Origin of the sequence: Pseudoalteromonas holothuriae, assembly GCF_945859825.1 — a bacterium.
In the GTDB taxonomy this organism is placed as follows: Bacteria; Pseudomonadota; Gammaproteobacteria; order Enterobacterales; family Alteromonadaceae; genus Pseudoalteromonas; species Pseudoalteromonas holothuriae.
In genome coordinates this window covers 1-57,671 of the sequence record NZ_CAMAPC010000005.1, presented here as the reverse complement: position 1 = coordinate 57,671, position 57,671 = coordinate 1, and the positions used below count along the sequence as shown (strand labels likewise).

Below are 57,671 nucleotides of genomic sequence, written 5' to 3'. Positions count from 1 at the left end.
TCACCACGCACAAGAGTTAAAGAAAAACTCTGAAGGGGTTGCGCAAAGCGCGCAAAATGCGAACCAAGTCGCTTCTCATGCTATGGAAGTTGCACAACAGCAAAGTGGCTTGTTAGATAATTTCAGTGAAGAAATGGACCAAATGAAAGCTCAAGTGAATAGTTCAAGTCAGCAAGTGTGTGATATTCAAGCGCGCTTACAAGAACAAATGCAGCAAATTAAGCACAGTTTAGGTCTTTCTTAATCTTAAAATATAACAATACATTTCAAACTCTCGACTAGTAAGTATTTACTTGCTAGTCGCTTTTTAGCGCCTGTTTTTTTCACCTCGATATTAAAAATATATTGCAACGCAATATATTCTAATCAATGATTTTTCTCGATAAATGGAGTTGTCGCAATTAAGAATGGCTACCTAATCAGTATAAAGGGTTTGCTGTAATGCAATGTAATAGACAGCGTACCTGAATTAATAATAAGGTCATTCTTAACTAGGAATAGTGAACATTAGTAAATTTATAAAGTAACCATAAAGTGCTGCTTTAGGTTATTTTTAGGTTTTAATTTTGTTAATTTAATTCACAAAATTAAAGTTGCTACGTCATCGCTTCGTAAATTCAATTTAAAGCGGAGAGATGATGTTAGTATCAAGGAATTCTTATTTAGGTGCGCAAAGTAGCACCAATCCTCATGTAGAGTTTTGGGGAGTTTGGGCTGAATATAATGAGCGAGTGTTATCGTGCTGTTATAAGTGGTTGCATAATGATAGTGATAAAATTGAGGATGCAATGGCGCAAACTCGTGAAAAAGCACTAAATGCTTATAGTAAAAATATATCAAATATTGAGAATATGTTCGCTTGGTTATGCCGTATTGCACACAATGTGTGTATGGATATTCATCGTTCTAATAGCAAAGAAAGCGATTTAGTTGGCATAGTCAGTACTAACCCTTCACAATTTTATTTTACTGAAAACCACTCTCGTACATTAGAAAGTGACTATGAACGCAGTTATTTATTTCACCAATTAACACAAGCGATTAATGGCCTACCAACCGACCTTAAACAGGCTATCCAGTATAAATTTATTTATGAAATGGAATACTCAGAGATCGCTGAACAGCTACAGATCACACCAGAAAATGCACGCAAACGTGTACAGCTTGCAAGAAAGCAGCTTAGTGCGCTGCAGTTTTCATAAAATTCATTCACAAATATCCCGCTAGTTCGTTATCGATGTAACAAAGGCGTAAGTATCGCGCCCCAATTTAATCGAAACTCGCCACATCCCCCATATGGGAGCGATGTGGCGGAGCTTGTCTGGAGCATTCAAATGATTAATCAAAGACAGTGGTTTGTGGTTTACACCAAAGCCAATTGCGAAAAAAAATTAGCAGAGCAGGTAAATAAACTACAAAGTGGCTGTGAGGCATTTTTACCAGCAATAGAGAAAACGAAACAGTGGAGCGATCGTGTAAAAGTCGTTACTACACCATTATTTAAGTCTTATGTGTTTGTTTATATTGATGGAAATGAGTTTCAGCAGTTAAAACGATTTGCTGGATTTGTATCCTATATTAAGTTTAATAATGCTCCAGCGGTTATTTCACCCAAAGAAATCGAAAAAATAAAGCGCTGTGTCTTACATGGTCATATTGTGGATGTACTTACTAAACGCTTAGTTAAAGGTGCAGCTGTTGAAATTATTAGTGGCAGCTTAAAAGGGTATCAAGGCACATTAGTTGAGCGCCGTAGTCAGAAGTTAGTGGCTGTTGAGGTAGAAGGGTTAGAGCAAAGTATGGTTTTAACATTACCCATTGAATTACTCAAGCCAGTAACGGAGGGTTGATAATGCAGACAGTAACAGAGCAAGGGTTACAAGAGCTAAAAGAGCAGCTGCTTCGTTATGAAGGGTTATCTTTAACGGCCTACAAGTGCACTCAAGGCAAGCTTACCATAGGCATTGGTCGCAACTTAATAGATAAAGGTATTTCGTTAGAGGAAGCACATTATTTGCTTAATAACGATATCGCAGAGACCCTTGCGCAAGTAAATAGTCGAATTGCGATATTTACAATAATTAATGAGCCCAGAAAGCTGGTTTTGCTTGATATGGCCTTTAACTTAGGTGTGGCAGGGTTGTGTAAGTTTAAAAATATGATAGCGGCATTAGAGCGTCAAGATTATCAAAAAGCAGCTGATGAGATGCTTGACTCTCGGTGGGCTAGGCAAGTGGGTCAGCGCGCACAAGATCTCGCTCGTAAAATGGTCGAGGGCTGAGTTATGTCTAGCAATGAGACCATTAAAGATAGCCAACAAAGTATGCTGGAGCGCGACGCTGCGTGCAAGCTCTATGAGTTTGCCTGCGTGTTAAAATCTCAAGAGTCAGATTTATCTGAGCCATTTTCACAGCTACAACAAGCTCTTGGTGAGCTTGTTTCTAGCGAGCGCTTTATGATAGTTAAGCGCTTGTTTTTGCTCTCATCAAGCGAAATTAAAATGTTGGCTTTGGTTTATTTACAAGAGCAAGACCCCGATGTGATTGCACCATTTTTAGGGCTAAGCTGGTTTGAGCAAGGGCCTATGTTGAGCCTAGATAAATTGTTGACATTGGTTGATACGACGCTCAATAAACAACAAACAATGAAGCAAATTAATCTCAATTCACCTTTATTTGAATGGGGTTTACTGCTGCTACAAAATGATGTTCCAGCATTGCAGCGATGTGTTTACCTTGCACCTTTTTTACAACACTATTTTCAGTTGGGTCAAAATAATAGTGAAGGGTTAAACTATTTTACTCTAGTAAAACCATTTACAGACCCAGTATTTGACGTATGCGGCTACCCAACAATTACAGCCAGTGATCACAGTGTGGTGGTATTAAAAGGCACCGATGACAATATTCCTCCATGGTACGTTGAACAAAGTGCCGAAAAAACCAATAGCATGGCAGCTTTATATTCAGGGGAACAGTTAGAGCATGTTGATGCTAATCATATTATCGCGGAGATAGCCTGTTTGCAGTTAATCAGTGGTGGTAAACCATTACTGTTATATTGGGCAAACTTATCGGCATTACCTACACCATGGCTTAAAAAACTCAAACGATTGTTGTCTTCATGCGGTGCTATTACGCTGGTTACAAATACCAAGGAGCCGGTACTGGACGTTTTTTTTAATTACGTTTATGTAGAGCAAATTATTGAGCCAAGTTTAACGCAGCGAGCTTTGGCGTGGTTATCACTTTGCCCCAATAATGACATGACAGAGCAAGATAAAAGCCAAGCCAACCAGTTAGCAGCTAAATACCCCGTTGAGTTACCTTTGATGAAGCGTTTAGCCGATAAAGCCAAGCAGCAAAATGCTAACGACTACTGGCAGATACTACAGAGCCTGTGCTTTGACGCACAAAGCCAACATTGCGATGAGCTGGCTAAGCTATGCCAGGCTCGGTACACCTTAAAAGATATGATGCTACAAGACAAAGTAGCGATTGAATTAAAAGAGTTGATAGCGAGAATTAATTTACAAACTGCATTGCAAGCACGATTACCGCGTTTTAATCAAGGCTGCAAAGCGCTGTTTTGGGGTAAACCAGGAACAGGCAAGTCGATGGCCGCAGAGGCGATTGCTGGAGAGCTAAAATTACCGCTGTACATGGTCAATCTGGCAAATATAGCCAGCAAATGGATTGGTGAGACTGAAAAGCACCTCGCCAAATTATTCGACTCAGCTGAGCGTAACAATGCGGTACTGATGTTTGATGAAGCCGACGCCATTTTTGCCAAACGTAGTGAGGTGGAGTCAAGCCACGATAAAAATGCCAACATGGGCGTGAGTTATCTACTACAAAGAATGGAACATTACAGTGGATTATTACTGCTCAGCACTAACTTTAAAAGCAATTTGGATGAGGCTTTTTTAAGGCGCTTTCATGGTGTGATTGAGTTTACCTTGCCAACAGAGCAAGAGCGAGTGCAAATTTGGACTCGGCATTTAAACAATAATGCAGATGCAAATTTGCAACAAGGTATTATAAAGCTGGCCACGCTTTTTGAACTCAGTGCGGCGCAAATTATCAATATTTGCGAGGTCGCTTTGTTACAAAGCTTGATGCGCAATAAGCCGCAAATTAGTCGTAATGACATTGCAAACGCAATACACCGAGAGCTTTCTAAACAACATGCAGGCTTTATGGCCCAGCAGTCTCTCACGCATTGGCTCAATGGAGATAAACATGGACCCCACGCTGATATTTAAAGTGCAGCAAGCACTTAAAGCCTTTATTACTGAGCAAGCTTTAGTATTTGATAGCACAGATGTACAAGCCAATAGTAACTCTGCAATTTCATTGAGCTTTCAAGCCCCTGACAAAGCATTTTTTGACAAAGTAGTCACCAATACCCCTGCCATAAATTGTTATTTAATAGGCATAACCGAAGATATTCAAAGGCGGCAAAGTGAGCCTCCCCGAACACAAATGAACTTTACGCAAACCCACCGTACGCGTTTTATTGAGCCGAAGTTTATTTCTTTAACTTATATGCTGACTGTTTGGAGCAAGGATGAAGAAAAAAGTGCTGAAATTGAGCATATGATTTTAAGTTACTTAATAGCAGGGCTGGGTCGCTATGATTTTTTACCCAATGAATTATTACAAGCACTGCAAATAGATATATCGCCATATGGTGTTCGCAGTCAGTTGTTTGGTAATGAGCAAAGTGAAAAGGTAACAGGCCAAGTATGGCAAGCACTGGGTAGCACGCCCAAACCCACACTTATCTACTCACTCTCTTTGCCTATGCCAGTATTTGAGCCTGTTCAGCTACCTATTATCAAAGAAATGAACAACAAGCTTGATAATAAACCCAGCTAAATATCACGTCATTTTTTATTCGGCTTTTATGGGGATTTGTTCCCTAGCTGATACCAATATTTATCTACAGATTACAAAGGACAATTATGAGTACTTCAGATCGTAATGCTGAAATAAAAAGCTATTTTCAACGTGGTGATATACCCACCCAAGAAGAATTTGGCACACTTGTTGATGCTGCAACCACTGACCAAATTGATAATGAGCGCCTGCCAGAGCAGGTAGATTTAACACAAAACGGCGCAGATTCTAAAGTGACGGCTAAAGCTTTTGTAGGTGATGGCAATGCATTGAGCAATTTAGACGCAGGTCAGCTCATCACAGGCACTATAGACAACGCACGACTGGCGGATGACATTAACCTTGTGCGCGACGGCAAAACGACCTCAATCAGTGCGACAAACATCTCAGGTCATTTGTCGGGCAATGGCGCTCAGGTGAGTGACTTAAATGCAGATAACATTACTTCAGGCACCTTGGATAACGCACGACTGTCGGATGACATTAACCTTGTGCGCGACGGTAAAATGACTTCAATTAGTGCGACAAACATCTCAGGCAACTTGTCGGGCAATGGCGCTCAGGTGAGTGACTTAAATGCAGATAACATCAGTTCAGGCACTATAGACAACGCACGACTGTCGGATGACATTAACCTTGTGCGCGAGGGCAAAACGACCTCAATTAGTGCGACAAACATCACAGGTCATTTGTCGGGCAATGGCTCACAAATTTCTGACCTCAATGCCAGTAACTTAAAAAGCGGTCAGGTGAGTAAAACACTGTTGAGTAAAGCCAACCAATCTACTGAGGGGATAGCAAAGTTTGCCAATAGCAACGAATTAGCAATTGGCGCCACTAACAGCATGATCTCTGCGGGAGATTTAAAAACTGCGTTGGAGGTGAATAAAAACTATGTTGATAGCGAATTAGCATTGCTTCAAGCGGGCATCAAGTTTAAAAAAGAAGTCGCGACAGTGTTTACTGACAACTATGATTTGAACGTTGGTGTACCAACAGGGCCTGTTAATGGCTATCTTATTCAAACTGGCGATAGGGTGTTATTTAGTGCTCAAACTGAGCTTTCAGAAAACAAAGTTTGGGTAGCACAAGCAGATCAAGAATGGTTATTGGCAGAGGATTTTGATAACACTCCTGAGCAAGAGCTATCTGCTGGCATATCCGTTGAAGTGTTAAAGGGCGGCCACTTAGAATACACAATTTGGACTGTGAGTGAGGTAAGTACAGTTGATACGCAAGTGCGTTTAACATGGCGAAAGCGCAATGATGTTATTAACTACCAGCCTGGAGACGGTATCGTTTTTGATGGCTTAACGATTAAAGGCGATGAAAATTGGGTTGAAGGAGTAGTACAAAACACCGCCATTAACGCGAGCAGCCTACAAGGTGAAATCGCCAGTGATCAAATTGCGAGCACCATTGAAAACAAAACGTTTTCGGGCAATGGCACAGGATTAACGGATCTTAACGCCGATAATATGACTAGTGGTCGTTTAGATATTACACGTTTGCCTTCGCAACTAGATTTTACGCAGGGAGACACGGTTGTTAACTCAAGTATTCAAGCGGGCAGTTTTATTGGTAATGGCAGTGGACTAAGCAACTTGGATGCGTCGAAAATCTTTATGGGCCAAATGGCTGCTAGCTTGTTCGCAGAAACAGGTCAAAACTGGGACTTTGATGCATGGTTTGCGCGTTCATTAAAAGCACACTTGCGCGAAATGGAAGTGCCTTTTGATTTTCTGGATAAATATGGTTTTAAAGATTTAACGCCTGTTTCTCACATGGGTCAATACGGCACAGCGCAATTTCTTGATTATCAATACTACACCGTGGTGCATAGCTCGGGTAAACATATCATCAGAGAAAGGCTTGGGCGGTGGGACCTTGCTTTTGGCCAATCAGGTTTACTGGCACTTCCAAGACCAAATGATGTTTATCTATATAGTTTTAATAACAGCCTGTATGCGATTGAAGTGACCGGTGCAAGGCTTAATTTTTATCGACAGGAAAGCTCTGCCATTGATGGCACATTGGATTTAGAACAAGAAGCATTCTTTTTTGAATCAGCGTATGTAGACAAAGAGCATCAAATAAAAGCGTTCTATCATGATATTGATTACCTATACGTACATATTGAAGTGATTGGTGCTGCACCAGTAGAGTCGCTTATATTACGTATGAACACACAGGGAGAATTTGCATCCCACTCAGTAAATGCACAGGTAACGGCACTTTTTGTTGGCGATGGCAGTGTAGTGAGAGTGCTGACAGAAAATGATGTTTATGACCTTGATAATACTGCTTTTACATCTGGTGTAGTGACTAATCTAGCGACAACTTATAACGGTATGTTTAATAAAACTTATCTAAATTCTCAAATTTTTTATTTAGAAGGAGGGGAGGGGCAGATCTCATGGACAAACGGCAACAAAGATAGTTTCTTTTTATCGCAAAATGAAAACGTTAAAACTGATTTTTCAATATCAGGTATATCGGATACTCTCTCTATTCATGACTTCTACATCGTAAAAGATCGTTTAGTAGGTATTTGGTTTTCAACCTTAGTTGGGCAAAATTATCAGCACTACTTTACGGTAATCGATATTGTAAATAACACACTTCTGGCCAGCTATAACAATGGGCAGCCATTTGAAATAAATCATGATCTATTGTTTGCAATGGCGGATCAAAATCATATTTTACTAAATGTACATCCAAATTCATTTAGATTAAGTTACCTTGAACAAGGCAATATCATGCAAGTCGTCAATATTCCAACTGCTTAAAAGACTAACAAACGTTCATTTCACCAATAGCAAGCGTTGTGCAGCTTTACTGTGCTTGCCACTTCAACTTTAAACCTACCAAAGGAAAATCCTATGAATAACTTCGTTAACGTGATCCAAAAGCTCGAAGAACTCAGTGCGCGAGATAGCAATCAAACGCAAAATATTAACCAGTTAAACAGTGCTATCTATAAGGTACGCACAGATATGAAACACCATTTAGATACACAAAGCACAGACCTACATCGCATTGAAGATATTGCCAATGTGCTTGGTTATAAGGGACGAGTACAAGCTAAGTTGAGCAATTTTACGCCAGACACTGAAGACAACACTATCATGACACTGAGTAACCATTCAATTACAGACGTTGTTGTGGATGATCGTATTCTTATCCAAGAGGGAGAACAGCAAGGTATATACCAAGTTAAAGATCAAGCCGGTACGCTGGTGATCGAGCAAGGTGATCTGAAGCTTATCTCTGAAGATGCGGTTGTGGTTGTTAAGCGCTTTGATGGAGCAGGTATAGTTATTGAGCATATTATTTGCCAGCTATCGGGTGGCGTATGGAATGAACGTACGCTGTTGGCATAACGAATAACCCATGTTTACCACACTACGTGAACGACTAAAGCGCTACTTTATCACTGGGGCTAAACCCACTCAGGCGCAGTTTGCCGAGTTTTTAGATGCAGCGCTAATTCAAAGCGATGATGGCATTACCAAGCAGTCGTCTGCAGCGGGGCAAATACTCACTTTTTCACTGCCAGAACACCATCAAGCCAACACGGTTTTTCAACAAAGTGTGTGTATTCAAGGGGATTTAATTGTTGAGGGGCAGCTACTGGGTGCCCCTTCATCAAGTGCCACAACACCAACAAGCCAAGTTTATAGTGCACCGCCGAGCCAGAGCTCGGTTTATGCCAATACGCAATCAGCCAGCTTGCCTAATGGCAGTATTTTACTTTATTGCGGCGCACAAATACCCGACGGCTTTTTAGTCTGCGATGGCCTAAACGGCACACCTAACCTAGCGCCGTTGGTTGATAACCCCATTCAACCCATTCGTTACATTATTAAAATGCGTTAACAGCGCATATTTTTTACTTATTAGTGCTACACCCAAATTGCATTTTTAACAGAACTGCGAATGCCTCAATGCAACGAGATTCTGAAACAAGTTCAGAATGACGAAAGCACACAAATTTACTTTGCCACTACAAATAGACGCTATTTTGTCATCCTGACGAAGCTCAGAATCTATTAAGCGAATGGCATTCACCTTTGCCATCACTTTTCCAAGGAATCAAAATGTACCAGTCACTTAATCAAAAGCAGCAAGAACACGACACGCTCCCCGTGCAACGCCAAGCCATGAGCCGAGAAGCACGCTTAAAAGATAACGTAGGCAGCATGATGGGCGTCGATTTAAGCCACGTAAACGTGCATACCAACTCATCTAAGCCTGCGCAACTTAACGCCCACGCCTATGCTCAAGGCAGCGAAGTACACATCAGCCCAGGGCAAGACCGCCACCTAGGCCACGAGCTTGCTCACATTGGCCAGCAAATGCAAGGCCGCGTACAAGCCACTACCCAGTTTGCAGGGCAAGCGGTGAATGATGATCCAAAATTAGAACATGAAGCCGATGTGATAGGGGCAAGAGCAGAGAGTATGTAATTAAGTTAGAGCATCATGCCCAATTGACAAGCTTTGTTTTAAGTTAAGTATTATGAAGCAAGTGACTTGACCCCTTTTTTCTTTGAATTATTACGAGACTATTACCGTGTTTATCGGCCTAAGCATTATTTATTTGAAGGTGCTGAAGGCGGTAAATACTCAGCTACCAGCCTAAGAAAAATTTTTTATCGAGCATTACAGAGTTCAAAAATCCACAAAAAAGCATCGCTGCATACTTTGCGGCATTCATTCGCTACACACCTATTAGAAAGAGGTACCGACTTGAGATGTATCCAAGCATTGCTAGGGCATTCTAGCTCTAAAACGACCGAAATTTATACGCACATAACCACGAAAGGTTTTGAGGGGATAAGTTCACCGCTGGATGAGATTGACGGGTTGTGAATAGATGACCAAAAGAGCGGCGCTTTAACAGCCCATGCGGGTATTAAAGAGCCACCGCTAATGGGAAGTAGATGAAGTTTAAAAAATTGGACTTTTAACAGCCAAAATAGGTGTTAAAAGTCCAGAAATGATAATGAGATAGTCAGAATAAACGCCACATCCACACACGGTGTGGTGTATCTGGGGTTGTTATAGGCAATGAAGAAAGCCTATAACAACCACTGAAAACAAATTTAAAAGGTTTGAGATATGTATGCACAGGTAGAGAAATCAAAAGAGAATAAAAGTAGGGTGGTAGCAAATTCAGTTGCTCAGAAGAAAAGTGATGAGAAGCAAGGTTTTGGGTTTGTGGATAATCGACCTGAAGCTGTTGCGCAAAGAACATTGCAAAAGATGACAAATGGTTATCAGCTAGTTAAGCAAGCTACTCAACTTAAATATATAGACAACAATTATACATCAAAAAAGCAAGACCCCATCCAAAGAGCCGAAAAGGTTAAGGATAACCCCATACAATTGCGTATTCGAGAAGGCGGAGAACTCTATGATACAGGAGTAAATCCTCAAAAAAAATGGGGTTTTACTCCTAGAGAGGTGTCAACATATAATGTGATCAATGATGGTGCTTATCCTGAAATTACTTTTGCTTCTATTGATGAGATCAAAGTATTGGTCAGAGCCATATCACCTTTTTTAAGCTTCTTCACAACAGAATTGGGACAGCTGCCAAGTCCAATAAATGCTAATGCGGTTATTGCTACTTTAGTACAACAAAGTGAGACAAACCGCCAAGGACATTCTGTAGCAAGGCATGGTCCTCAAATGAAATTACCCCAGCTGAGGGATCGGTTGACGACTGGCTTTATAGGTGGTGCCTTTGCTCCTGCTGGAGCACAAGGGTTTGCTACTGGCTTTCTTTCTCATGAGGCTTTTCTTATTTCGCAAAAGTCATCAATAGAACATATTCAAACAGCCTACACTGCTACAGTCGCAGGATTACGACCTTTGATTACAGATTTAAAGAATAAGATACAGCAACTCGCGGGACTTACTGGAGCTGCTATAGGCGTTAAAAAACGCGAAATCACCAATGCCAATAGAGCCATTGCCAGATTTATAAATGATAATAATCTAAATGCTCCTGTTGGAGCAAGTATTAACATGTTACCAGTTTCGATCAATAGAGGTGTTTATAACAGCGTAGGAAGTCTTAACCATAATCAATCAAATGACATAGATGGATTGGTGGAATTTTTCGATAGGTACAAAATTGTGTTGGCTAATCCTGAACAAATTGGCAGAGGGCTGCGGGTAAATCCTGATGAACTGGCAAATCCAAGCGCAACAGTCGTTAATCCTGCTTTTCCACTTAATGGTGTTCCTGAACCAGTTTTTGAATCCCGTCAACTGCAATCAATGGGTGAGATTAAGAACTCTTCCACAACAGTAAACCCTCCAAACAGGCAATTTGTGTTTAATGCAAATATTGCGAACTGGGCAGCGCCACAACATTTTCCTGACAATGGGGCAGTTGGATGGCGAGCGTAATTTAATTATGATGATAAAGCCCATAACAAAACCTAAAAGCCATTGAAAACGTCTTTTAGCCTAATTGTTATAGGCAATGAAAGAAGGCCTATAACAATGGGTAAAGTCCAGTTTAAAAAGGTTTGAGATATGTATGAACAAGTAGAGAAGCCAAAAGAGAATAAAAATAGAGCGGTTGCTAATTCTGTTGCGCAAAAAAAAACTGACGTGAAGCAAGGTTTTGGGTTTGTGGATAATCGAGCTGACGCTATAGCGCAAAGAAAGCTGCAAGAAGTTACAAATTCTGATACTCAGCTAAAAAGTAATCTGAAGCAATCATATCAATTTTCGGATAAGCCACAAGTCCCTGTTACACCGAGACTATTGCATGGGGTAGCTATAACACACAAACCAATTCAAAGGCGTCCATTAAATGAGTTGGAATTGAAAGAAATTGATTCAATTAAGGATGAATTAAGCTCAAAAGAAGAAGAGTTTAATGCTTCAAGTAAAACCATTCGTGAAATATTAGATATTCTTCCTTCTGGATTGCCTACTAATATTAAATATTTTCAGAATAGGTGGGAATGGTTGGAGCCAATAGTTGATGAAAAAACTCGCCAATGTAAAGAGGTAATCCAGCTCGCAGAAGAGGAAAAAAATGGTGGATGGAATACTTCTAGGTTTAAACGTTTTAATGGAATATTCCGGTGGTTAATTGGTAGTGATGGGTTTCAGTTGGTTGAACAAACAAAGATCGGATTGAAAAGATTTGAGCCCACCATAAAACTAACAGCACGAATGAATAATTACGATAATGATAGGAAAATTGTATTAAAAGGAGGAAGGAAAAATAAAATAGATTCTGGTGTCGAAAAAATAGATAGAGAAATTACCACCGATGCTCTGAAAGATGATGAATCACGAATTGTTGATCTTCAGGGGTGGGTTGAAGTGAGTGATATAGGGTCCCCAGATGTTACTCAAGATGATAGGAAAAGGATGGAAGGTAAAGACGGGTGGCAGGAGTTTGCAGGTGGAGGGAAAGTTCCGGAAGGTGCTAATGATAAAACGAGTTTCAATAATATATATAAAAAAGAAGCTATTGTAATTCTTGAATTTTATCGGGCATCATGGAAGAACTTTTATGCTACGGATGCAATATTTTCACAGTGGTTGCGGTCATTAGGGAAGCACAATGGGACTGCTTTCGATCTACCAGATAAATTTCCAAGTGTTATCTACCAAAATCATATAGACAATCAACCTACAATACTTTCCATGGAATATGCTATGGGGGATGAGAGGAAAAAACAACTCACGAAGGGAGATGATGGATATGCAACAATACTCAAATCACCAAATGGGAAAGCAATGAAAAATCTTCTATCTAGTTATAATGAAATCAATAGTGCTCGAGGCTATGATTTATTTCAACTTCATACGATAACGGCTTATGGGGAAAAACCAAAACTGAGTTTGAAATTTGAATTTAGTAAATAGTAAAAGATATGTTGAAACGCAAAACTAGAATGATGCCAACGATGTCTGTTGTTCGTGGCCAAAGATCAATGATGTCGAAGCCCATAACAAAACCTAAAAGCCATTAAACTGCATATTCTCCCCAGCTTTGATCACCTAATGGCATTAACTTTGACCCCGAAGCAGACCCTCAAGCAATGTAACCCCAAATCTTCCAAAAACGAATGTTCAGACTTCATCCTACCCAAAAGGCCGTTAAATATGTATGCATATAAAGATGAGCGGGAGAGTGCAATCACTCATTCCGATTTCAATAAAAATACAAATTTCCAATTTATACCTAAACAGGGAAAAGCCCGTTCTGTGATACAAAGAGCGAGAAAACCCATAGGAGAGTTAGTTGGTTATGCTGAAAGCTCGAAAGATTGGGGCGTGTTCTTAATCAAAGCTGGGGATGGTCCTTATTTAGATTGGGAGCTTGATGATGTATGGAGAAAGTTCAAGCTTGGTGGAACACACTATGACGCCTTTTCTGCTTTTAAAAATATTTTAGGTTCCTATGTTGGCTTAGAGTCCTATGGCGGTGATGAAGTGGTGGAAATATTCAATGAATACATGGCAATGGGAGTGACCACAAAATCGGAGTTTATAGATTCATTTGTTGATTCAGGTTCGCATGATCATGGCTATGAAATGCACAGTGATCCTAATGAATTGGATGGGAGTCAAGTTGTGATACAGCAAAAACGAAACCCAGGTTTTTCTGGACCAAAGAACTATGGTAAGTACAAAAAAATGTTGTTTAAAAAGGACAAACCTGACGCTAGCATCGATTTTGATAGAGGGTTGGGAGAGTCGAGCGTCAAAAAGAATAACAAACCTAACTCTTTTGTGAACTTGGCATTAATGATGACTAATGGAAAGATTAATCAGACGATTTATGATCCTCATAAAAAGAAAACAGTTGCTTGCCCTCGTGCTGGACAAAAGTTCGATAAAGAAAATCGAGATCAACATTTTGCTATGGCTGATATGCTTTATTACATTAATCACGGCACAAAACCAAATCGAGTTGGGACTTGGACTTGGCATCATCTCCCAAATCAATATGATATGGTACTAGTTGACATGGAAGTGCATGCAAAGCATGGTCACAATGGTGGAGTTTATATTTGGTAATCAGAAGTAGACCCCATTGGTTGGCCATATCAACAACGTTCTTAAGTGATTGATCTAGTCATGCCACGTATCTTTGTTTACCGAAGTAAACTTCATCAGGTGTCAGTTCATTGAACCTTGATGATTACGCTTTTCATAAACGCGGATACATAGAGCAACATACTCTGCCTATCTTAGAGCGATTAAACATTGCACCTGAAAACTGGCTAAAACTCGCTACACAATTTACCAAAGTATTTAAAGGCGAAGTAGGGTGGCCCAATCAACTTAATGGCTACTACGCACATTTAGAAGTAAAGCGGCGGGCAAGCATCGTTCATTGTAAGCAGTTGTTCGGCTAAGCTATCCGATAACCTCAAGCAGAAAACCATTATTATGCTGACGAAGTAGGCGGAGTTGCGCCTGATACTTTGTAATTAAGCCTAAATAACTCTGATACAAGCAAAAAATAATGTGAAGAAGCGCTTTTGACGTACAAATGTCAAAGGCAAAAGTTTATGTATTTTGTTCACTTTATAATTTAAATATGGCTGTCTTGGTTTGTTTGCATTAACTTGGCAATACCACCTCTTGGTGCACTTTTATGTAGCTGTTGAAAAGTCACTTTTTAGCAAGCAAATTCAGTCCATTGCAGCCTCAGTTCTAAGATTTAAATCAAGTAAATTTAATTAATCAAATCGCGTAGGTTTTTTATTATGTATGCACAAGAGCAAAAAATCAGCAAAAATACCACAGATAGTCAATCTGGCTACTATAACCCAGATAAAAGTGTAAAAGGCCATACGTCTTTAGGTACCATCACTGAGAAAACTTGTTCGTCGGTAATACAACGAGTGATGGAAGGAGCAGAATGGGCAATGCCTATGGTTGACTCTAAAGGTAAGGCGATAGTTTTAAAAACAATTGAGTCAGGTGATACCTACAAAGGAAAAGCAGTCTCAAGTGGGCAAGACACAAATAAAGAAGGCTCAGTATATACCACTATGGTTCAGATGGGTGAACAAGGTGAGCAAGCTTATATCGGGCAAATATCGAGTTCCCAAAATGCCAAAGGCTTGGGTGTAATTGGCCTTAATGTAGCAGCTAGATGGGCCAAAGAAAAACCTAAATTGCAAGTTTCGCTCACCGCGACAGGCGAAGGGAATAATGGGGCATTTTATGAAAAGTTTGGCTTTCAAATTGGTGACTACAAAAACCGCGTAAATCTACTTAGAGAAATTGGCGGCAGAAAACAGCACCCAGATAGCTATACGCCCTCAACCTTCGCATTACAAGGTGAGTATCAAAAAAATAGAGCTGCAAATGAAGAGTCTGGTCACCCGCAACTTTCTAACGATTTGCAGCGATATGCCGGGGCATATATTACCAACACGGATGACCTTCTTGTTAGTACAGCTCGATATTTACATGAACTTGGGTGGATTTATCAAGGTGAAGATACGTAACTGAGTGATAGTGGTAATAGCACATGCAGGTTGCGATATTTTTGGATAACGATAATGAGTTACGGCTTTATTTAAGCACAACATTTACGTGCTTAATCGTGAGCTTTATAGTCAAAAAATATGGGTGAGGTATGTATCAGCAAAGGCTTAAACAAAGAGAACACACTAATAATTTTGCTATTCAAAGATTTGTACCACCAGAGCGAGCAGCAGAAGAAGTGATCCCTAAAGGAACTGTGATATATCATGGCACAACGGTTGAAACTGGGGTCGCATTTCAAAAAAAACCGGCTGTTATTGTGGATAAAAAGGGGTATCCAGATAGGTTTCACACAACAATAGATTACAGATCAGCCCTTGAGTGGGCTTCTCAGCAAGTGAAAGCTAAGGCGCTAGAAAACCAAGAAGAGGCGTCTGACTCTGATGAAAATATTGCATTTCCTGAACGTGTGTCTGTACTTGTGTTTGCTTTAAACGAGCAAGCAAGAGCGGTAAATTCTGCTAAAAAAGGCACAAAAACAGACTTAGATTGCGTTATATGGCCAGGTGTTGAATTTGGCTATGAATGGATGTGGACGCAAACAGGCGCCCAAAAGTTAGAGTTTAAGGAGTCTTATGAACACGCAATTACTATGGGGGCGGCTTATGATAAAAAAGAAGGAGAGGCATACCTTGAGCGCGTTCTAAAAAGCTAACTTTGTGAGTTCTGCCAAAAAGTTTGCGTTAAAGTTTTGGGGTGAATTAACCAGCTCTCCATTGTTGTTGAGGGGATTTTCAACCAGCGGAATAATAGCAAATGACAATACCTAACCTCTGAAGATTGACTGTGCAAAATTTAGTCTTATAGAACGCACTTACTTATAATAGCTCCACACAATCGGCTGTCGGGTATCACATATTTTATATCGCTAGTCAGCCGTGTAACTAAGCCACTTGATACCTCTTCTTTGGCATGAATACCGATAGTTGAAAAAGGGTATTCATAAAATTCGTATTTGATTTGTGTGATCACACAAATCAAAAGGTTGTTTTCCATACTTAAATTGTGTGTCAGACAAAACTGTTACCTATGGTGAATGGCCATACACCCTAAAATAAGATGGTAGAGGCTTACTTTTTGCGATCTCGATTGCGCGATTACCATTGTCAATGAATACAAAAGCAGTACACAGTGTGAGTAACACAGAGATTAACCCATAGGCCAGCGAGTTTAAATTTGGCATTGATTCTCTCCTATCTTTATTGGCTGAACTCACACTTCGTGCGCATTTTATGAACATGGTTGAACATGGTTGAACATGGTTGAATAGGGCGAGGGAGTCAGGTTTTGCTTTTTGTCTCTTTAGTACTTTACCATGCCATCAACTGCCCTCAATATCGCTTTAAATAATGCATTTGGCTCTACTTTAAGTTCACAAACTTAGTATTTTTTCGTTATCAGATGGTAACAATAAGTTACTGTTAAAATAGGAAATATATTATGAGCAATACGCTATGTGGCTGTGATACAGCAACTAATGAACAAGCAGTTTTTAACCCGAGTTTTCAACACTTAAAAGTTTTTATCAATGGCTACACCGTTGGTTCTGAAGATGAGTGCGGCGACGACACTTATGGTAAGTTAGAGCTGGCTATCAAAACGTGTGCAAGCGATGACCTTGTGAAAGTTGTCACGGTAAAACTGCAAGATGTGATTTGTACAGAAAACTTACCAACCATTCAGAGCTATCTTAAGCAAACTTTAGTCAATGACGCATTTGACCCAACTTATCAGTTGTCTACAGCTTTTGTAAATGGCGCTATGTATCAAACGGCCACCGACAAGCTAGCATTTAAAATTAGTGAACTTTATCAACTTGTACTCAAAAATTCTTAATTTTTAATGGAAACAAGGGAGCGCATAATGCTCCCTTATACACTTCACATAAACAGTCAATGCTGGAGCTTAATTCAGCGCCCCTACAGGTGTTAGCGCTGTTAACTTACTCGAAAATTTGTAGCCTTAGACTCCGCTCGTCATTTCATTAGACCTGACCCTTAAGAAGTAAGCTAAAATGATGTTTAAAATTAACGATAAGAAATATCAGAACCTCAGGGTTATGGCTAGTTTCTTGTCTTTTTAGTTCTTTTTCATCAAATCGGCCACTTGCACAAAGACGATTTGCTGAGTTTGTAGCAAATGGTAAAGGGGTAAATTTTTGGATAAATGTTACTAATCAAGTGTTTTTAGGCAGTGATGCACTTGTGCAGTTTTATTTATCTACAATGGATGATTTGAGTATGAGTTTGACTGAAATACCAAAAACGCCTACAAGCTTTGACTTTGCAGTAGTATGAGCAAAGCTGCAGAGACTGAAATAAAGTAATACAGTTGGTCTACGCATCTGGCTGATTCAGTCAAAAAGAGTTGAGGGAGTACTTTACCTGCATTATTCACGTATTCGCCGAATAATAGCAAAGAAAAGAACTGACCTGTTGACTGCGTTTAATTTAGCGCATGGTGGGCAAAACAAAACTGAAGAGAGCAAGTCCCTAAACCAGTCGCTATTTTTGATCCACGAATAAGTTTTTCGACTAAGTTCGTAACTATACTAAAAGTTGTTAAAGCTAAAAGCTTTTGAGATAGGCCAAGTAAACTATAAGCTTAGCTTGGCACTCGCTATTTTATGCTATTAGCATAAATACTTGCCACATCTGGCTGGTGGACGGAATATTAGTGTGACAGTTCTCGATGTTTCAGTAGTATAACCATCGTTATCTGTCACGCGACCTCTTACAGTAAAAGTATCACCCTGATTACCATATAAAGTTGCGGTATTACTGCTTTTTCGTACTCCATCTACCCAAAGTTCATATTTGGTGATGCTACCATCTTGATCGCTGCCCCTGAGTGTAACACTGGCTGAAGTGTCACCTTCAAAACGATAAAGAGACAAAGAAGCATTTGGAGTGTAATCACATACTTCAGATGTGACAGGTTCTTGCCTTTGTTGATTTAATGTTGCCGAACAACTGAGTCGTTTTCCATTTGAAATTTCGGAAAGGTGAACTTGACTAAATATCGAGCTGTGTATGTATTCTTGTAACCATGTACCTTGTGTATAGCAGCTTGCTGAACCAAAATATACAGTCTGATAAGTTGTTTGTGTTCTACAGTTAACGGGATCGCCACCTGCATTTGCATTGAATGCGGATATAGCTAACAGCGCTAATGATCCAAACCCTAGTAGTCTACTTTTCATAACGTTTCCTTGTGTAGAGTGAGATATTTATTTTTAAGTACTACATTACTAATAGTATGCCTTTTTAGGTACGTGTCAATGAGTGGTTAATTTTTTGCGTTAACTGTTATGAGATTAGGCTCCATGTTGTTGGGCCAGACCCTGTTTTGTCTGTTTAGTTCTTTTTCGTTGTATAAACTACATGTATTATCCAACCCATCAATATGTTTAGAGAACAATGACAAGACCAATAAGATCAGAGTTTGTGGGGGCTATAGTATGCTACGTCAAAAATTTAGACTTGAACCTAAAACTATAACCTTAAAACTCTAACCTTAAAACTACGAGTTGAACAAATATTAAACTTCTATAGAATGATCAAAAAGACATTTAAGGATGAATGATGAAGTTTATTTTGATTGTGCTAACTATTACGTTCACTTTTTCAACCCCATTTATAGTTAATGCCTCATCAGTAGAAAACAGGATTAAACAATTTGCTGCTTCTGAATATCCCAATGATCGTGAAATGCAAACTTATGTTTATAATGAGCAAGTAAGGGCCTATAACTATTTAATTAATGTAACTGATCAAGGTGTTAAGGCATTTTCTAGGCGTGAATACCCGAATGACTTTGCAATGCAAAAGCATATTTACGATGAGCAACTTGCCGCTAAGCACTACATGAAATCAGTAAGTGATTATGAAGTGAAGAGGCTCGCACAATCTGAGTATTTACATGATTTTTCAATGCAAAAATACTACTATGACGAACAACTTGCAGCCAAAAACTATATGTTAAATGTTACTAATAAAGTGATAAAGCGCAAGGCTATCAATGAGTATCCTAATGATTATGCGATGCAAAAGTACAGTTACGATAATGCTGTTTATTAAATATAGTTAAACTTCTTTTGTGTGGCAGATTCTCTTAGAGGGCACCTATAAGTTGAATGGATTGTTGTTTTTAAAATACTTTATTTGTCAATTTTATCTATACGCTCTTCAAAACTTGGGTGTGTACTTAACCAGCTGAACTCACTGTTATGCTCTTTTTCTAGTTTCGTTAAGACGGATTTAATTGCTTGGTCGCTGCCGTATAGCGCATTGAGTTTAGTTAAAGCATATTTATCTGCTTCAAGTTCTGCTTGTCTTGAATAGCTGTTGTGTATACCTACCACAGTGCCTTGTAGTGCGATATTTGAGACGGCAGAAATGTCTCCGAGCAAAAAAGATAAACTCACGTACACAATCGATGAACTCACAAGCGATTCCATCACATGGTTGTGTTCAACATGGCCAATTTCATGCAGCAACACGGCGCTTAGTTCTTGCTGATCAGTAGTGAGATTAACCATCGCGTCGGTTATCACAACGGTGCCATTGGCTAGTGCCATGGCATTTGCTTGGTCATTCCAATTGCGAAATTTTAACTTAAACTCACGTTCACTATCTGCTTTATCTTTGACTAACTTATCAAATAGTAGTTGGAGTTCTTGCTGTTTTGCCTCGCTTAGCTTGGTACTCTTAAGCTCTGAATCATCTAATGTGGTCAGGCTATTTTCATCTATTGCTTGATAAATCGATTTGGGAATGGCTGCGGCGATTTTCTCAGCCAGATAAGGAATTGATTGGGTGTAAAATTGGTAGCCTGCAAATACGACTACAATCAGCGCACTGACTATTATCCAAAGCCACTGTTTTTGCTGCTGTGCGTTAATTCTAGTCTCTAGGCTTGAGTTCATGAATAACGTCTTCCATTACTTTAATATTATGTTTCCTAACTATTTTCTGGCTTCTAAATAGCTGTGGTAGTTCAATTAAAAAAACCAATACTATGAGAACCCAGCCACCAATAGCAAAGGTCGCTAAGCCTATCAGCATGAGTATCAAATTTATAAAACCACGAAGCATTTTTCCGAGGTAGAAGTGGTGTAATCCTGCGGCAAAAAAGTAATTTAACACAGCATACGTATCTGGGTCTTTGACAAGCTTTTGTTCAAGCTGGTAATAGCGTTTGCGAGCGTCTTTTGATAATGACGAAACGTCGTCACGTAGCGCCTCTTCTCTGGCTCTTAAACTTGTATCATCCATTATTATTTGTCCTAAGGTAGAGGGTCAGACTTTACATCAATACAGTCAGGGTCATTGCAACGGCGAATGCGCTTAAACCCCCACCATAAGCCCTTACATAAGCCATATTTACTAATGGCTTGATGCGTATACTCCGAACATGACGGGGTAAAGTTACAAGATAAATTAAAATGTGCTTTTGCTCCGCCATTGGCTTGATATGTGCGAATGGCAGAGAGGGTAAAACGTTTAAGCACGTTTTCTACCGAGTGTTAATATAACGGCTTCGCGGCTCCAAAATAGCAAAAAGCGCTTATTTTCTATTACTTGGAATACAAGTTGCCAACCATCTTGGGCTTCATGGTTAAGGGTTGCTTCTAGCTTTTTGAGTGGCAGGCCGCTTGAACCCAGTAGTAACGTACCACATCCACCTTCAACTACATGAATTACTTTATATTCGTCGTACTGAGTCATAGAACTTCCTTGAATTACTTTATTATTAACGATTTAACTTACCATCCTATATTTACAATGAAAATAAAACAACGGTGAATAGCTAATTTAAATAAGGAAGTAAGTTGATCGAGATTACTTTAGCTTTTTTGCATAAAAACTGACAGGTTATGGGTAATATAGCGCTCGATGTGGTTTTGATAGCAGATGCTTAGAAGCTATCTATAACCAGCTTAAATCGAGTCTTAAAATCCTATTTATTCAAAATACTGGTATGCTGCTACTGACATTCAGAGTTTGTTAAAGGAATAGGCCATGAAATTACCACTAACGCGTGATGCACATTATTACTCACAATTTATGTCGCCATCGCAAAGTAAGGCTTTGTTTGAGTTTCTGATGGACAATTATGATCTATCAGAGCCTGAGGTGATAGACTTTCCCGATGGATCACAAAAGCAAATATTGCCATGGCGAATGATTTTTTTAGACACGCAATTGGCCGAATCTGGGGGCTTTGCATTGCATCATGGCAGACAAGCAACCAGTTTTGAATTGCTTGAGCAGTTGCGTCAGGAAATTGTTAAGCTCACGGGTTGCGAGTTAGCCGTGGCGGTGTGCCTGTACTACCCAGATGGGGAAGAAAGTTTAGGCTTTCACAGTGACTTACCCGCTTTTGGCTCCACTGATGTAATTGCTTCAATCAGTTTGGGGGCGCAGCGCGAGTTTTTAATTCGCTCGCAAACTAATCATGATGAACAGCATCACGTTACTTTAGAAAGTGGTTCTTTATTGGTTATGGGTAAAGGCTTTCAAGATATTTATGAGCATGCGCTTGCAAAAGGTGATAGCACGACAGGGCCTCGGTTTAATATCTCTTTTAGACGTTTTGGTAATAGCAAAATATAAGCGGCTTAATTCATCGTTATAGTAAGCCGCTTGATAAGGAATTGTTATAATTGAATAAAATTAGACCTTTGTGATGCGTGCTTAAAACACTTCAACTGTTACCTCACGGTTTTGTTGTTGTTCACTAACATTCCAAACTTCTACCAAACGCGTTGTGCCGCCAGTGCTTTTACATATTACTTCGTTGACTAAAACACCTGCGCGTGCATTGTATTTAGCATCACCGTTTACATTTATTACATCACTATAAAAGCCAAAACGATAGCGCTCATTAAGTAATGTAGGGGTTTGTCCCACGAGTGAGTTAGATACGCAATTACCGTCTTTTTCACCGTTATCAATGTTTATTAAAGCTTGATAGACAACGCTGTCAAAATGGCCCGGACTAAAACCATCTGATACTAACCAATTATCTACACTCAATTGACTGGTCAAAGTAACTTTAGGAGCAGGTGCAATGTTGTGTCTAAGAGTTTGGCTGTTGCCTTGCTCATCGGTACAGTTGGCTTGAACATATTTAGCTTTGTGTTCAAACCCTTCTGGAATTTGGCCTGATAATGTTTTGTAATTTGCAGACAGCACACTGATTAATGCATCTGTATTTTGATCGTAAACCGCGGCACTTTGACACGGCGTTGGGTTAGTGAAATGCGGTGTGTAAATGGTTAAGTCATAAGCTGAACTTGATTGCGTTACCATGGCATCAATTGGTGAGTTATTGTAGTAAGTAACACGGCTTGCGCTGCCATCTGTGTCATAAACTACGCTTGATGCCACTGAGTTGTAGCTTATAAACCCTAATGCGGTTATTAGTGCGAGTTGTTTCATTTCTTAATCCTTGTTTATTTTATGTAACTATATTGTGAACTTATACAATAGGCCTACATTTGTTCCTTTTAAAGTGAATTTTTTGATATTACCGTTTTGAATGAGTGGTTGTTTTTCACACATTTCATATTTAAACGTCTGTGAGTTACCAGCTCGCATTTTGTTATAAAGGATCAGTATGCCGCTTGTATGTGTCGACGGCGCCGCTATTAAAATTACAGTTAATGGCGCGCAGCAATTGGTTAAAACCAGCGATAAAATTCCCACCGCGACTAAGAATAAGTTGTCTCAAGGTAAAAAAGCCGTACTTACTGAAGATGATGTGACGCAGTGGTTGCAAAAATTTCAATCAAATTATGATAACGCAGCTTTTAAGGGCGGTATTGCCATGGGTAAAGCAATTTCAGGCAAGCCTAATTTAACGATTAAGGGAAAATCTAAAACCGCACTTGTTACAAAAGACACGCAAATAATGGCGCTGTTACAAGTGTCAAAGCCTGCACAAAACCCACAAGGCGTGCCTGACCCTGCACCGATGATTAATATCACGATCGAGTTTACCGATGCAGGGCAAACAAAGCTTACGGTTGCCTAAGGCGCGTTTTAACACTATGCCAACTTATTTAACTTCAACAGGAGGTCGTAATGGGGTTGTTATCGGTTTTATTTTCTTCCAAGGCACTAGAGCCTATCAATGCAATTGGTTCAATACTCGATGAGCTATTTACCAGCGACGAAGAGGCGCTAAATTTAGAAATCCTCAAACAACGCGTGGCGCAGCAACCCAACCTTGTGCAAAGCAAAATTAATCAAGTACAAGCATCGCACCGCAGTTTATGGGTGGCGGGTGCGCGGCCTTTTTTAATGTGGGTGTGTGGGTTGGGCTTTTTATTTGCTTTTGTGATTAACCCCATATTGCAATGGTTGTGGCCAGAGGTGGGCACGCCACAATTACCGCTTGATGCCATGATGGAGCTAACGTTAGCTATGCTGGGGTTAGCGGGTTTACGAACGGTTGAAAAACTACAAGGCGTTGCTCGATAGCACGGCTAAAAACTTTATTTATGTCTGTTTTACATTTTATTTTTCACATATCTCTTAGCGCTTCGTCTTCATTGCACAATTTGGAAAAAACTCACCATCAGTTGTGACTGATGAGGCGGAGCCGTGGGGCAACCCACACAGTCTTTTGAGTGCCATGCAAGGCCCGCCAACTGTTTATCCATTTTTTATTGGTGGGTAGGCCTTAACTAAAGACTTGCTTGGCACTCATCCCATTATTCTTGCCGACTTGGCATTTAAGCACGCGTTCTATTAACTAAAGGAAATACTATGTCTCAATATAAAACCCCTGACGTCTACGTTAGAGAAAAGTCAATTCTACCGCCGTCGGTTGCTGAAGTGGCTACGGCTATCCCAGCATTTATTGGTCACACTACTAAGCTAAATGAAGCCGGTGATGCGGCTAACTTCTTAAACATGCCGGTACGTATCACTAGCATGGTGCAATTTGAAGCAAACTTTGGCGGCCCACACAAAGAGAGTTTTACACTAACGCCAAGCTCTAAGGTGTTTGACATTATTAATGTAGAGGCTGTTAAGGCAGTAAAAGATGCCGATGGTAAAATCACACAAGAAGCTGAGCCTGCAAAATTAGAAGCGGCAAAGTTTTTCCTTCACCAAGCAGTAAGCCACTTTTTTGCAAATGGCGGCGGTGCATGTTACGTCGTATCAATTGGCGTAGCTGGCACCATGGCGTCAAAAGAGGATTATAGCGCTGGTATTGAGCTGTTAAACAAAGTCGATGAAGTTACTCTTATTTCATCGCCTGAAGCCATTGGTCTAGATGAGGTCGGCCATTATGAGGTACAAAATAAAGCATTAAAACATGCCGAAAAACGAATGGATCGCTTTGCATTGGTTGATATGCAAATGCAAGAAACACCTGATGGAAAAACAGCCATCGGCCATGACTCTGAGCGCTTGCGCGCTAAAGTCACGCAGGGCTTAAAATATGGTGCCTCTTATTATCCATACTTAACGACGACCATGGCTCGCAGCTACAACGAGGCGGCGGTGATGGTAATGGTTGAGCAAACCGTTAATGCCGTGGTAGAAAAGGAGAGTACTTATACATTACATTCACCGATAGCAGGTTTTGATCAAGCCGTAACTATAGCAGATCTTACTTGGCAAAAACTTGCAAATACATATACCTATGAAGATTCGGTACAAAAAACTCACCACGTAAGTATGTCTGATGTGTATATCAAAAATGCCGCCGATGACAAATATTATGAATTGCTAAGTTTGAAAGAGGTGTCGTTTAATGCAGAAACCAAAAAATTAGAACCCAATGAAAACCCTAAGTTTGCTGAGGCACTTGAGCATGCAGAAGTGACACTTGAAAGTTACCCACTTAATTTACTTGGCGATCCTAATTACCTTTTCTCATCTGCGAGCCTTTACAACCAAGCTAAAGCAGTACTTGCAAAAAATTACCTTGTGCTTCCTCCTTCACCTGCCATTGCAGGCGTGATTGCCAAAACCGACAAAGACCGTGGCGTATGGAAAGCGCCGGCTAACATAGCACTATCTCAGGTACTTGCGCCAACGCTTGCGATAGACAGCACAGAACAAGAAAACCTCAACGTAGATGCCACTTCGGGTAAATCAATCAATGCTATTCGTACCTTTGTAGGTAAAGGCACCTTAGTGTGGGGCGCACGTACACTTGCTGGTAACGACAACGAATGGCGTTATGTCTCCGTTCGTCGCCTATTCAATACGGTTGAAGAGTCGATTCAAAAAGCCACGCAATTTGCCGTATTTGAGCCAAACACGCCATTTACTTGGTTAAAGCTTAAAACCATGATTGAAAGTTACCTTGAAAACTTATGGCGTCAAGGTGCGTTCTTTGGTGAATCACCAGCTCAAGCGTTTTTCGTCAACGTGGGCCTTGGTCAAACCATGACAGAAGACGACATTAACAACGGCATCATGAACATTGAAATTGGCCTTGCGGCGGTACGCCCAGCTGAGTTTATTGTGCTGACGTTCTCGCATAAGAGCCTAGAAGGCTAATGAACCCAACCAAGATTGGTTGAGGTGCTTGTTTATACGTTTCTGAGGTTCTCTCAGTCAATCTTTTTTCTTTTATTTTACTAAGTTACCACGTGACTTAGGACACATAAATTATTATTTTTTGGAGTTTTTATGGCTACTACAGCAGCAGACATCGCAGCAGAATATCCGATCCCGGTCTATCGTTTTGTTGTGAGCTTTGGCGAAGAGAGCATTCCGTTCTCGGAAGTATCAGGTTTAGACATTGGCGTTGAAACCATCACTTATAAAGATGGCTACGGTAAAAAGCATATGCCTGGGCAATCAACCGATGTGAACATCACCCTTAAACGTGGTTTAGTGCGTCAAAAGAGCCAGTTCTACGATTGGATCTCTTCTATTAGCTTAAATTTGGTTGATAAAAAAGACATTACGATTTCTTTAACTAACGAAGACCGCTCGCAGCCATTAGTTACTTGGAAGGTGATCAATGCTTTCCCTAAAAAGCTTACTGCGCCAAGTATCAATGGTGGTTCAAACGAAGCCAGTGTTGAATCGTTAGAAATGATGGCAGACGACATTAAGATCGAATTCCACTAATTTTTATTCTCCTTGTCTTGGGCACATGTGTGCCCTTTTTGGACATTACTATGATTCAAGAACTTACAACACCTATGGTGGGGTATCGCTTTGCTGCTTTGATCACATCAGCAGCCATACCCAACCCTATCGATATTTTCTTTAAGGAGATCAGCGGCCTTAAAGTTAATCGCAGTATTGAGTATGACGGTAATCGGGCAACGGTGGGCAGTAATAAACAAACACGAACCTTAACCTTAAAACGTGGGGTGTTGCGCACCGGTAGTACTTTGGAGTTAACAAACTTTATTAGCTTGCCACAGTGGCATCAATTTGCGGTTCGTAATGACATTTTAATCACCTTACTGAATGACAATAACTTGCCAACAAAAGCATGGCTCGTTACTCGTGCATTTATGGAAAGTTGGGAGTGGGACAGTCTAGATGCGACGCGTAATGATGTGCTCATCGAGTCTATTTCTTTTAGTTATCAAAACTTGGTAACGGTGCCTATTCCTTTTACTTAACACATTAAAGACAAGGTGTACTGATGGAAATTCAATGTGACGCCATTCGGGTCAAAGCAAGTTTATCTGAGCAAAATGAATCGGATGTTGATGATACGCAGGCTCAAACCTCTAATTCAGCCACCAGTGCGGTGGCAAGTGATGGGCAAGTTGCGCAATTAGAAAAGTCTTTAAAACGCTACATCGATAAACAATTTCAGCAATTTACTAAACAAAAAAGGCCATAAAAATGATAGGTATTGGCGCAAATGCGGCAGGGTCTCCGCTATGTAAAGTGACCTTTTATAGCAAAGTAGAGCGAGGCTCTGGTAATCAATTGGCCGAGATGACGCTCGCATACGATGTAAAGTCGTTGCAAACCAGTTATGCCAACGACATTCAAAAGTCGCAAACCATAGGTGCTGAAAGCGGCGCAAGCCAATACCAAAAGTCTTCGCCTTCTAAATTGTCAGTGACCTTTTTACTTGACGACACCATTATTGATTTACCCACCGAATTGCTGGCAAAGCTGCAAGGTGATATAGAAACTGAAAAAAACATTCAAACTTTGCTCAAATATGGCACGGCGGTTCAAAGTGATACTCATGAGCCTACTTACGTCACTATTCAGCCATTAAACATGACGCTTAATCATGGGCCCAGTGGCACTTTTGATGGCATGTTATGCACCACCAAAGTAGAAACAGAATTGGTCGATAATAAAGGGCGTCGTTTAAAAGCCAAGGTGCATTGTTGTGTGGTGGAGTGTTTATCTGAAAAAGAAATTAAACTTAAATCAGGTAAAAGCTCACCCGATTTAACCCATGTTATCCAACATCAAGCGAGTAGTTCGGTGCTACTGCAAAGCGCGCAAATCTACGGCAATTCGCAATTTGTACATCAGGTAGCTATGGTCAATCGCTTGCCATCTATTCGCAGTGCAGAGGTAGGCGCGCAAATCATTTACCCGCCTTTGGAGCGCTAACATGGACTTGCGATATACCATTACTGTTGAGGGTAACAAAGTCAGCGATAAGGTTGCTGTGCGAGAGACGACTGTAAAAAATGGCGTGAATCAAATTGCCCAGCTTTGTTTAGTCATAGAAGACGGTGATATGGCTAAAGAAACCTTTGTTAAAACAGACGAAGAGTTATTTACGATGGGTAAAACCATTGAGTTAAAAGCGGGTTTTGGTGATGGTGAACAAAGTGTGCTATTTAGCGGCATTATTACCGCGCAAGGTATCGGGTTTGAAAGGCAGCCTTATATGCGCATTGAGGCACGAGCCGATGCGATAAAGCTGTGCCAAAATGCCATGAGCAAACTCTATGATGAAAAAACCAAAGACAGCGATATTCTCAGTGACTTGCTGAGTACCTACGGTGCCGGTGCAGGGACCATTGCAGCGAGCAAAATAGAGCATCAACAGTTTTTAGTGGTTGATGAAAAGCCATGGTCGGTGTTTATGCGCCGAGTGTTATGCAACGGCTTTGCATTTTTTAATGATGGTAAAAATCAAGTAATAGATTTAGCAAAACATACCCCCACGGCCCATGAGTTTAATATTGCCATGGATGGCTGTGTTGATTTTTCTTTAAACTGTGATGTGAGTTCATACCTTAAAAAACACCAATTCAGTAGTTGGGATATTAAAGAGCAAAAGCTCAACGACAACGCCGACCCTGCTGCGCCTACGGCTAAATTTAAAACTCACAGCGATGCGGATACTGCACTTGGTTTACCCGATACTTTACGGTTAGCGCAAGCGCCCATTGATAAATTAGAGCTAGCAGCCAAGGCCAGTGCTGAGCAATATTATCGACTACTCGATATGTATCAAGGGCATATTCGTGTTGATATGTCGGCGCAAAAAGCCCCAACCAAAGTTAAATTACTAGATGCTTTAACGCTCTCAGGTATTGGTAAACAATATGGTGGGGATTATGTTGTGAGCGAAATACATCATCACCTATCAAGTGATGGCTGGTTTAGTGAATTTATCCTTGGTCTTCCTTTAACTTTAAGTGTTTGGTCAGACTATGCACAACCCAGTTATACCCCTATGTTGGTGGGTAAAGTGGCGGCATTTAAAGCCGATGCACAAGCGTTGCTACGTATTCCTGTTTTACTACCCAGTGCCAGTGGCGATAAACCAATTTGGGCTCGTTTAAGCAGCCCTTTTGCTGGTATAGAAGAGGGGTTGTTTTTACCCCCTGATGTAGATACCGAAGTCATGGTGGGATTTATCGGGGGCGATAGTCGACACCCTGTTATTTTAGGCGCATGCCATAACCCCAAAGCCAAACCACCATTTGAATATGACGATAAAAACGAGCAACGTGGATTGTTTTTTAAAGAGCAAGCCTTAGCACTGCAATTTACCCTAAAAGAACCGCTACTTACGTTACAAGGTAGCGCCGACCATACGATTACTTTTGATGCTAAAGAGGGCTTTAAATTAACCCAAAAAGATATGACCTCCCTAGTTGCTGGGGAATCATTGATGATTGAAAGTAAAGATAAATCCACTTTGGAAGTGGCAAAAGCCATTAATGTAAAAACCTCAGATAGCATTACCTTAGAGGGCAAAGGCGTCGATGTGAAATAGCCTCAAATTAAGATCAACAAAACAAGGAGCAGCAATGTTAAATCAAGCTTTTCTAGGCACTGGCTGGGGTTTTCCCGTGCAGTTTAGAAACCCAGCCTCAGGGCCCGTTATGGACAGTGGTGAAACCTTACTCAAGCAAGCGATTCATCTAACTTTAAACACTTTGGTGGGAGAGCGACCTTTGTGGCCAGATGTGGGTTCTGGTCTTGCCAGCTACTCATTTGCAGATGCAAATGAACAAAGTTTAGCGCAACTAAGGCAGGAGATTGCTACCGTATTGCTCAATTATGAGCCGCGTATCACCCTAGAAAGCATCGAATTTGATAGCGGTGAATTGTACGACGGGGTGTTGCTAGTTCAGCTGAACTACGTCGTGCGGCAAACCAATAGCCGCAGCAATATGGTGTTTCCATTCTACTTAACTGAGCAGTCAGTTTAGTTGCTCACTTAAGCCATCTTTTGTGAGTAGTCAGTCTAGTTACTCATTTAAGTCACCTTTTTGTGAGCAAGCTGATTCTTTGTTTTGCTCTTATTAAACCTTTTATCTATCAAGGCACTATCATGGCTGTGAAGTCTAATAACAACACCTTCGTTGCAACGCTCAATACGGTTAACCCAAGTGAAATGGGGCGTAGTCAACTTGGGCGACATATCAAAGCGTTATCTCGCACTTTTTTTAACATCGAACCACGTACGGTTGAAGCTTGGTTAAAGTACTTATCGGTGCTGGCCAAACAAGTAAACTACATTGATGAGCGTACGTTATCCGCCAGTGGTACGTGGGAAAATTTACTGCCTGAACCGCAAAAGCTAGCAGGTCTTGCTCAGCTTGTTCAACAAGGTAGTGCCGATGAGCAGATTAAACAGTTAGCGAGCCGTCCAGACATGGCGCTGTTACTCACTTTTATTGATTTATTGCAACACAGTAATGCACAGTTTAATCAGTTTGTTGCACGGCATTTAGAACATTTTTATCATGAGATACTGCGTTTTAAACCATTACCCGCGAGTGCGGATAGTGCGCATGTGGTGGTGTCACTGAATAATGTTGATGCATTAACTTTACCCGCAGGCACACAATTTGATGGTGGTAAAGATACTCAAGGCTCCCCCCTTGTTTACAGCACGGATGAAGTAGTGACGATTAACAAGGCTGCGGTGGATTATGTTGCCAGCGTGAATAAAATTAAGTCCTCTGAGCAACTTAGTTTAAATCATCAGATATTACTTGATAGTGAGCAAGATATTTTACTTGAGCAAAGCGAAGCTACTTTTGGACAAGGACTTGATGAGCTGACCTCATCAACGGTTGAAGTCGGGTTTAAAATTGCCTCCCAAGATTTATTCTTAAGTGGTGGTACACGTATCGTCAGCTTAGATTTTGGTGAGCAAGCACAGTTGCTAAACTGGTTAACTTGGTTTGATTTTTACATCTCGACCAGTGACGGGTTATTGGCTGTTGACGTGACTCAGTTAAATGTTGTTGAGCAACAACTGCAGCTCACTTTCGATAATTTATTCCCTGCCATAACGGCGTTGGAGGGTATGCCAATTGGTGCAGATAACGCCTTGCCGTTTATTGCCTTGGTGCTTAAAAGTGAGCATTATCAACAGCTATATAGCGATGAGTCCAGTGTATTTGCACGCTTTAATAGCTTTACTATCACGCAAATGAGTTTAACGACGCAAGTGAGTGGTTTAGCTGGCGTGATTGCGAATAATGCAGAGGTAGATTTAGATACTTCAAAACCATTTGAGCCGTTTGGTATTGCGCCAAGATTAGCCTCCAAAGTGCACTTTACTCACCCCGAACTAGTGACTAAAAATATTACTCATGCCAGTGTAGAGTTCGCTTGGTTAGATAGACCAAATAGTTTTAATGACTATTATCGTGCATACAGTTATTACTACAGTGAACAGTATAATTTGGATGAACGCTATTTCGATAGCAGCGCCTTGTGTGGGGCTGAGCAACCTTGCGAAGGCATTGCCTTATCGGTGGATACATTATTTTCAACTGATTGTAATTGCTTAACTTGGCCAGATACGGTGGTAAATATCACTCGCTCAGATGCAGGCAGTGATGCGCAAATTAGTCTTGAGCTATTTTATAATGAAGGCGACGATAACCTACCTGATGTACATAATAACATCGCGATTAACACACTCACTTTTACGCACAATGATAATAATTCAATGCGTGATTTTCAGTTATTACCCCTTGATGAACCGACTGCCAGTAAATGGCCTAAGTACTATACTCTAGCTTTATCAGAACAAGATTTTGCTCATAAAGACTACACCAAAGTCATTGAGTTGTTTGCCTATAAAAATGCTGGCTCAGATAATCCTGTGCTGGTAAATGCCCCCTATACGCCTGTACTTGATAGTTTAACTTTGCGTTATCACAGTGAAAGTATTACTTCACCCGCACAAAGGGTGGGCAATGCTATTTATGTTGAGCATATTGCGCCTGTCGGGCGGCCAACAGAGCAATTAACCCAGCAAAGTTTGTTGTCTTTATTACCTAAAATAGAAGAGTTTGGTTATTTATATATGGCACTTAGCCAAGTGAGTACGCCGGGACAGGTTCGCATGTACTATCAGGTTGACCCCGTTGATGGTTACAACATGGGTGATAACCCCGCTTTTGTTTGGGAGTATTTTAATGCGGGTTCATGGCACCGCTTTAAGCGTGAAGATTCCCAAGGTGGATCCGAGGAGGGGCGAGTACTCAGAGATAGCACTTATGATTTGCTTGACTCTGGCCTGGTGGTGTTTTATTTACCTAAGTTGAGCCAAAGTAGCTCATTTAACCATGATGGCAAATTGTGGATACGCGCAAAATTAAGTCATAACCGTGCAGAAGTACCAAGTAGCTTTGATAATCAGACTTTCCCGATTTATTCCAAGCTTAAAGGTGTATTCACACAAGGGATAAGGGTTAGCCTAACCAGTCAAGGTAATGATGCGTCTCATTTTGAACAGCCACTAGTCAGTGAATCAATCAGCAAATTAGTACTGCCTAATCCAAGTGTTGACACAATAATGCAGCCGTTTGCTTCCTTTGGTGCCAAAGTTGCAGAAACGACAGAGCAATTTGACCGGCGTATCAGTGAGCGTTTGCATCATCGTCAGCGATTAATTAGCGGCTGGGATTATGAACATTTTGTGTTACAGGCCTTCTCGCAGTTGCACTCAGTGCGACCTGTGGTTAATTCGTCTGGTTTATCATTGGTAGTTGTACCGCTTAATCATGATGTGTCGGTGCTACAACCTAAAGTACCACGTTATTTAAAACGACAAATTCGGGAGCAAGTAAATGCGTTGTCTGTGCCTAATTTAACGGTTGAAATTGATGACCCCAACTATGTTGAAGTGCAGCTCGAATTAATCGTAAAAATTGACCCGTTATACGACATTCAAAGTACCGTTATTGAACTCAATGATATGGTTGTGGATGCACTGACACCATGGAATAAGTTAGATAAGCCACTAGAGCGTACTATTTACTTAGCACCCATTGCGCAAGTATTAGAAACCCACCCTGCGGTGGATATGATCCAAGTCATTCGCGCCACTAAAAAAGGTCAAACAGCAAAACAATACAGCGTGATTAGCGCTGATAACCCGCACGATATTTTAGTGCCAGCACGCAATCATAAAATATCCCTTGCTAATACTTTAGGTGATGTATTTGAAGGCATTGGCAAGTGGGAGATTGAACTGGATTTTGTTGTTCAGTAAGCCCGTACACCTCACTTAGTTAATTATCAAAAGAGCAAGCTCAAAAATAACTGAAAATACTTTTCACAGTTGTTGGTGGCGTGCGTCTTGTAATTATTCATACCACAAATTCAGGAATGTTATGGACAATCAAGCTTTGCAGATCTCAAATGCTGCGCCTAGTAATACGGGGCAAAATTTAGAGAAGCTGCGTCAGCAAGGCATGACCAAAATACAACAATTTGCCCCCTTAACTTGGACCGATCACAACCGTTTTGACCCAGGTGTAACGGTATTAGAAGTGTTAGTGTATGTGTTGTCTGATCTCAGTTATAAACTGGACTATCCAGTCCCTGAACTATTAGCACAGCCGCACAGCGAGGGCAGTGTTAAATTTTACGAACCCGAGCAAGTGCTGTTTAGTCACTGTGTGACAGAGGATGACTATCGGCGTCTTATTTTAGACTTACTCGATGTTAAAAATGTGCATGTGATGTCGCATCAAGTTGCAGGCTCAAGCACCACCATTTTAGATTTTCAGGTGTTGCTATATGCGCCTGATGATGACAAAAAAACAAACGTAACGGCGTTAGTTAATCAAGCATTTAGCTTAGCGCGATGTGTTAACCACAGGCTTGGTGATATTACATTTTATGATATCAGTAAAGTGACTGTTGGCATGACCTTATCATTGCAGCATGTTGACAATTTAGTCGCCTTATTAACAGAGCTATACATACTAATTGGCCGCGAGATTTCACCTGACATACCTAAGTATTCAGCGCAGCAACTGTTACGCCAAGGTATGAGTATTGGGCAAATTTATCAAGGGCCCAAATTACAACATGGGTTTGTGTTGGATGAAGACTTGCACAAGTCAGCCTATAGCGTCAGTTTGTTTAGCTCAAACATTTTAAGTGTATTACACGGCCATGAAAGCATTGAGCGAGTAAATGCGTTTCGATTTTCAAGCCAGCAAGATAGTGCCGATGGTAATTACAATGCGCAAGACGGCTACGAGTTTTGGCAAATTCAATTTGGTAGCGATGACAGCGCGCAGAGAGTAAATATTGCGCAATTAGGCTTTGATGAAGAACACTTCTTTGATGATTTAAGCTTGCTGATTGATGGGCAGTCTTATCAACTGACAGAGCAAGATAAAGCCGCCATACGTCAAGGATTGCAGGTACTAAACCACCCGCCAGAGCTGACTAGTTCAGTGATGTTACCCAAGTTTGAGTCAGCACAATATTTGGCTCTGAGTGACTATCGTTCATTACAACATGAACTGCCACAAGTATTTGCGGTTGGCGAGCAAACATTAGATGCAGATATAGACAGTGCGCAAAAAGCACAATTAATGCAATTTAAGGGGTATTTACAGTTATTTGATCAAATACTGGCGGATCAACACAAGCAGTTGGATGTTTTACCAGATATTTTATCGCTCCCACCTACCTCATTATTTGAAGGATTAGGAAAGCTACTAGATAGCATGTTAGCCAGTGAATCGCTCAATTCTCAGCAGGTTGACTTGTTTTGGCAACAGGCATGCGCCTTGCCACACTCGCAATTGAGTCAGGCATTGACGAATATCAGTGGTATTGAGCATCTGCTCAATACCGATGCATTATCGTATTGGCAAAGAGGAATGCAGCGAAGCCTTGAAAATGACTTTTCTATTGCGCAGTTAACTCGGTTAAATCACAGTGTTGATCATTTACTAGCACGTTTTGCCGAGCGCTCGGTCGATAGCAATTTATTAAAATACCAAGCGGTATTTTCGTTTTACGCGCCAAGCTTAAGTAATGAGGCCGATCCAAGCCCAGCCGAGCCACTGCTTGAACGTTTGGTATTGCTGCGTCAATACATAGATAAATGTCGTTTACTCAGTGAGATTAGCCACCTAGGACAAAACCGGTGCCGTGGTTATGATTATTTATCAGCCGATGTGCAGCTAAGTCAATGTAGTGCAATGGCTAAAGGAATTATGCGCCGCCTTGGCTTATCTCATCCTGCCCATATGCCGCTGGCAACACATAACCGCGAAAGCTTTTATCTGGTGGAAGGCAGTTTGCTGCAAAGTGAGTATTTTAGTGCTTTGGAGCGCGCACAATTGAGTAATAGTCTGTATTTTGTGCTGCCAGATTGGACAACTCGGTTTGCCTGCGTTGAGTTTCGACAATTTGCCGAGCGTAAAATTCGTGAGTTGACTCCTTTGCATATGCCTGTTCACTGCCTATGGCTAGATAGAGAAACCATGAGCTTATTTGAGCGCCTTTACTATGGTTGGCTTAACTACTTTTCGCAAACCCAACGCGAGCGTTTTGAACTTTCAAATGCATCCGTAACTGCAATTGAACAGCAGCTAAGTAAATTGTTAGGTCAGTTTTTTACATCGCATATACCGTTAGAGCCTAACTCCGGACCGATATGGCCTCTGTCAACGGTTATTCTTACCCACCAAGCAGACAAACTGGGCCTGTGGGATGAAGTAAAAGAGACCATGGTCGAGATTTTATTGGTGTATTGCGATGATGACTCTGTGGATGAGTTTGTTATTGATGGTCAAACCAGTAGTGATATTTATCGTAGTGTTAACACCAATATTGATGCGTATGTTACGTATTTTCCCACTGACTTTAGCGCAGACGATATTTTTTACCTCAGTGCTCAACATTATATTGATGAAATTTGTCGCCCCAGTATTTCTGACCATGTCCAACAAGATAAAAGGCTGACAATTGGGTACTCGCCACTGGCCTATCTAAAGCCTTTGTATCCGGTGTCTATTTCAACCATTAATTCCCGCTCAACTGAGCAGTCTAAGTTTATCGTTGCCCACAGCAAGCCAAATCGTATTTAATCAAGGAATAACTAATGAACACATTTAACGAGCAAGAAGCTGCGCATTCTGCACAATCAACCACCGTGGTCGAAAAAGAAAGTCGACAATCGTTAATAGATAAATTTGATGATTTAAAAACCCCGACGGGGGATGATTTTGAAGCCATGATCCGCTCAGGCTTTAATCAGGTCGATGACCCTATTCAAGTTGTTGAAGTTGATGGTCAAAGCGAGTTAGACATATCGGCACCTGTTACTGTGCGCTCAGACATACACACGGATGAGCAACTTAATTTATCTGCTGATGAATTAAGTATGACAAATGGCCAAGCGCAAACGTTGAATTTAAATAGCGACAGCATGCAAGTATTTGATGGCGTGTTTTTGCTTTCTAAAACGGATGAGAAATTACAAATTGCGGGCACGGTACAAGCAAATACGCTCAATGCGACCGAGCAAGTAGATACCGCACAACTCAATGCGGATGCATTGCTGGTTAAAAATAGCGATGCAGAAATTTTGCGCGCTGAGCTTGATGAAAATAATAATCCTAAAGTGACGGTATCGGGTGAGGCGCACCTTGCGCAATCACTTTATGTGACAGACACAACTAATACTGCACATTTAGCAGCATCAGCATCATCAACACTTGCCAATGCCAGTGCAAATACCTTGGTGGTTGCAGGTACAGCGACGCTTAACGGTATGCTTGCAGGCCAAAATGCGGTATTTACCGAGCATGTTGAAGCGCGTGACACATTAGGTGTTGGCATAGATGCGCAAAGTACACAGGCTAAACTACATATATCTAAAAGCAGTAGCGATATGGATGCATTACTGCGAGTTGATGATTATAACAACGATACAACGCCATTTTTTATTAACTCCGAAGGTAAGGTCGGCGTGGGCACAACGGAGGTTGCTGCCAGCTTTCATGTCGCTGATGATGCCCTTTTTGGTGATATTCAAGACGCACATTACGTTAAGCTCAATGGTCAAGATAAAAGTCACTTTGCAGGGAATGTGAGTGTTTCTGAGTCGATGGCTATTGGCGGCGAAACGCTGCCTAGTGTGGATAAAAGTTTAGCGGTTGAAGGTAACTTAGCGATTGGCAAAACCAACGCCTCGGCTAAGCTAGATGTGCAAGGTAGCGTTAACACTTCATTACTGAATGTAGGAACCAGTGCAGCACAGTTTATTAAGATAAGTGATGCGCCATTGCAAAACGAGTCAAAAGTGACCGTCTATCAAAAGACTAGCATTAAAGATGACTTGCACGTGGAAAGTGATATAACGGCAACGAATGTCACTACGAGCAATCACGTTAGCGCAAACTCGGCAACCATAACGCAAGATTTAGTGGCAGGTGCAACGACTGTTAGTGACTTAACGGTGAATACGCACGCCACCATTGCGCAAAAAACCACCACCAATAAACTTTGGGTAGGTGACACTCAAACTGGAATAACAGAGCAAGATACGGCCGCAGGCGCATTGCTCAATACAACGCTAACGGTTAAAGGCTCAGCACAATTTACAGATATTACGGCAAGCGCTGATATTAGCACAGACACTGCCTTACATGGCCAAAGTGCGCATATCTCACAAGGTGTGAACATTGGTGAGCAAAGTACTATACCAAGTGGTAAGTTAGTAATTAAAACAGCAACAGAAGAAGAATCTGCGCTGTTGATAAAAGATTACGAAGAAAATCCATTACTGCGCGTGAAAAAACAAAGTGTTCAGGTGGGGAGTGAGATGGCTCCAGTGCCTGTCAATGTTAAAGGCACTGTAACGGCGCCAAATGTTGAGATCACGCAACAAGCGAATATCGGATCAGCGCAGGTTTATAGCCAACTTAATATTGCCTCAAATAATGAGCAACCGAACTGGGAAAGCAACGCTAAGCTTGCTGTATTAAGTAATCCAAGCAACGCCTCAGGTGTAGAGATAAGTCACTTTAATGGTCAAGCGGTTACACCTATTATCACCAGCAAAATGGATAAATTAGGCCTGTTTGAGGCTAACCCCATAAAGCCTTTGCATGTAGGAGCTGACACGTTGTTTGCAAGCTCTGTAGATTTTGCTAGTGACATGAATGTGCTAAACAATAATGGCGAAGCTATTTTCAGCGTCAATGATATGAATGTGACTGTGGGCAGCAGTAATTTTGCCACACCATTTAATGTGCATGGCGATGCTGATATTTTTGGCAATACGGATGTTCATGGTCAATTAACTGTGAGCATTGATGGTAATCCATTATTAAGCACGACCAACTCGCAAGTAAATATTACCCAATTGGGCGAACAGGCGGCAGTCAAAGTGCAGCGTGGTACAACAAACTCAGCCACTTATATTGCAGCTGGTCAACTTGCTATCAATCAGCCACTACCAGAGTCTGATGTGAACTTTGCGCTAACAGGTCAAGCTTGTGTTGCTGGGCAAGTGCAGATCATGGGGGAGGAGTTTGTAGGTGAAGAGTTTGCGCTTGAGGTGCAAGGCGACACTAAACTAAGCAAAAAACTAACCGTTGCTGGTGCGGGCCAAATTGATGATGGTTTGTCGATTAGCGTAACCAATAACAGCGCGCAACTACCAAAAGACGCCTTATTTGTGCAAGGTTCTAGCAATCTGAGTGGCACTTTATCTGTAACAGATACCGTTGATTTTTATAATAACTTAACAGTAACAGATGGCATTGCGACCTTTACTGGCCCTTTAAATGCCAATGGTTCAACAACGGTTGATAATACACTTACTGTGAATGGCCGTGCGAGTGCGATGGGTGGCTTAATAGTTGCGCAAACCGAAACTGATAATGCGCTATTAGTTGAAGGATTAGCACAATTTGATACTCATGTAGAGATAGATGGCGACTTAAATCTATCTGATAAACCTGCCCAGGCACGAGTGCATATTCAAGAGCAAGGAAAACGAGGACTGTATATTGAAAGGCAGGGAGGCCAAACGGGGTTAGTGTTTAATGACGGTCGATTAGGAGTAGGCGTCGAGCGGCCAGATTATGCACTCGATGTGGCAGAAGACAGTCAATTTAGAAAAGATGTAGAGATAAAAGGCCGATTAGAAATTGATGAAAGCTTGCATGTAGATGAGTATGCCAGCTTTAGAAGCAACATTAATGTACATGGCAACTCAGAGCTGGCAGGTGAGGCGCGCTTTGGTTTACCTTTTAGCAGCGTGAGCGATGAAGCACCAATAGGCATGCCTGCGGGTATCGCGCAAGTGGCCATTGATCAAAATCATTTTGCAAAGGCTTTTGCAGTGTACCACCAAGGTGAAAAGCCGGTGGTGATTGAAGACGGTAAGTTGGGTGTGCAAACCGATAGCCCGAGAGAGGCACTGGATGTTGCAGGCAATGCTTTGATCCAAGGGGATATCATTCTCAATGGTAAACTTCGGGGGTCAGGTCGAGTTGAGTGTTTTGATGGCGCAAAAATATTTGGTGATGTGGAACTTCGCTCCGATTTAACCGTTAATGACGATGTGCATTTAAAAGACACTTTATTGGTTGAAGGTCAAGCTACTTTTAATCGTCATGTTGAAGTAAAAAGCGACAGCACCTTTCAAGATTCGGTTAGGTTAAACGATGAGCTGTCGGTACATAAGCACACGTCACTGCGTGATACGTTAACTGTTGCTAAGCAAACAACGCTGCAAGGCGGGCTTAATATTGAAGGCTTAGAAGTTGGATCTCAGGTTACTATTACGCCTGCGTCTACGTTCAATAATGCCGTCACAGTACATGGCCAAGTTAATTTACATAGCCCGTTGCACACAGAGAGTAACATAGCGGCACCTTCTCTATCAGTCTCTGGTGAACATGTTATTCATGTTGAGTCGAATACAGCTTCTGCCCCATTGAGTATTCAAGCAAATAGCACTGATGCGTTGCATATAACCCCTGAGGGTCATGTCGGGGTTGGTACGCAAACTCCAGAGTGCAAACTTGATATAGAGGGAGATGTACGGGTTCGCAATACACTGACCATTGATAGCGGGCTAACTTTTGCCGAAGACGCCAGTATACAAAGCGATTGTAAGGTGAGTGGCGCATTTAGCGCGACAACGATGCAACTGGGTGACACTCAACTCGTTGGTAGTATTTCAACTGATGTTGAGCTTGGCGGCGAGATGTCATCCAACGAGGTGTTGGCAACACAGGCCGCGATAAAAGCTTATGTAGATGCACACTGCTGGTCATGGACTGAAAGTAATAAAGTATTGTTGATACAAAACCAGCAAGAGTTTGATGATGTTATGAGTCGAGAAATACTCTGCAATGTGACTATTTTACTCTTACCGCATACCAGTCACCCACAAATGAACCGTGCCTACAAATTGAAGCAGCAAGTGCGTATTGGCTCAAACGTGAGCATTATTGGCTTTAATGAACGAGAAACACGCATTGTGAAAGAGCATGCAGGGTGTCGCTTTTTAATTCATGGGCAAAGTGATGCGATGGTTAAAAGCGTTGAAATGCGAGGCTTTACCTTTGATGGTTCACTCCTTAATGGCGGTTTGTTTGAAGGAAATGGAGGTGCGTTCCACTTGCGTTATGTACAAAGTGCCAAGCTCAACTGTGTGATTGAAAACCACCACGTAAGTGGTGATGGTGGGGCAATTTACGGTGAGTCTGAAGTCAGCGCAGTAGAAGCGGGCAATATTAAACATTGCTCAGCCACACGCCAAGGTGGAGGGGTGTTTGGTGTTAAAGAGTCAACGCTCAATGTGTCGTTATGCCGCGCTGAATCTGGCGCAGGAGTTGCGTATTGTGATGACAGCCAAGTGGTAGCGCGTACCAATACAGCAGTGCTTTATGGAGGTGGTGCTTATAAGTGTCAAAACTTAATGGCGCAGGGGTACTGGCGAGGTAACCGTGCTGAATCAGAGGTAGGACACCATATTTATAGTGCTGGATGTGATACAAGTCATGATGAGCATACTCACCAAGATTACTGGTGGCATGGCTTGTATATTGATGGCCCAGTGATGTGCGGTGCCCAACCTTGGCGCAATGATCACATTTAATTATGAAACTAACCATTAAACAGCTAGGGGCCGATATACAGGCCTCTCCATCTGCTTTGCGTGCTTCAGGCAGTAGTTTGGAAGATGTGCAAAATCAATTTTCAGATTGGTTGATACTGGGGCTAACACAAATGGATTGGCCTGAGTTAGATGAGCCTAATTTACCCTTAGATGCAATTAAGTTACCTGACATAGATCTTGATTTAGCCGAAATTGACTGGCAGTTTGTGATGCTTGACCCATTTGCTGCGTTTAAACAGTATGTTTATCCTCAGCTGAGCGACAGTATTACCAAGCAGCTAAAAAACGCGGTGCAGCAATACGGCAAAGAGAACTCCCTTCAGCAAGCTGCAATACATCGCCAAGGGGTAACTCGCTATAATAGCATTTTACTGAACTTGCTCACCATATTGAGCAAACAAAAGCCACAGAGCGGGGTGACCAAAGCAACACTTGGGCTTGAGCTAAAGCGGCAGTTAAAAGAAGCGCTTGAAACATCGTTCAACCCACTAGAGAAGCTACAATTACAGCCTAACGGGGTGCAGCTTAGGCATAGGTTGGTACAGTTATGTTACCAAGATAAAACGCTATTACCGTTGCTGGTGGCACCGCTTTATGAGGTGCATGAGCAACAAAGAGTCACTCAACTGTTAACTTGCTTAAGTGCTGCGCAATATGAGCGATTTATTAGCTTGTTAGAGTTTACCACCCTAACCACTGGGCATGCTGAATTACAGCAACACCGCACGTTGCTACTCACTTTACATGAGTTATTTATTGCGCATAATGGGTTTAGTGAGCGGTTATTAGAGCAAACCACGACCGTTTTAAAAACGTCTAAACACGCACAAATGCTCAGTATGTGGTGTGCGCTAAACAAAAATCAATGTAATCAAAAAGCATTGAGCGATTTACATCGAATTGTAAGCACAGTGGCACAAAAGGCAGATTTAGCAATTGATTTGGTAGGCCATACTGAGTTTGCTCAAAGTACAGATATGCAGCTAAAGCCAGCGACCAAAATAACCGTGATAGGAGCACAACAGCAACAAATTTTAAAACAGGTATTGTTGTTATTACAGATACTTGCCAATTCTCATATGTTACCCAAGCAGCAGCTAAAAGCGTGGTTGGCGCTGCAAACAATCCGCGTAAATCAAACCCAGTTGAGCGTCAACTTAGCCTCTAAATTGGATCAGGTAACACAAGCGTTTGGCGATGCTTTACGCCATAAGCAAGCGCCACACAGTACCCTTGAAAAAATAGTAAAATTAGCAGCAAAATTACGCACTCAAAGTCACATTGTTAGTAGCGTTAATGGCAACAAAAGAAGCTTATTAAAACTTTATAGTTTATTAAGTAGATTGCCCGATGTACCCGTTTTGTTACTAGAGCTACCGCTTAAATGGCAAGCAGCGCAAGCAGTATCAGAGCGAACATTGCAAAGTTGGCTTGATGATGCAAGCCAATGGAGCCTGCAATATCAGCGCGTGGTAACCAATAAACAATCAAGTGAGTTTGCTGTAAAGGTTAACAACAGTGAGCTTGTAGCTGCTTTAAAGCGGACAAAGTCTTGGCTCGCGCAGCCTCAACAAACTCAGGTTTTAGCTGCGGATGAGCAGAGGATACTGGTGAGCGTAATTGAGCAGTTAAAAAGCTTACCGATTCAAACGGGGTCAAGTTTATGGTTGCAATTGCAAAGTGGTATTGTGAGTAGACCCGTACTGAATAGGGTGATCGATACATTGCTCAAACAATGTGAATATGCTTGCTTAGATAAATCATTCGCACCCACTATCGCACTGACTATCGATGAAGCGCAGTTTGAAAAAGCGGTGAGTGAGCGTTTAGATAAGTTTTATGAGCAATTTACGCGTGATTTGGACGATATGATGCAATGCTTTGAGCAAGAGCAAGCATTGTCACCAAAGCAAATCACTGCGAGCAACTGCAGCTCATTAATTTGGCAATGCTGTAATCGAGTTGCTCATATGGCCGCGTTTGGGCGTGAATTGCAACTTTGTTATCTGCCATCAGTACAGCGTATTTATGGGTTTGTTTTAAAGCAGCAAGTGTGGCTTGTTAATGAGCTAAATAGTTTACTTGGAGCAGCAGAGCAAGGGGCGCAAGGTAGGCAACTGCAACAGTTAATTACCCAGCATGTGCAATCACTCGATTTGATTAAAAAAGAGCTGGTTCAAAAGCTACCACTTATAGAGCGTATTGACACAGGCTTGGACGCTTGGCTTATGCCTTTGGTTAACCATGCAACCAAGCAAATTTTAGAGGTGGACAGCATTTGGCTAAAACCTGTTAAGGCGGCCAAGGTTGCTTCCTTAAACATGACAAATCAAGGTTATAAGCACACAACTGTTGCGCAGCCACTAAACCAGTTACAGCCAATGGCAGATGAAATTCATAATGTAACTCAAACCCCAGAAGTGGGTGAAGCAAGCTTATCAAATAGGAATAATCGCGCAGATACGCAAGCTGTTAGCAGACATGCAGAGCAAGATTTGACTGTAATAAGGCATGATTATGGCGTGTCAGTTCCCCGCAGTGTGAGTAAAACCAATGATCAATTACATCGTGCTACATTATCCGATGCGCTGACCAGTGAACACGGTCGTGATGACGTATTGGCAAGCATAAATTGTGATGCCAAAGAAATACCGCAATCACGGCATGATTCGACTCACAATACGGTAACTAAAAGCGGTAAAAATTTAGTTCATCCGCATGATTTTAGTGTGCTCACTAATACTTTTAACAGCCATAATCAAGACGAAGAAAGTAATGAATTAAGGCAAGCCCAAGGCACTCATGGTGAAATTGATACTGATACAAGTAAAGGGTATGAAATAGCGCAGCATGTTCAATCATCTATTGATCATGCTGCGCTCGAACAAGCTCCTTTAAACAAGCAAACGCACTTTTCATCATCGAGTGAGCAGCGCAATAGCGTAACTTCAATAACGCAACCTTCAGTGACCCAATCGCATAGAGCGAAACAGCCAGTAAAATCACCGTTAAAAACATTCTTTAATGCTTTAGTAACGGTTGAGCACATTGATGACGCGCAACAGCTTTTAGCACATCTAACACAGCAAATTCATGTGCATTCAACACCACAAAGTTTTGAGCTCAAACAAGCGATTGAGCAAAGCCAAAGTCAATTGGCAAAGCTTGCCAGAACAACCCGTTTAAAAGCCAATAAAGAGATTGTTCAAAACGCGATTGCACAAGCTCAATCACAACTTGCGCAATTACAGGCCATCAGTGAGCAGCAAAACAACCCAGAGTCTTTTGATGTGGGTTTAGTGATTTTATGGCCTTTTTTGCCCACTTTGTTTACCAAGCTTGACCTTGTGTATGACAGTGGGAATGAAAATGAAGGGCAGTTTAAAAATGATGACGCGTACCTGCAAGCACATGCTGTGTTGTGTTACATCGCAAATGTAGATCCGCTAATTGAAGAGAGCTTAACCGTGAATGCTTTACTGGGATTACCACTGGACACTCAAGTAGATCAGCGTATTGAGCTGGATGAACCAACCATGATGGCAATTGACTACATGCTACAGGCGCTGGTGAGTCGTTGGCAGATATTAAAAGGCATGCCGGTAGATGAGTTTGTACGCATGTTTATTACCCGCGAAGGGACGGTGGAGCAAACCGAATCGGGTTGTCATATTAATGTTGTAAGTATGCCGCAAGACGTTTTAATGTCGAAACTGCCTTGGGGGTTAGGTATGGTTCAATTACCTTGGCTGGACCAAGCGTTACTCCACATTGAATGGAAATATGGTTTTTAAAACAAGTTACAGAGGATTTTTATGCACACATATAATGAAGATAACACCCATGAATTGATCCTTGCACATCAGCATAGATTGCAACTTTATGAGGTAGCTAAAACAAAAGCTGATAATACTCGGTTAGTGAGTGAATACGATAGAAAGCGATACCTTGATGAACTGTTTACACAAATAGTATTAGTGCAGTTAGGTGGTGTAAAAACTGAGCTGGCAAGTCATGGTTATGCCAGCGATATAGTGACAAAAACAGCGCAGCTAGACACTGATAACACAGTAGTTGATTTAATTTATGAGGTTACTTTTACATTTAGTGGCAGTTTGCAAAGTGATGGAACACTTGGTGCCGACGACAGCCAAATGGTGTTTTTCGCGCCTTCAGGCAGTCACCATATTGCATGCCGCTATAAAACCGCGCAACTGAGCTCTCAAGTGCAGACATTATATTTTGACGATGAGGGGTACAGCCATTTTCTTGCCCATGGCGGCCCTAGAACTTTGTGGCATGAGTATATTACGAGCCAGTCGGAACTGTCTTCTATGATCAGTGATTTTATCTCTCTTATTTTTATTGAAAAAAGAGGCAACTTAAGCCGTATTTAAAATCACGTTTTACGTGCTTTTACGTCATCTAAAAAAGCCCCAAATGAGGAAGATGATGGCAAGTTATGCGCAAGCATTTAAAACAGTGATGACATTGAGCGGTCAAAAAAAAGACGCTTTTTGTGTTGCGCTAGACCAATTATCATGTTGGCAAACAATGAAAGCCGCTGGGTTTTCTCAACCTGAGCTATATACGTTATTTAAACAGCAATATTGTGAAGAAATTTGGCAGCAGCTAAGGGGGAATGAACTTATTCGCCAAGATATTGCTAACTTGCTATTTAAAGCGTCGGTCAATGGGTATGTTGATATATTACTTAGTCAATTGCAGCAACACTTTGAATTACCTATCAGTGGCCAAATGTGCGACCAAACGCTGTTGTATATTAATCAACTTGAGCATATCTCTTTGACTCAGTGGTTACGCTTAAGCACGGTCTATTTTGATCAGCTAACCCCGAAAAAAATAATGTATTTAGACTCAAAGTCAGTTGCGCACAATACGAACTTTTGGCTGCATTAATTTAATTTTAAGTTAATTTAACGTCTTCCTTACCTCCCTTCTTCTCCTGCAAGCTGTTATTGCTTTGTAGCGACTAAATAATGGAGGCGAAAGCCTCCTCCCTCCTAAAATTTTACAGTCAATGGAGTAATTTTGATGAAAAAAAATTTTACCGGTGTATCACCCCCCAATGGTGATGAAGACCCTAAACCTCAAGAAAAGCAGAAACAGCAACCGAAGCATATTACTTCGGTACAAGATACTGTACTGATGTTATTAGGTAAATGGATAATGCCTACCACGGTTGTATTGGTACTGGCGATGTGTATCTCGGGTTATTTTCTAGAAATGGAGGCCTTTACGGCAATTGTTGGGATGACATCTCCTGTGGTTATGGCATTAATAATGGTGATCAAGGAAGCGCTAACAAATGATAGAGATAAAAATAATCGTAAAAAATAATTTATCAATAGGTATGAATAGCCCCAAGAATTACGTACGTATTAAAAAAGTATTGTTAGGGTGCAGGGGGATTGAAATAAAAAATCGGTCACGCCATATGGTGTGACCGATTTTTTTTGCCTAACTAAGCGTTTTATTCTTAATGTAGACACTTAGTTAGAGTGTTGGGGAAACTTCAATATTATGGATTGTACTGCGCGCTCAGTGTTAACCCAGAGAAGCTGCTATACGCATTTAAGCTTAAGTGCCATTTACCAGCTGTTGGGTTGGTAAATGTACATACTTCAGAGTTGCCACTGTTCCAAGAACGACACTCATAGCTTGAAGATGTTGGTTGTGACCCTTGTTTTACATACAAATCAGCGTCGCCTGAGCCACCCGATGTTGTAACGGTGAAGTTCGTCATACCTGCAGGCACATCAATGGTGTAATGAAGCCACTGACCGCTTGTGCTTGAAAGGTTACTTTCAGTTGCCCCACCTGGTTGTGGCTGTGTTGGGTTTGAGCCTGAGGTAATGTCTGCTTGCAGGTTAACTTGTGAGTATGTTGAATAGGCTTGTAGCATCACCCAGTATTTACCCGCTGTTGGGTTATCAATGGTACAGGTTTCAGTGTTACCCGACTCCCAAGAGCGACAAACATAGCTGCTTGTAGTTGGCTTTGCGCCTGCTTGTAAGTATAAATCTGCATCACCGCTACCACCGTTCATGGTAACATCAAGTTTGCTAGCACCTGCTGGTACATCAATGTAGTAGAACGTTTCGCTATTTTTGGCTCCACTTAGGCCAGTTTTAGCAACACCATCTTCAAGTGCTTCTTCTACAGGGCCAATAATAACACCCGTTGCAGCTTGCACAGCCGCAGCAGCATCAACAATACCAGTACCACAGCTATTACATGTTGCAGGGAAGCTACGGGTTGTGTCTTTTAAAATAGTTTCAATTTCATCTGGCGTTGCTGTGGGTTTAGCTTGCTTGATTAGTGCAGCTACACCTGCAACGTGAGGGGCAGCCATTGATGTGCCTTGTGAGTAGTGGTAGCTATCTGCAACTGGGCCTGTGCTACCAGAGTTGTGCGTAGATAACACACCCTGTGAATCATTAGCAAAGCTTTGCGCGCCGCCTGGTGCTGCAACGTCAATAGATGTACCAAAGTTTGAATAGTAAGCGCGACCACCACTGCGGTTAACTGATGCAACGTTTACCACACCATTACAGTTGCCTGGATTGTAGTTATTTGCGTTGTCGTTATCGTTACCCGCTGCAATAACAATTACTGAACCATTGTTACGTGCTTGGTTAATTGCATTTTGTGTTGTGGCACTACAGTTACCACCACCACCTAAACTCATGTTAATCACATCAGCAGGGTTTGCATTTGCAGTTGTGCCAGATACAGCCCCACCAGATGCCCAAATGATGCCGTCAGCAATATCTGAAGTTAAACCACCACATTTACCAAGTACACGTACAGGGACTACTTTCGCATCGTATGCTACTCCAGCTACACCCTCACCATTATTGGTTACTGCAGCAACAGTACCCGCAACGTGTGTGCCGTGCCAACTAGAGTCTCTATTTGAGCTAGGTACAGGGTTGCCATTGCTGTCAGTGCCGCATTCACCACGAGTTGTTGCATCACCAGGGTCTCTTGCATCGTTGTCACGCAAGTCACCATCATTGGCAACTAAAGCGTTTGAAATCATGTCATATCCTGGCAAAATATTTGCGTTCAGGTCTCTGTGTGGGCGGTAACCTGTATCAAGTACCGCTACCGTTACACCTGTACCCGTTGCACTATCCCAAGCAGTAGGTAGGTTTAAACCACCATTTGCTTCGTAGTAGTGCCATTGGTCGTTATAACGTGGGTCATTTGGCGTAGCAAATGGTTGTAACATTTGGTCAATTTCTATGTATTCAACGTTACCAGATGCTGCAACCTCTTGCATAAATGCATTTGCTTCGCTTGGAGATAACTTTCTATCAACGCGCATAACATGGTGATTACTTAGCGCCATTGGGCGAACATAATGTGTATTTACATTTGACTTTTTACTTGTAAAACCTTGTACAAAACTTTGCGCTTGTTTGTTCATTGCCGCTTGTGACACTGTTGCACCAGAGTCTGCGTGAGCTGCCATGATTGATTGGTTGTTATTTTTATACTTAATGATGAATTGCGTACCAAGTTTACCTTGGTGTTGTAACTTGGTCGAAGTTTGCGCAAAGTTGATATTACCCTGAGCTGACAAGTCAGTATTAGCAAAGGTTGTGTGTGCCGTGAATAGTGTGGTCATTGCAATGGACAATGCACCTAATTTGAATTGCTTTGTTGTTGTCATTTGAGATTCCCTAACATGTTGTTGTTTTATTAAATTTCCTCTGCGTAAGTGCAAGGGGAACGTTACAGAACGTAAAGTTATGGTTAACTTTTTAAAAGAACTGTTTTGTTATTTACATTGGTAAATTGGTTATAAGCGGATGTCTATATGACAATTAAATTACAGTAACCGTTTGTTTTATAAGCTTTTGCTCTACATTTTTACATGGGGGTGAAATATTGGTTTGTTATGTAAATAAATGTAAATGTAACTGTGTTTTTACTATTTTGGTAAAAAAATGTTCAATTATGGTTTGCGTTATAACTATTTTATGTGTTTATTTTTTGTTCGTTAAAGGTGTGGTAAGAGCTTGGTATAAAGAGTTGTTCTTACTTGATAAATAATCTAGGTATAATGCACATATATGATGGTTGGGTGAGTAATACATGTCACAGTTTGATGTAGTAATTATTGGTGCGGGTGCCGCAGGGCTAATGTGTGCGGCGCAAGCAGGGTACCGAGGGCGCTCGGTCGCTGTGCTTGATATGGGTAAAAAACCAGGCCGAAAAATTTTGATAAGTGGCGGTGGACGCTGCAATTTTACTAATGAAGGTGCCTCACCGAGTAATTATTTGTGTGGTAATCCACACTTTGTAAAGTCATGTTTAAGTCGTTATACCCAGCACGACTTTATTGAACTAGTCGATCGTCATGGTTTGGCTTATCATCACAAAACTTTGGGACAGCTATTTTGTGATAACAGCGCACAAGATATTGTTGATATACTTACAACAGAGTGTGACTGGGCAGGTGTACAGTTATTTTTACGCAACGAAGTAAGTAACGTACAAGCCAAAGAGCAGGGAGGATATATTGTCACTACTTCAGAGCAAATCTTTGAGTGCGAGTCGCTCGTGGTTGCTGCTGGTGGCCTGACTATGCCTAAGCTTGGCGCAACCCCAATTGGTTACAAAATTGCCGAGCAATTTGGATTAAAATTATTACCAACTATGGCTGCATTAGTGCCATTTACCCTGCATGAACATGACAAAATACGCTTTGATGGTTTATCTGGGGTGAGTGTTCTATGTGAAGTAAGTAGTGAGTGTGGCACTGAATTTAAAGAAAACATTTTGTTTACTCACAGAGGCCTCTCGGGCCCAGCAATTTTACAAATATCATCATTCTGGCGCGCAGGGCAGGTTGTGACCATTAATTTATTACCAGAGCAAAATCTAAATGACACCCTTCACCAATGGCGCAGCGACAACGGTAGTAAATCGCTTAAAAACGCCTTAGGGACTATTTTACCCAAGCGTTTTATCGAGGTATTGATTACGGAGCAAGCTATTCCAGATAAAGCCCTAAACCAGCTCACCCACAGTGAAATAGACGCCATTGCCAACTACCTACACCAGTGGCAAATCAAACCCAACGGCACAGAAGGCTATCGCACCGCAGAAGTAACCCTAGGCGGCGTTGATACTGACGAACTCAGCTCAAAAACCTTTGAAGCCAAAAATCAAAAAGGCCTATATTTTATCGGTGAAGTTACCGATGTTACTGGTTGGCTAGGCGGGTATAACTTCCAATACGCATGGAGCTGCGGCTTTGCTGCGGGGCAAGAGGTTTAGTGTTGTGTAATGACAATAAAGATTGCCCATAGCCACTAAAGATTGCCCGTAAGCGATAAAATTTTCCTTAAAGTTTGCCCGTAGTGATAATCACTACTATGATACTTAGCAGTGATTATCTTATGGACATAGTTTATGGCAAGAAGAAAGCTCAAAACATTTGATGACTTCAAAAGGTCCTTAAAAAACAAATATGGAATTGGCGAAGGCGAATTTTATAAGCCTTGGTTACGAGTTCAGGATGTAAAATCACGAGGTGTACGCTCTCAAGTTTTAGGCCTTAAAACGGGGCGAACTCACCATATGCTATCTTCTATAGAGACAGAGTTTTTCTATCTTGCAGAAAATTGTGATTCTGTAATTGATATTAGAGAACAATTTCCACTATTCCCTATAAATTTATCTATCCAAATAGCTAAAGCTCTAGGTATTGATCACCCTACCCACCCAGAAACAGATGTACCAATAGTTATCACGACAGACTTTCTCCTCACCAGGATAATAAATGGTGACATAGTTTTTGAAGCTATTTCTGTAAAACCAGAAGATGAGTCTGATGACCAAAGAGTACTGGAAAAATTAGAAATTGAGCGAGTATGGTGGGAGTTACTTGGGATAAAGTTCTCATACTTTGTTGGTTCTGAAGTGACTAGGATCCAAAGTAGCAATATTAATTGGGCGACACATCCATTAAGGTCAGATAAGAATATTTTTACTGAAAATGAATTGGACTTCGCTTCTACACTTCTTGCATCTGGAGAGCATTTTATCAAAGATGTTTGCAATATTTTTATCAATAAAATGGACTTACCACATGATGCTGCTCTTGGCGTATTAAGGTGTCTTATAGCGAAAAAGAAAATTGAAGTTGACCTCTCTTACCCATTAGAAAATGCGGATCTCATAAATATATTAAGAATTAATATTGTCCAAGAGGGTTTGGTCAATGGAAATTGTTAATAACAGTACATGGGATATTCAAGATACTGAAGGTATTTCAGATGGCTTATACCGCGTACTTAAGATTTATGAAGAGATATCCTGCTTTATTATCTTCAATTTAGGCAAGGAAGAAGGCTTAAGCAGACCGATAGCTATAAACCTTGATAGGTTCAATAAAGGTATAAAACGAAATTTGATAAAAGAGAGTCAATTTTCGTTGCCACCACACATGCTTTGTAACGAAGAAGAAATCGACAAAAATCACCTATCGATCAGAGATGAGAACTATCAGTTAATAGAAGGGATCGTAAACAATAACGGCTTTTTATTTGATTATGCCACTAAAAGCAGAGTGCCTACACTTGCTAACTTTGCAAGAGAAAAAGGAAAAGATAGAAAAACCATTGCAAGGCTATTAAACACATACTGGCGCAATGGCCAGGATAAGAATGCTCTACTACCAGCATATCAAAATAGTGGTGGTGCAGGTAAACAGCGACAAATAACGAACCAACCATCTGGAGCTGGAAAAACTACTAGAACCCTAGCAATTAAAAGGTCTAAAACCTTTATAGTTACTGATTCAGATAAAGAAAATATCCGTAAGGCATTAAAAAAACATCATTTAAAACCACACGGAAAAAACTTAGTCGAGACACGAAAAGAGTTACTTCGAACTTACTACTCCGATGAAGTTAAAAGAGCTGAGGCTTTGAATGAATCGCCTTATGTACCTAGTTATAAACAAATTAGATCATGGAAAAACAAACTATTCTCTAAAGATGAAATAACTAAAAAATCTACCAATGAGCGAGATTATTTATTAAATAAAAGAGGATTACTGGGTAGTGCCAAAGATAAGTGGCCAGTACCGGGTAGTTGTTATGAAATTGATGCAACAGTGGCTGATGTACACATAGTTTCTAGTTTTGGTAAACAATATGTATTGGGAAGACCGACAATATACACTTTAGTCGATAGAGCTAGTGCGATGATAGTTGGATTAAATGTATCGCTTTATCACGCCTCATGGAGAGCGGCTAGGCAGGCTCTTGCCAATGCATTTTTACCCAAATCATCATATTGCAAAGAGTTCGATATTGATATTCAAGACTCCGATTGGCCACCAGCGCATATTTCATTAAGACTGATGTGTGATAATGGAGAAATGATAGGGTTAGAACCTCAAAAACTAGTTGTACCTTTAACTGAACTTCAATTGTCGCCACCTTATCGACCAGATTTTAAAGCAATGGTTGAGCGCAGGTTTGGGCTATTAAATAATGAGGTTATTCATGACTTATTAGGCACAACACGAGGCGGTAAAGTTGTTCGTGGCGATAGAAACCCTAAAAAAGATGCAACATATACTTTAAAAGAATTTACCACTCTTTTAATTGAAGCTGTGTTGGAACTCAATCGTTCTATTTATAAGAGTTTGGCAACAACTGGCCCCCTGCTAATAGAAAAAAATCTTTCTCCTACCCCATTAAACTTTTGGAAAGTACACGTTGCTGAGCATAAACATGCTTTAAAACTTGCTGATAGCAGTGATGTAATTAGTCGATTATACCCTCCAGCTAAGGCAAGCATGACTCGTGATGGTATTGAATATAACGGTATGTATTACTCTTGTGAGCGAGTGATACGTGATAGTCTCGCTTCAGAAGCTAGAACGAACGGAAGATGGCAACTAGATGCGCGTATCAATGAAAATACAACTAATTATATTTATGTACGGTTTGATAAAAACGAAGATTTTACTAAGTGTAACCTACTTCCAAAGAGTAATATGCTTAAAGATAGGCCCATGCAAGAATCAGAATTCGTTATGGATTGGATCGATGAGAGCAATGAAAAAAGTCCAATTACTGTTGAATCTATCGATAACAAGGAGGCAAGGGTTAATATAGAGAAAAAAGCAAAGTCTAGAGCAAAGAAAGACGAGCTATCTGCGACTGAAAAAATGAAAAATACTAGGGAACATCGTAAGGCTGAAATTGAGGCAACTGCGAACAAAGTAGAAAAAAACTCAGAACCAGCTCATCAAGATAAATCTAGATCCAATACAAATAGTAGTCCTAGCAAGGTTACATATTTACCTCGTAGACGGCCACGATAAGGTGTTCAACAATGCGTAAAGAAAAAGCGAAATATAACAAAGCTATATTACCAGAGCACCAAGGCAACCCATTCATTGAAGCTCTTCGACCTAAAACTACAGAAGATGTGGTGATGGACGCTTTTAGCCATTACCCTGAATTAGATGAAGATATAAGGCAGCATCCAGACCCATTAGTTAGAGAGGAATACACGCTACGACTTAAAACTTTACGTCAACCACTCCCCCTTTATTATGAATGTTTTAGAGCTATCGAGTTTGCATTAAAAACAGGTTATTCAGCTAAGAACCCATTAAGCCCTACTACAGCACAATTATTACATTACCCTGTTGACGAAAGGCCTGATATAGAGCCACATACAGGATACTTCGAGCCTAAAGGAGACAGTATTACGCTCATCGGTGAAAGTGGTGTAGGAAAATCAAGTTTACTTGAGCAGGTGCTCAATTATTTTCCAAATGTCATCGAACATGATGAGTACCAAGGAACAGTGATGGAGCATAGAAACCAAATTGTTTGGTTAAAAGTAGATTGCCCCCACAATTCCAGTGTAAGAGATTTGTGCGAAGAAATCTTGGGTGCTCTTGATTTAGCTATTGGAAATGAATTTACTAAGCCAGCTTCTACAATTGGCAAAATAATTCGACAAATTGAACAGAAAATAAAAGTTAACTTTCTTGGAATTCTTGTTATAGATGAGATGCAGCGACTTCAATTTAAAAGAACAGGTGGTGAAAACAATCTACTTAACTTTTTGCATAGCTTAGTGAATAAATTGGGAGTTCCACTCTTTTTTTGTGCTAACCCTCCATTTGATGGAACATTAGCTAAGACCTTGAAGGCAGCTAGAAGAGCTGAAAGTGGCGGATACTTTACAATGGAACCATTAACTCGTGACAGTGCTGGATGGGATTGTTTCGTTCACGAGTTATGGGACTTACATTGGACAAATATAACTACCGAATTAACTGAAGAACTAAATGATAAGTTATTCGAGTTATCTGTTGGCAATCTGGATATGGCTCATAGAATTTATCGTGATGCGCAAAAGCTAGTAATTGGCTCTGGTGATGAAAGAATAACAATGGCAGTTCTTGAACAGGCTCATGTTTCTGCTTGTGGGTTATCATCAAAAACTGACGAAGTTAGACAATTACGTGAAAAGAATGCGCTCCCTAGAAGAAATAAAACGACTACTAAAGTCACTTCACTACATGAGAATAAAAAGACCACAAGTAGCAAAAAAGTGATTGGCGATATTACTCGTCCACAACATCCAGAATTCGAAATTCAACTGAGAGAGCTTCAAAGTGCCATCGATATTCCTGATCGTATAACCGATCCTGATCTATTAAGAAGAGCACTCGATGAAAGTGACCCTATCCTGTACTTTAAAGATAAAAATATATTATGTGATGACCCTCTAGAGCAGTTTAATTAGAGTGGTCTAAAATATAGGCAGGATGGTTAACTATCGATAAGTAAATGCAACTGCCCACTTCATTACCTGATGAAACTCTTTTTAGTCGTTATGTTCGGCATATGACTATGCTAGGTATGAATGGGGAAGATTATCTCAAAGCCTTATTAAAAAAACCTCGTGCAAGCATTCACCCATATTTAACTATAGGCATCACTAAAGCGGCACAGATATCAAGTAATACAGTGTCTACAATCTACCGTGAACAAACGTTAGGTAGATTGTTTTCATATTTTTTACCTCAACAGTCTCAACCAATATTCAAAACCCTCCTTTCCAATAGTGGCAATGCAGCTATCAGAGCATGCCAATTAGTAACCTTTAAAGAATCGGAGGAGCTATCATTAAAATATTGTCCGCACTGTGCAAGGGAAGATATAAAAAAGCATGGTGTTGCATATTGGCACCGTATGCACCAAGTTCCAGGAATAGAAGCCTGCCATTTGCACGGATTTTGGCTAATTCATGAAGACTTACCCGAAAGACCGCATGTTAAATTCTTACTATTGCCTAAACACGCACAAGAATCAGAACCTTGCTCAGATCTTAGCTGCGAATTTGCGAAATTTACGGAGAGCTTATTAAACAAAATATCAAGAACTAATAAAATATTCGATCAGAACACCATCATAGAACACCTGAAAAAGCATAACTTCATGGCAGGAGATAAGCGCTTTAAAAGAAAGGAACTCAGTTCAGACTTATTTCACTTTGCGCAAAAGCTAGAACATATTTCACCTTGCTTACTACCTTATTCAGAAACGGATTATCGGTATTGCTCATATTTACTTTCAGGCGATGTATCTCAGCATCCTTTTAAGTATCTTTTAGTCTCATTTTGGATGGAATACAGATCAAATAACGCTAGTGAGGCTCGTCCGGTAGCATATGACGATAAGCCGGTCACAAATAAAGAAGATTGCTCTACTTTATGTATACGCCTGTTAAAACAAAGAGAATCATTGGCCGAAGTAAGCCGTATTACAGGAAAGAGTAGGTGTTACATAAAGGCGTTAGCTATGAAAAACAATATCTCAGTTGAACTAAAGCCTAAGGTTATTACTGAATCTCTCATCTGTGCAGTTCTAAAAATGGCATACAAAGGATTCCATCGAAAAGTTATGGCGACACAATTTCAAATATCGACAGGAAGCGTAGAGCAAATCATTTCGTCTGAAGAAGGCTTAGTTGAAAAGCGAAAACAATTTAAATATCAATCAAAAAGGAGAAAGTACAAAGCTACAATATTAAGAGCTATCAGAGATAATCCGTCCGCCATTAAACAAGAAATCAAAAAACATTGTTATGCTGCTTTTCATTGGCTTTATGCACATGAAAGATACTGGCTAAACTCAACGTTGCCTTCCCCCACAAAACCAAAAGTTCGTTCAAAAATAAACTGGGAAGAAAGGGATATTGAATTGGCCCCTAAAGTGAGGGCTATCATGCTCAGCCTCAAAGGAAAAATATCTCGTACTCAGCTAGATAAAGCAGTTGGTGATCTTGGCTGGCTAATAAGAGAAGAGCACAAATTTCCAATTACAATGGAGATTTATCGTTCATTCAGGAATTAGCGTGATTCAATGCTATCTATTACTCTTATTTATTCTTGTATGCATTTACAGATGCGCATAATCAAATAGAATGGCTAAATAAAATATTGTCCTCGGAATTATAGAAAGCAGATTGAAGTTAAACGTTTTTGAAAATGAATCAATTCATAGTTACTTTATTAGAACATTATTATGCTTAGGGCAACTGAATGATAAATCCGATTTCAGAGGGTTAATCAGCCCCTCTGGTGTTATTAGAAAATTACCATGTTTAGTAGCAAGACAGGGCTCTGCTTTTGAAGAGTTGACCAATAATTTTTTTGAGTTGTTACTAACTGAACACTCAACCTATTACGGTTTACGACATTATAATATAGGTGAACTTAGAAATTACATCTTATATAGTTCCGCATTACCAAAAGTATCAGAGATTCCAGATGCTCACCAAATTCCTAATTCTCGAACTCAATTAAGGTATTGTCCAAAATGCTTTATTGAACAAATAAAAAATAAAGGAGTAAGTTGGTTTAAATTAGATTGGCAATGTTCTGTAGTATGCACTATACACAATGACAAACTATTTCATGTATTTGAATGTAGAACTAATTGCTGTAATAAACCTTCGAATATTCTACGTGATGTATTGTCAGCTATATCAGGGAAGTGTTGTTTTTGTTCAAGGAATTCATGGGAAGTTGCACAGCAAGTTTTTATTGGTGATTGGAATCGGGCACAATACCTAGTCTTAGAAAATGATAATCAATACAAAATGTATCAGTTCAGATAAACTAATTTAAATAATACAACTAATAGAATTAGTTCAGGCTAAATTAGTTATCATCTGTATTAGTTCAGACAAGATCTGACACATCAACTTGAAAAAGTGAGAGTTACCCGTTTTGATAAAAGGTGTCGAATCTTTAAATCAAAACATATAAGAGGTAACTCTCATGCTACATACT

At 40.8% G+C, this 57,671-nt stretch carries 50 protein-coding genes (1 of these 50 running past the window's edge); 42 read left to right on the top strand and 8 right to left on the bottom strand.

The window, feature by feature from the left end; all coding sequences use genetic code 11:
• The 17 genes from OCI93_RS08205 to OCI93_RS08125 all read left to right on the top strand — a co-directional run.
• A protein-coding gene (locus OCI93_RS08205; RefSeq protein ID WP_261592088.1) for a methyl-accepting chemotaxis protein crosses the window boundary here: on the top strand, positions 1-244 show its 3' end. Its footprint begins 1,682 nt before the window's first position; the window shows 244 of its 1,926 coding nt (coding positions 1,683-1,926); its start codon lies off the left edge, out of view; the stop codon is at positions 242-244.
• Positions 245-635: 391 nt separating this feature from the next.
• Entirely contained in the window at positions 636-1,202 is a 567-nt protein-coding gene (locus OCI93_RS08200) for an RNA polymerase sigma factor (RefSeq protein ID WP_261592089.1), read from the top strand.
• A 132-nt stretch (positions 1,203-1,334) separates the two neighbouring features.
• Positions 1,335-1,850 (top strand): UpxY family transcription antiterminator, encoded by a 516-nt coding sequence (locus tag OCI93_RS08195; protein WP_261592090.1) that lies wholly within the window; start codon positions 1,335-1,337, stop codon positions 1,848-1,850.
• 2 nt (positions 1,851-1,852) lie between these two features.
• On the top strand, positions 1,853-2,281 hold the full coding sequence (locus OCI93_RS08190; RefSeq protein WP_261592091.1) for a glycoside hydrolase family protein: 429 nt from the start codon (positions 1,853-1,855) through the stop codon (positions 2,279-2,281).
• 3 nt (positions 2,282-2,284) lie between these two features.
• The gene (locus OCI93_RS08185; protein ID WP_261626184.1) at positions 2,285-4,264 is read left to right on the top strand and encodes an ATP-binding protein; all 1,980 of its coding nucleotides are present in this window, start codon (positions 2,285-2,287) and stop codon (positions 4,262-4,264) included.
• Positions 4,242-4,880, top strand: coding sequence for a DUF4255 domain-containing protein (locus OCI93_RS08180; RefSeq protein WP_261592093.1), 639 nt, complete (start codon positions 4,242-4,244; stop codon positions 4,878-4,880). The genes OCI93_RS08185 and OCI93_RS08180 overlap by 23 nt, the downstream gene beginning before the upstream one ends.
• Positions 4,881-4,966: 86 nt before the next feature.
• Entirely contained in the window at positions 4,967-7,690 is a 2,724-nt protein-coding gene (locus OCI93_RS08175; protein ID WP_261592094.1) for an autotransporter outer membrane beta-barrel domain-containing protein, read from the top strand.
• Between the two features lie 93 nt (positions 7,691-7,783).
• On the top strand, positions 7,784-8,284 hold the full coding sequence (locus OCI93_RS08170) for a hypothetical protein (protein WP_261592095.1): 501 nt from the start codon (positions 7,784-7,786) through the stop codon (positions 8,282-8,284).
• 10 nt (positions 8,285-8,294) lie between these two features.
• Positions 8,295-8,780, top strand: coding sequence for a hypothetical protein (locus tag OCI93_RS08165; protein WP_261592096.1), 486 nt, complete (start codon positions 8,295-8,297; stop codon positions 8,778-8,780).
• Between the two features lie 221 nt (positions 8,781-9,001).
• A complete protein-coding gene (locus OCI93_RS08160; RefSeq protein WP_261592097.1) occupies positions 9,002-9,370 on the top strand; it encodes an eCIS core domain-containing protein in 369 nt (122 codons plus the stop codon).
• 66 nt (positions 9,371-9,436) lie between these two features.
• Positions 9,437-9,775 carry a tyrosine-type recombinase/integrase gene (locus OCI93_RS08155; protein WP_261592098.1) on the top strand — a complete coding sequence of 113 codons (339 nt, stop codon included), beginning with the start codon at positions 9,437-9,439 and terminating at the stop codon, positions 9,773-9,775.
• 249 nt (positions 9,776-10,024) lie between these two features.
• Entirely contained in the window at positions 10,025-11,323 is a 1,299-nt protein-coding gene (locus OCI93_RS08150) for a hypothetical protein (RefSeq protein WP_261592099.1), read from the top strand.
• Positions 11,324-11,452: 129 nt separating this feature from the next.
• A complete protein-coding gene (locus OCI93_RS08145; RefSeq protein ID WP_261592100.1) occupies positions 11,453-12,805 on the top strand; it encodes a hypothetical protein in 1,353 nt (450 codons plus the stop codon).
• A 240-nt stretch (positions 12,806-13,045) separates the two neighbouring features.
• Positions 13,046-13,963 carry an HNH endonuclease gene (locus tag OCI93_RS08140; RefSeq protein ID WP_261592101.1) on the top strand — a complete coding sequence of 306 codons (918 nt, stop codon included), beginning with the start codon at positions 13,046-13,048 and terminating at the stop codon, positions 13,961-13,963.
• A 110-nt stretch (positions 13,964-14,073) separates the two neighbouring features.
• Positions 14,074-14,304 carry a hypothetical protein gene (locus OCI93_RS08135; protein WP_261592102.1) on the top strand — a complete coding sequence of 77 codons (231 nt, stop codon included), beginning with the start codon at positions 14,074-14,076 and terminating at the stop codon, positions 14,302-14,304.
• A gap of 354 nt (positions 14,305-14,658) precedes the next feature.
• On the top strand, positions 14,659-15,408 hold the full coding sequence (locus tag OCI93_RS08130) for an N-acetyltransferase (protein ID WP_261626183.1): 750 nt from the start codon (positions 14,659-14,661) through the stop codon (positions 15,406-15,408).
• Positions 15,409-15,539: 131 nt separating this feature from the next.
• On the top strand, positions 15,540-16,103 hold the full coding sequence (locus tag OCI93_RS08125) for a hypothetical protein (RefSeq protein WP_261592104.1): 564 nt from the start codon (positions 15,540-15,542) through the stop codon (positions 16,101-16,103).
• Between the two features lie 372 nt (positions 16,104-16,475).
• On the opposite strand, the gene OCI93_RS08120 is transcribed toward OCI93_RS08125, so the two are convergent.
• Positions 16,476-16,631, bottom strand: a complete 156-nt coding sequence (locus tag OCI93_RS08120) for a hypothetical protein (RefSeq protein ID WP_261592106.1) — start codon at positions 16,629-16,631, stop codon at positions 16,476-16,478.
• A 257-nt stretch (positions 16,632-16,888) separates the two neighbouring features.
• Here OCI93_RS08120 and OCI93_RS08115 point away from each other — a divergent pair, with 257 nt between their 5' ends.
• The gene (locus OCI93_RS08115; protein ID WP_261592107.1) at positions 16,889-17,284 is read left to right on the top strand and encodes a hypothetical protein; all 396 of its coding nucleotides are present in this window, start codon (positions 16,889-16,891) and stop codon (positions 17,282-17,284) included.
• A 796-nt stretch (positions 17,285-18,080) separates the two neighbouring features.
• Here OCI93_RS08115 and OCI93_RS08110 read toward each other — a convergent pair.
• Positions 18,081-18,650, bottom strand: a complete 570-nt coding sequence (locus OCI93_RS08110; RefSeq protein ID WP_261592108.1) for a hypothetical protein — start codon at positions 18,648-18,650, stop codon at positions 18,081-18,083.
• A gap of 379 nt (positions 18,651-19,029) precedes the next feature.
• On the opposite strand from OCI93_RS08110, the gene OCI93_RS08105 reads away from it, so the two are divergent.
• Positions 19,030-19,527: a hypothetical protein gene (locus tag OCI93_RS08105; RefSeq protein ID WP_261626182.1), complete on the top strand. Its 498-nt coding sequence runs from the start codon at positions 19,030-19,032 to the stop codon at positions 19,525-19,527.
• A gap of 80 nt (positions 19,528-19,607) precedes the next feature.
• On the opposite strand, the gene OCI93_RS08100 is transcribed toward OCI93_RS08105, so the two are convergent.
• Genes OCI93_RS08100 through OCI93_RS08085 form a run of 4 tightly spaced genes read right to left on the bottom strand, consistent with a single transcriptional unit; the run spans position 19,608 to position 21,177 of the window.
• Positions 19,608-20,375 carry a M48 family metallopeptidase gene (locus tag OCI93_RS08100; RefSeq protein WP_261592110.1) on the bottom strand — a complete coding sequence of 256 codons (768 nt, stop codon included), beginning with the start codon at positions 20,373-20,375 and terminating at the stop codon, positions 19,608-19,610.
• Positions 20,353-20,724 (bottom strand): TM2 domain-containing protein, encoded by a 372-nt coding sequence (locus OCI93_RS08095; RefSeq protein WP_261592111.1) that lies wholly within the window; start codon positions 20,722-20,724, stop codon positions 20,353-20,355. Before OCI93_RS08095 ends, OCI93_RS08100 begins: the two co-directional genes overlap by 23 nt.
• Before the next feature lie 11 nt (positions 20,725-20,735).
• Positions 20,736-20,960, bottom strand: a complete 225-nt coding sequence (yidD, locus tag OCI93_RS08090) for a membrane protein insertion efficiency factor YidD (protein WP_261626181.1) — start codon at positions 20,958-20,960, stop codon at positions 20,736-20,738.
• Positions 20,953-21,177: a DUF4177 domain-containing protein gene (locus OCI93_RS08085; protein ID WP_261592113.1), complete on the bottom strand. Its 225-nt coding sequence runs from the start codon at positions 21,175-21,177 to the stop codon at positions 20,953-20,955. Before OCI93_RS08085 ends, yidD begins: the two co-directional genes overlap by 8 nt.
• Positions 21,178-21,471: 294 nt before the next feature.
• On the opposite strand from OCI93_RS08085, the gene OCI93_RS08080 reads away from it, so the two are divergent.
• Positions 21,472-22,065, top strand: coding sequence for an alpha-ketoglutarate-dependent dioxygenase AlkB (locus OCI93_RS08080; protein WP_261592114.1), 594 nt, complete (start codon positions 21,472-21,474; stop codon positions 22,063-22,065).
• 81 nt (positions 22,066-22,146) lie between these two features.
• Here the strand turns inward: OCI93_RS08080 and OCI93_RS08075 are convergent, their stop codons facing one another.
• Positions 22,147-22,893 (bottom strand): hypothetical protein, encoded by a 747-nt coding sequence (locus OCI93_RS08075; RefSeq protein WP_261626180.1) that lies wholly within the window; start codon positions 22,891-22,893, stop codon positions 22,147-22,149.
• Between the two features lie 178 nt (positions 22,894-23,071).
• Between OCI93_RS08075 and OCI93_RS08070 the strand changes: the two genes are divergently transcribed.
• The 16 genes from OCI93_RS08070 (at position 23,072) to OCI93_RS07995 (ending at position 46,657) form a co-directional block, all read left to right on the top strand.
• Entirely contained in the window at positions 23,072-23,488 is a 417-nt protein-coding gene (locus OCI93_RS08070) for a hypothetical protein (RefSeq protein ID WP_261592116.1), read from the top strand.
• Positions 23,489-23,538: 50 nt separating this feature from the next.
• Positions 23,539-23,937 (top strand): holin family protein, encoded by a 399-nt coding sequence (locus tag OCI93_RS08065; RefSeq protein ID WP_261626179.1) that lies wholly within the window; start codon positions 23,539-23,541, stop codon positions 23,935-23,937.
• A 288-nt stretch (positions 23,938-24,225) separates the two neighbouring features.
• Positions 24,226-25,977 (top strand): phage tail sheath family protein, encoded by a 1,752-nt coding sequence (locus OCI93_RS08060; RefSeq protein WP_261626178.1) that lies wholly within the window; start codon positions 24,226-24,228, stop codon positions 25,975-25,977.
• A 132-nt stretch (positions 25,978-26,109) separates the two neighbouring features.
• Entirely contained in the window at positions 26,110-26,556 is a 447-nt protein-coding gene (locus tag OCI93_RS08055; protein ID WP_007377699.1) for a phage tail protein, read from the top strand.
• A gap of 50 nt (positions 26,557-26,606) precedes the next feature.
• Positions 26,607-27,062 carry a phage tail protein gene (locus OCI93_RS08050; RefSeq protein ID WP_261592119.1) on the top strand — a complete coding sequence of 152 codons (456 nt, stop codon included), beginning with the start codon at positions 26,607-26,609 and terminating at the stop codon, positions 27,060-27,062.
• Between the two features lie 23 nt (positions 27,063-27,085).
• Positions 27,086-27,289 (top strand): hypothetical protein, encoded by a 204-nt coding sequence (locus tag OCI93_RS08045; RefSeq protein WP_261592120.1) that lies wholly within the window; start codon positions 27,086-27,088, stop codon positions 27,287-27,289.
• A 2-nt stretch (positions 27,290-27,291) separates the two neighbouring features.
• On the top strand, positions 27,292-28,026 hold the full coding sequence (locus tag OCI93_RS08040; protein ID WP_261592121.1) for a CIS tube protein: 735 nt from the start codon (positions 27,292-27,294) through the stop codon (positions 28,024-28,026).
• Between the two features lies 1 nt (position 28,027).
• Positions 28,028-29,650 (top strand): phage late control D family protein, encoded by a 1,623-nt coding sequence (locus OCI93_RS08035; RefSeq protein ID WP_261592122.1) that lies wholly within the window; start codon positions 28,028-28,030, stop codon positions 29,648-29,650.
• A gap of 34 nt (positions 29,651-29,684) precedes the next feature.
• A complete protein-coding gene (locus OCI93_RS08030) occupies positions 29,685-30,089 on the top strand; it encodes a GPW/gp25 family protein (protein ID WP_261626177.1) in 405 nt (134 codons plus the stop codon).
• Between the two features lie 122 nt (positions 30,090-30,211).
• A complete protein-coding gene (locus tag OCI93_RS08025; protein WP_261626176.1) occupies positions 30,212-33,397 on the top strand; it encodes a hypothetical protein in 3,186 nt (1,061 codons plus the stop codon).
• A 121-nt stretch (positions 33,398-33,518) separates the two neighbouring features.
• On the top strand, positions 33,519-36,242 hold the full coding sequence (locus tag OCI93_RS08020; protein ID WP_261626175.1) for a hypothetical protein: 2,724 nt from the start codon (positions 33,519-33,521) through the stop codon (positions 36,240-36,242).
• Positions 36,243-36,256: 14 nt separating this feature from the next.
• On the top strand, positions 36,257-41,275 hold the full coding sequence (locus OCI93_RS08015) for an autotransporter outer membrane beta-barrel domain-containing protein (protein WP_261626174.1): 5,019 nt from the start codon (positions 36,257-36,259) through the stop codon (positions 41,273-41,275).
• A 2-nt stretch (positions 41,276-41,277) separates the two neighbouring features.
• Complete coding sequence (locus tag OCI93_RS08010; RefSeq protein WP_261626173.1) at positions 41,278-45,090, top strand: contractile injection system tape measure protein; 3,813 nt, start codon at positions 41,278-41,280, stop codon at positions 45,088-45,090.
• Between the two features lie 21 nt (positions 45,091-45,111).
• Entirely contained in the window at positions 45,112-45,693 is a 582-nt protein-coding gene (locus OCI93_RS08005; protein ID WP_261592128.1) for a hypothetical protein, read from the top strand.
• 52 nt (positions 45,694-45,745) lie between these two features.
• Positions 45,746-46,216 carry a hypothetical protein gene (locus OCI93_RS08000; RefSeq protein ID WP_261626172.1) on the top strand — a complete coding sequence of 157 codons (471 nt, stop codon included), beginning with the start codon at positions 45,746-45,748 and terminating at the stop codon, positions 46,214-46,216.
• Positions 46,217-46,351: 135 nt separating this feature from the next.
• The gene (locus OCI93_RS07995) at positions 46,352-46,657 is read left to right on the top strand and encodes a hypothetical protein (RefSeq protein ID WP_261592130.1); all 306 of its coding nucleotides are present in this window, start codon (positions 46,352-46,354) and stop codon (positions 46,655-46,657) included.
• A gap of 181 nt (positions 46,658-46,838) precedes the next feature.
• Here the strand turns inward: OCI93_RS07995 and OCI93_RS07990 are convergent, their stop codons facing one another.
• Positions 46,839-48,998 (bottom strand): S8 family peptidase, encoded by a 2,160-nt coding sequence (locus tag OCI93_RS07990; protein WP_261592131.1) that lies wholly within the window; start codon positions 48,996-48,998, stop codon positions 46,839-46,841.
• 425 nt (positions 48,999-49,423) lie between these two features.
• Here OCI93_RS07990 and OCI93_RS07985 point away from each other — a divergent pair, with 425 nt between their 5' ends.
• The 6 genes from OCI93_RS07985 (at position 49,424) to OCI93_RS07960 (ending at position 57,496) form a co-directional block, all read left to right on the top strand.
• On the top strand, positions 49,424-50,611 hold the full coding sequence (locus tag OCI93_RS07985; protein ID WP_261592132.1) for a BaiN/RdsA family NAD(P)/FAD-dependent oxidoreductase: 1,188 nt from the start codon (positions 49,424-49,426) through the stop codon (positions 50,609-50,611).
• A 135-nt stretch (positions 50,612-50,746) separates the two neighbouring features.
• Complete coding sequence (locus tag OCI93_RS07980; RefSeq protein WP_261626171.1) at positions 50,747-51,571, top strand: TnsA endonuclease N-terminal domain-containing protein; 825 nt, start codon at positions 50,747-50,749, stop codon at positions 51,569-51,571.
• Complete coding sequence (locus OCI93_RS07975) at positions 51,558-53,675, top strand: transposase (protein WP_261626170.1); 2,118 nt, start codon at positions 51,558-51,560, stop codon at positions 53,673-53,675. Before OCI93_RS07980 ends, OCI93_RS07975 begins: the two co-directional genes overlap by 14 nt.
• Before the next feature lie 11 nt (positions 53,676-53,686).
• A complete protein-coding gene (locus tag OCI93_RS07970; RefSeq protein ID WP_261626169.1) occupies positions 53,687-55,117 on the top strand; it encodes an ATP-binding protein in 1,431 nt (476 codons plus the stop codon).
• A 44-nt stretch (positions 55,118-55,161) separates the two neighbouring features.
• Entirely contained in the window at positions 55,162-56,730 is a 1,569-nt protein-coding gene (locus OCI93_RS07965) for a TnsD family transposase (RefSeq protein WP_261626168.1), read from the top strand.
• A 112-nt stretch (positions 56,731-56,842) separates the two neighbouring features.
• Positions 56,843-57,496, top strand: a complete 654-nt coding sequence (locus OCI93_RS07960; protein WP_261626167.1) for a TniQ family protein — start codon at positions 56,843-56,845, stop codon at positions 57,494-57,496.
• The last annotated feature ends 175 nt before the right edge of the window (positions 57,497-57,671 follow it).

What these genes read in the sequence shown, in the direction of transcription:
- OCI93_RS08200 (WP_261592089.1), top strand. Translation starts at nt 636, where the DNA reads ATGATGTTAGTATCAAGGAATTCTTATTTAGGTGCGCAAAGTAGCACC.
- OCI93_RS08195 (WP_261592090.1), top strand. Translation starts at nt 1,335, where the DNA reads ATGATTAATCAAAGACAGTGGTTTGTGGTTTACACCAAAGCCAATTGC.
- OCI93_RS08190 (WP_261592091.1), top strand. Translation starts at nt 1,853, where the DNA reads ATGCAGACAGTAACAGAGCAAGGGTTACAAGAGCTAAAAGAGCAGCTG.
- OCI93_RS08185 (WP_261626184.1), top strand. Translation starts at nt 2,285, where the DNA reads ATGTCTAGCAATGAGACCATTAAAGATAGCCAACAAAGTATGCTGGAG.
- OCI93_RS08180 (WP_261592093.1), top strand. Translation starts at nt 4,242, where the DNA reads ATGGACCCCACGCTGATATTTAAAGTGCAGCAAGCACTTAAAGCCTTT.
- OCI93_RS08175 (WP_261592094.1), top strand. Translation starts at nt 4,967, where the DNA reads ATGAGTACTTCAGATCGTAATGCTGAAATAAAAAGCTATTTTCAACGT.
- OCI93_RS08170 (WP_261592095.1), top strand. Translation starts at nt 7,784, where the DNA reads ATGAATAACTTCGTTAACGTGATCCAAAAGCTCGAAGAACTCAGTGCG.
- OCI93_RS08165 (WP_261592096.1), top strand. Translation starts at nt 8,295, where the DNA reads ATGTTTACCACACTACGTGAACGACTAAAGCGCTACTTTATCACTGGG.
- OCI93_RS08160 (WP_261592097.1), top strand. Translation starts at nt 9,002, where the DNA reads ATGTACCAGTCACTTAATCAAAAGCAGCAAGAACACGACACGCTCCCC.
- OCI93_RS08150 (WP_261592099.1), top strand. Translation starts at nt 10,025, where the DNA reads ATGTATGCACAGGTAGAGAAATCAAAAGAGAATAAAAGTAGGGTGGTA.
- OCI93_RS08145 (WP_261592100.1), top strand. Translation starts at nt 11,453, where the DNA reads ATGTATGAACAAGTAGAGAAGCCAAAAGAGAATAAAAATAGAGCGGTT.
- OCI93_RS08140 (WP_261592101.1), top strand. Translation starts at nt 13,046, where the DNA reads ATGTATGCATATAAAGATGAGCGGGAGAGTGCAATCACTCATTCCGAT.
- OCI93_RS08130 (WP_261626183.1), top strand. Translation starts at nt 14,659, where the DNA reads ATGTATGCACAAGAGCAAAAAATCAGCAAAAATACCACAGATAGTCAA.
- OCI93_RS08125 (WP_261592104.1), top strand. Translation starts at nt 15,540, where the DNA reads ATGTATCAGCAAAGGCTTAAACAAAGAGAACACACTAATAATTTTGCT.
- OCI93_RS08120 (WP_261592106.1), bottom strand. Translation starts at nt 16,631, where the DNA reads ATGCCAAATTTAAACTCGCTGGCCTATGGGTTAATCTCTGTGTTACTC.
- OCI93_RS08115 (WP_261592107.1), top strand. Translation starts at nt 16,889, where the DNA reads ATGAGCAATACGCTATGTGGCTGTGATACAGCAACTAATGAACAAGCA.
- OCI93_RS08110 (WP_261592108.1), bottom strand. Translation starts at nt 18,650, where the DNA reads ATGAAAAGTAGACTACTAGGGTTTGGATCATTAGCGCTGTTAGCTATA.
- OCI93_RS08105 (WP_261626182.1), top strand. Translation starts at nt 19,030, where the DNA reads ATGATGAAGTTTATTTTGATTGTGCTAACTATTACGTTCACTTTTTCA.
- OCI93_RS08100 (WP_261592110.1), bottom strand. Translation starts at nt 20,375, where the DNA reads ATGAACTCAAGCCTAGAGACTAGAATTAACGCACAGCAGCAAAAACAG.
- OCI93_RS08095 (WP_261592111.1), bottom strand. Translation starts at nt 20,724, where the DNA reads ATGGATGATACAAGTTTAAGAGCCAGAGAAGAGGCGCTACGTGACGAC.
- OCI93_RS08085 (WP_261592113.1), bottom strand. Translation starts at nt 21,177, where the DNA reads ATGACTCAGTACGACGAATATAAAGTAATTCATGTAGTTGAAGGTGGA.
- OCI93_RS08080 (WP_261592114.1), top strand. Translation starts at nt 21,472, where the DNA reads ATGAAATTACCACTAACGCGTGATGCACATTATTACTCACAATTTATG.
- OCI93_RS08075 (WP_261626180.1), bottom strand. Translation starts at nt 22,893, where the DNA reads ATGAAACAACTCGCACTAATAACCGCATTAGGGTTTATAAGCTACAAC.
- OCI93_RS08070 (WP_261592116.1), top strand. Translation starts at nt 23,072, where the DNA reads ATGCCGCTTGTATGTGTCGACGGCGCCGCTATTAAAATTACAGTTAAT.
- OCI93_RS08065 (WP_261626179.1), top strand. Translation starts at nt 23,539, where the DNA reads ATGGGGTTGTTATCGGTTTTATTTTCTTCCAAGGCACTAGAGCCTATC.
- OCI93_RS08060 (WP_261626178.1), top strand. Translation starts at nt 24,226, where the DNA reads ATGTCTCAATATAAAACCCCTGACGTCTACGTTAGAGAAAAGTCAATT.
- OCI93_RS08055 (WP_007377699.1), top strand. Translation starts at nt 26,110, where the DNA reads ATGGCTACTACAGCAGCAGACATCGCAGCAGAATATCCGATCCCGGTC.
- OCI93_RS08050 (WP_261592119.1), top strand. Translation starts at nt 26,607, where the DNA reads ATGATTCAAGAACTTACAACACCTATGGTGGGGTATCGCTTTGCTGCT.
- OCI93_RS08045 (WP_261592120.1), top strand. Translation starts at nt 27,086, where the DNA reads ATGGAAATTCAATGTGACGCCATTCGGGTCAAAGCAAGTTTATCTGAG.
- OCI93_RS08040 (WP_261592121.1), top strand. Translation starts at nt 27,292, where the DNA reads ATGATAGGTATTGGCGCAAATGCGGCAGGGTCTCCGCTATGTAAAGTG.
- OCI93_RS08035 (WP_261592122.1), top strand. Translation starts at nt 28,028, where the DNA reads ATGGACTTGCGATATACCATTACTGTTGAGGGTAACAAAGTCAGCGAT.
- OCI93_RS08030 (WP_261626177.1), top strand. Translation starts at nt 29,685, where the DNA reads ATGTTAAATCAAGCTTTTCTAGGCACTGGCTGGGGTTTTCCCGTGCAG.
- OCI93_RS08025 (WP_261626176.1), top strand. Translation starts at nt 30,212, where the DNA reads ATGGCTGTGAAGTCTAATAACAACACCTTCGTTGCAACGCTCAATACG.
- OCI93_RS08020 (WP_261626175.1), top strand. Translation starts at nt 33,519, where the DNA reads ATGGACAATCAAGCTTTGCAGATCTCAAATGCTGCGCCTAGTAATACG.
- OCI93_RS08015 (WP_261626174.1), top strand. Translation starts at nt 36,257, where the DNA reads ATGAACACATTTAACGAGCAAGAAGCTGCGCATTCTGCACAATCAACC.
- OCI93_RS08010 (WP_261626173.1), top strand. Translation starts at nt 41,278, where the DNA reads ATGAAACTAACCATTAAACAGCTAGGGGCCGATATACAGGCCTCTCCA.
- OCI93_RS08005 (WP_261592128.1), top strand. Translation starts at nt 45,112, where the DNA reads ATGCACACATATAATGAAGATAACACCCATGAATTGATCCTTGCACAT.
- OCI93_RS08000 (WP_261626172.1), top strand. Translation starts at nt 45,746, where the DNA reads ATGATGGCAAGTTATGCGCAAGCATTTAAAACAGTGATGACATTGAGC.
- OCI93_RS07995 (WP_261592130.1), top strand. Translation starts at nt 46,352, where the DNA reads ATGAAAAAAAATTTTACCGGTGTATCACCCCCCAATGGTGATGAAGAC.
- OCI93_RS07990 (WP_261592131.1), bottom strand. Translation starts at nt 48,998, where the DNA reads ATGACAACAACAAAGCAATTCAAATTAGGTGCATTGTCCATTGCAATG.
- OCI93_RS07985 (WP_261592132.1), top strand. Translation starts at nt 49,424, where the DNA reads ATGTCACAGTTTGATGTAGTAATTATTGGTGCGGGTGCCGCAGGGCTA.
- OCI93_RS07980 (WP_261626171.1), top strand. Translation starts at nt 50,747, where the DNA reads ATGGCAAGAAGAAAGCTCAAAACATTTGATGACTTCAAAAGGTCCTTA.
- OCI93_RS07975 (WP_261626170.1), top strand. Translation starts at nt 51,558, where the DNA reads ATGGAAATTGTTAATAACAGTACATGGGATATTCAAGATACTGAAGGT.
- OCI93_RS07970 (WP_261626169.1), top strand. Translation starts at nt 53,687, where the DNA reads ATGCGTAAAGAAAAAGCGAAATATAACAAAGCTATATTACCAGAGCAC.
- OCI93_RS07965 (WP_261626168.1), top strand. Translation starts at nt 55,162, where the DNA reads ATGCAACTGCCCACTTCATTACCTGATGAAACTCTTTTTAGTCGTTAT.